The organism is Lentzea californiensis (genome assembly GCF_024648825.1).
Taxonomy (GTDB): domain Bacteria; phylum Actinomycetota; class Actinomycetes; order Mycobacteriales; family Pseudonocardiaceae; genus Lentzea; species Lentzea californiensis.
The window spans coordinates 960,068-1,016,755 of sequence record NZ_JANBBE010000001.1 but is presented as its reverse complement, the minus strand read 5'-3'; the positions used below and the strand labels follow the sequence as shown (position 1 = coordinate 1,016,755).

Annotated in this window: 57 protein-coding genes, 3 tRNA genes and 1 pseudogene (2 of these 61 only partly in view); 31 read left to right on the top strand and 30 right to left on the bottom strand. The window is 67.8% G+C overall.

Annotated features, from left to right (window positions below):
- The 4 genes from LX88_RS05395 to LX88_RS05380 form a co-directional block, all read left to right on the top strand.
- Positions 1-270 carry the 3' portion of a hypothetical protein gene (locus LX88_RS05395; RefSeq protein WP_258946695.1) on the top strand. The gene continues 246 nt to the left of window position 1, outside the view, so only the last 270 of its 516 coding nucleotides appear in the window; its start codon lies off the left edge, out of view; its stop codon occupies positions 268-270.
- 70 nt (positions 271-340) lie between these two features.
- Entirely contained in the window at positions 341-1,048 is a 708-nt protein-coding gene (locus tag LX88_RS05390; protein WP_308203423.1) for a YcnI family copper-binding membrane protein, read from the top strand.
- Positions 1,045-1,572 (top strand): copper resistance CopC family protein, encoded by a 528-nt coding sequence (locus LX88_RS05385; RefSeq protein WP_258946693.1) that lies wholly within the window; start codon positions 1,045-1,047, stop codon positions 1,570-1,572. Before LX88_RS05390 ends, LX88_RS05385 begins: the two co-directional genes overlap by 4 nt.
- Positions 1,569-2,588, top strand: a complete 1,020-nt coding sequence (locus tag LX88_RS05380; RefSeq protein ID WP_258946692.1) for a CopD family protein — start codon at positions 1,569-1,571, stop codon at positions 2,586-2,588. Before LX88_RS05385 ends, LX88_RS05380 begins: the two co-directional genes overlap by 4 nt.
- Here the strand turns inward: LX88_RS05380 and LX88_RS05375 are convergent.
- Positions 2,581-3,414 carry a LysR family transcriptional regulator gene (locus LX88_RS05375; protein WP_258946691.1) on the bottom strand — a complete coding sequence of 278 codons (834 nt, stop codon included), beginning with the start codon at positions 3,412-3,414 and terminating at the stop codon, positions 2,581-2,583. The genes LX88_RS05380 and LX88_RS05375 overlap by 8 nt on opposite strands.
- Positions 3,415-3,501: 87 nt before the next feature.
- On the opposite strand from LX88_RS05375, the gene LX88_RS05370 reads away from it, so the two are divergent.
- A complete protein-coding gene (locus LX88_RS05370) occupies positions 3,502-4,221 on the top strand; it encodes an SDR family oxidoreductase (RefSeq protein ID WP_258946690.1) in 720 nt (239 codons plus the stop codon).
- Between the two features lie 91 nt (positions 4,222-4,312).
- Here the strand turns inward: LX88_RS05370 and LX88_RS05365 are convergent, their stop codons facing one another.
- Together LX88_RS05365 and LX88_RS05360 are read right to left on the bottom strand one after the other, a co-directional pair.
- Positions 4,313-4,594, bottom strand: coding sequence for a hypothetical protein (locus LX88_RS05365; protein WP_086664898.1), 282 nt, complete (start codon positions 4,592-4,594; stop codon positions 4,313-4,315).
- 152 nt (positions 4,595-4,746) lie between these two features.
- On the bottom strand, positions 4,747-6,129 hold the full coding sequence (locus LX88_RS05360) for a helix-turn-helix domain-containing protein (protein ID WP_258946689.1): 1,383 nt from the start codon (positions 6,127-6,129) through the stop codon (positions 4,747-4,749).
- Between the two features lie 191 nt (positions 6,130-6,320).
- Here LX88_RS05360 and LX88_RS05355 point away from each other — a divergent pair, with 191 nt between their 5' ends.
- Entirely contained in the window at positions 6,321-6,611 is a 291-nt protein-coding gene (locus tag LX88_RS05355) for a hypothetical protein (RefSeq protein WP_307790106.1), read from the top strand.
- 12 nt (positions 6,612-6,623) lie between these two features.
- Positions 6,624-6,983 carry a hypothetical protein gene (locus tag LX88_RS05350; RefSeq protein ID WP_030480258.1) on the top strand — a complete coding sequence of 120 codons (360 nt, stop codon included), beginning with the start codon at positions 6,624-6,626 and terminating at the stop codon, positions 6,981-6,983.
- A gap of 400 nt (positions 6,984-7,383) precedes the next feature.
- Here LX88_RS05350 and LX88_RS05345 read toward each other — a convergent pair whose 3' ends face one another.
- Genes LX88_RS05345 through LX88_RS05335 form a run of 3 tightly spaced genes read right to left on the bottom strand, consistent with a single transcriptional unit; the run spans position 7,384 to position 10,611 of the window.
- Positions 7,384-8,163 carry an SDR family NAD(P)-dependent oxidoreductase gene (locus LX88_RS05345; protein ID WP_258946688.1) on the bottom strand — a complete coding sequence of 260 codons (780 nt, stop codon included), beginning with the start codon at positions 8,161-8,163 and terminating at the stop codon, positions 7,384-7,386.
- Positions 8,163-9,323, bottom strand: coding sequence for an MFS transporter (locus tag LX88_RS05340; protein ID WP_307789843.1), 1,161 nt, complete (start codon positions 9,321-9,323; stop codon positions 8,163-8,165). Before LX88_RS05340 ends, LX88_RS05345 begins: the two co-directional genes overlap by 1 nt.
- 40 nt (positions 9,324-9,363) lie before the next feature.
- The gene (locus LX88_RS05335; RefSeq protein WP_258946686.1) at positions 9,364-10,611 is read right to left on the bottom strand and encodes a GH1 family beta-glucosidase; all 1,248 of its coding nucleotides are present in this window, start codon (positions 10,609-10,611) and stop codon (positions 9,364-9,366) included.
- 82 nt (positions 10,612-10,693) lie between these two features.
- Between LX88_RS05335 and LX88_RS05330 the strand changes: the two genes are divergently transcribed.
- The gene (locus tag LX88_RS05330) at positions 10,694-11,338 is read left to right on the top strand and encodes a TetR/AcrR family transcriptional regulator (RefSeq protein ID WP_090072043.1); all 645 of its coding nucleotides are present in this window, start codon (positions 10,694-10,696) and stop codon (positions 11,336-11,338) included.
- 220 nt (positions 11,339-11,558) lie between these two features.
- Here the strand turns inward: LX88_RS05330 and LX88_RS05325 are convergent, their stop codons facing one another.
- On the bottom strand, positions 11,559-12,740 hold the full coding sequence (locus tag LX88_RS05325) for an amino acid deaminase/aldolase (protein WP_258946685.1): 1,182 nt from the start codon (positions 12,738-12,740) through the stop codon (positions 11,559-11,561).
- An 86-nt stretch (positions 12,741-12,826) separates the two neighbouring features.
- On the opposite strand from LX88_RS05325, the gene LX88_RS05320 reads away from it, so the two are divergent.
- Entirely contained in the window at positions 12,827-14,107 is a 1,281-nt protein-coding gene (locus tag LX88_RS05320) for a D-arabinono-1,4-lactone oxidase (RefSeq protein ID WP_258946684.1), read from the top strand.
- On the opposite strand, the gene LX88_RS05315 is transcribed toward LX88_RS05320, so the two are convergent.
- The 4 genes from LX88_RS05315 to LX88_RS05300 form a co-directional block, all read right to left on the bottom strand.
- A complete protein-coding gene (locus LX88_RS05315) occupies positions 14,104-14,760 on the bottom strand; it encodes an NAD(P)H-binding protein (protein ID WP_258946683.1) in 657 nt (218 codons plus the stop codon). The two genes, LX88_RS05320 and LX88_RS05315, sit on opposite strands and share 4 nt — an antisense overlap.
- A 14-nt stretch (positions 14,761-14,774) precedes the next feature.
- Positions 14,775-15,392, bottom strand: coding sequence for a hypothetical protein (locus tag LX88_RS05310; RefSeq protein ID WP_258946682.1), 618 nt, complete (start codon positions 15,390-15,392; stop codon positions 14,775-14,777).
- 316 nt (positions 15,393-15,708) lie between these two features.
- On the bottom strand, positions 15,709-16,494 hold the full coding sequence (locus LX88_RS05305; RefSeq protein ID WP_258946681.1) for an NADP-dependent oxidoreductase: 786 nt from the start codon (positions 16,492-16,494) through the stop codon (positions 15,709-15,711).
- Positions 16,495-16,609: 115 nt separating this feature from the next.
- A tRNA-Leu gene (locus LX88_RS05300) sits at positions 16,610-16,692 on the bottom strand.
- A 127-nt stretch (positions 16,693-16,819) separates the two neighbouring features.
- Between LX88_RS05300 and LX88_RS05295 the strand changes: the two genes are divergently transcribed.
- The 7 genes from LX88_RS05295 to pknB are packed head-to-tail and all read left to right on the top strand — an operon-like array spanning position 16,820 to position 26,513.
- The gene (locus tag LX88_RS05295; protein WP_258946680.1) at positions 16,820-18,076 is read left to right on the top strand and encodes an FHA domain-containing protein; all 1,257 of its coding nucleotides are present in this window, start codon (positions 16,820-16,822) and stop codon (positions 18,074-18,076) included.
- Between the two features lie 51 nt (positions 18,077-18,127).
- Positions 18,128-18,589: an FHA domain-containing protein FhaB/FipA gene (locus tag LX88_RS05290; RefSeq protein WP_030465595.1), complete on the top strand. Its 462-nt coding sequence runs from the start codon at positions 18,128-18,130 to the stop codon at positions 18,587-18,589.
- Complete coding sequence (locus tag LX88_RS05285) at positions 18,586-20,007, top strand: PP2C family protein-serine/threonine phosphatase (RefSeq protein ID WP_258946679.1); 1,422 nt, start codon at positions 18,586-18,588, stop codon at positions 20,005-20,007. The genes LX88_RS05290 and LX88_RS05285 overlap by 4 nt, the downstream gene beginning before the upstream one ends.
- Before the next feature lie 3 nt (positions 20,008-20,010).
- Positions 20,011-21,483, top strand: coding sequence for an FtsW/RodA/SpoVE family cell cycle protein (locus tag LX88_RS05280; RefSeq protein WP_258946678.1), 1,473 nt, complete (start codon positions 20,011-20,013; stop codon positions 21,481-21,483).
- Positions 21,480-22,952, top strand: a complete 1,473-nt coding sequence (locus LX88_RS05275; protein ID WP_258946677.1) for a peptidoglycan D,D-transpeptidase FtsI family protein — start codon at positions 21,480-21,482, stop codon at positions 22,950-22,952. The genes LX88_RS05280 and LX88_RS05275 overlap by 4 nt, the downstream gene beginning before the upstream one ends.
- Entirely contained in the window at positions 22,952-24,457 is a 1,506-nt protein-coding gene (locus LX88_RS05270) for a serine/threonine-protein kinase (RefSeq protein ID WP_258946676.1), read from the top strand. The genes LX88_RS05275 and LX88_RS05270 overlap by 1 nt, the downstream gene beginning before the upstream one ends.
- A gap of 55 nt (positions 24,458-24,512) precedes the next feature.
- Positions 24,513-26,513, top strand: a complete 2,001-nt coding sequence (pknB, locus tag LX88_RS05265) for a Stk1 family PASTA domain-containing Ser/Thr kinase (protein WP_258946675.1) — start codon at positions 24,513-24,515, stop codon at positions 26,511-26,513.
- 57 nt (positions 26,514-26,570) lie between these two features.
- Here pknB and LX88_RS05260 read toward each other — a convergent pair whose 3' ends face one another.
- Positions 26,571-27,212, bottom strand: coding sequence for an aminodeoxychorismate/anthranilate synthase component II (locus tag LX88_RS05260; protein ID WP_258946674.1), 642 nt, complete (start codon positions 27,210-27,212; stop codon positions 26,571-26,573).
- 77 nt (positions 27,213-27,289) lie between these two features.
- Between LX88_RS05260 and LX88_RS05255 the strand changes: the two genes are divergently transcribed.
- Positions 27,290-28,633 (top strand): FAD-dependent oxidoreductase, encoded by a 1,344-nt coding sequence (locus LX88_RS05255; protein ID WP_258946673.1) that lies wholly within the window; start codon positions 27,290-27,292, stop codon positions 28,631-28,633.
- 130 nt (positions 28,634-28,763) lie between these two features.
- Positions 28,764-28,988, top strand: a complete 225-nt coding sequence (locus LX88_RS05250; protein WP_258946672.1) for a hypothetical protein — start codon at positions 28,764-28,766, stop codon at positions 28,986-28,988.
- Positions 28,989-29,098: 110 nt separating this feature from the next.
- Here the strand turns inward: LX88_RS05250 and LX88_RS05245 are convergent, their stop codons facing one another.
- Entirely contained in the window at positions 29,099-29,254 is a 156-nt protein-coding gene (locus tag LX88_RS05245; protein ID WP_258946671.1) for a hypothetical protein, read from the bottom strand.
- Positions 29,254-30,450, bottom strand: coding sequence for a class E sortase (locus LX88_RS05240; RefSeq protein ID WP_308203422.1), 1,197 nt, complete (start codon positions 30,448-30,450; stop codon positions 29,254-29,256). Before LX88_RS05240 ends, LX88_RS05245 begins: the two co-directional genes overlap by 1 nt.
- 212 nt (positions 30,451-30,662) lie before the next feature.
- On the opposite strand from LX88_RS05240, the gene crgA reads away from it, so the two are divergent.
- Complete coding sequence (gene crgA, locus LX88_RS05230) at positions 30,663-30,929, top strand: cell division protein CrgA (RefSeq protein ID WP_030465604.1); 267 nt, start codon at positions 30,663-30,665, stop codon at positions 30,927-30,929.
- Positions 30,930-31,163: 234 nt separating this feature from the next.
- A complete protein-coding gene (locus LX88_RS05225; protein ID WP_258946670.1) occupies positions 31,164-31,559 on the top strand; it encodes a PH domain-containing protein in 396 nt (131 codons plus the stop codon).
- A 7-nt stretch (positions 31,560-31,566) separates the two neighbouring features.
- Here LX88_RS05225 and LX88_RS44170 read toward each other — a convergent pair whose 3' ends face one another.
- Entirely contained in the window at positions 31,567-32,484 is a 918-nt protein-coding gene (locus tag LX88_RS44170; RefSeq protein ID WP_258946669.1) for a rhomboid family intramembrane serine protease, read from the bottom strand.
- Positions 32,481-33,029 carry a peptidylprolyl isomerase gene (locus LX88_RS05215; protein WP_245983841.1) on the bottom strand — a complete coding sequence of 183 codons (549 nt, stop codon included), beginning with the start codon at positions 33,027-33,029 and terminating at the stop codon, positions 32,481-32,483. The genes LX88_RS44170 and LX88_RS05215 overlap by 4 nt, the downstream gene beginning before the upstream one ends.
- 93 nt (positions 33,030-33,122) lie before the next feature.
- Here LX88_RS05215 and LX88_RS05210 point away from each other — a divergent pair, with 93 nt between their 5' ends.
- Positions 33,123-33,689: a hypothetical protein gene (locus LX88_RS05210; protein WP_258946668.1), complete on the top strand. Its 567-nt coding sequence runs from the start codon at positions 33,123-33,125 to the stop codon at positions 33,687-33,689.
- 76 nt (positions 33,690-33,765) lie between these two features.
- On the opposite strand, the gene LX88_RS05205 is transcribed toward LX88_RS05210, so the two are convergent.
- Positions 33,766-34,299 carry a DUF2020 domain-containing protein gene (locus LX88_RS05205; RefSeq protein ID WP_258946667.1) on the bottom strand — a complete coding sequence of 178 codons (534 nt, stop codon included), beginning with the start codon at positions 34,297-34,299 and terminating at the stop codon, positions 33,766-33,768.
- A 109-nt stretch (positions 34,300-34,408) separates the two neighbouring features.
- Here LX88_RS05205 and LX88_RS05200 point away from each other — a divergent pair, with 109 nt between their 5' ends.
- The gene (locus LX88_RS05200; RefSeq protein WP_090072012.1) at positions 34,409-34,801 is read left to right on the top strand and encodes a DoxX family protein; all 393 of its coding nucleotides are present in this window, start codon (positions 34,409-34,411) and stop codon (positions 34,799-34,801) included.
- A 66-nt stretch (positions 34,802-34,867) separates the two neighbouring features.
- Here the strand turns inward: LX88_RS05200 and LX88_RS05195 are convergent.
- From LX88_RS05195 to dnaA, 11 genes and pseudogenes are all read right to left on the bottom strand, one after another.
- Positions 34,868-34,940: transfer RNA gene (locus tag LX88_RS05195), tRNA-Ala, on the bottom strand.
- A 40-nt stretch (positions 34,941-34,980) separates the two neighbouring features.
- Positions 34,981-35,100 (bottom strand): annotated as a pseudogene (locus LX88_RS05190) (DLW-39 family protein); the annotation flags it as partial.
- A 196-nt stretch (positions 35,101-35,296) separates the two neighbouring features.
- Positions 35,297-35,370: transfer RNA gene (locus LX88_RS05185), tRNA-Ile, on the bottom strand.
- 73 nt (positions 35,371-35,443) lie between these two features.
- Positions 35,444-36,061 (bottom strand): DUF3566 domain-containing protein, encoded by a 618-nt coding sequence (locus LX88_RS44755; RefSeq protein WP_258947611.1) that lies wholly within the window; start codon positions 36,059-36,061, stop codon positions 35,444-35,446.
- Between the two features lie 388 nt (positions 36,062-36,449).
- Positions 36,450-38,993 (bottom strand): DNA gyrase subunit A, encoded by a 2,544-nt coding sequence (gene gyrA, locus LX88_RS05175; RefSeq protein ID WP_258946666.1) that lies wholly within the window; start codon positions 38,991-38,993, stop codon positions 36,450-36,452.
- A gap of 49 nt (positions 38,994-39,042) precedes the next feature.
- Positions 39,043-41,013, bottom strand: a complete 1,971-nt coding sequence (gene gyrB / locus LX88_RS05170; protein WP_258946665.1) for a DNA topoisomerase (ATP-hydrolyzing) subunit B — start codon at positions 41,011-41,013, stop codon at positions 39,043-39,045.
- Positions 41,014-41,240: 227 nt separating this feature from the next.
- Positions 41,241-41,774 carry a DciA family protein gene (locus tag LX88_RS05165; protein WP_090072009.1) on the bottom strand — a complete coding sequence of 178 codons (534 nt, stop codon included), beginning with the start codon at positions 41,772-41,774 and terminating at the stop codon, positions 41,241-41,243.
- 118 nt (positions 41,775-41,892) lie between these two features.
- Positions 41,893-42,999 carry a DNA replication/repair protein RecF gene (gene recF, locus LX88_RS05160; RefSeq protein WP_090072008.1) on the bottom strand — a complete coding sequence of 369 codons (1,107 nt, stop codon included), beginning with the start codon at positions 42,997-42,999 and terminating at the stop codon, positions 41,893-41,895.
- Between the two features lie 5 nt (positions 43,000-43,004).
- On the bottom strand, positions 43,005-43,919 hold the full coding sequence (gene gnd / locus LX88_RS05155) for a phosphogluconate dehydrogenase (NAD(+)-dependent, decarboxylating) (RefSeq protein ID WP_258946664.1): 915 nt from the start codon (positions 43,917-43,919) through the stop codon (positions 43,005-43,007).
- A 43-nt stretch (positions 43,920-43,962) separates the two neighbouring features.
- A complete protein-coding gene (gene dnaN, locus LX88_RS05150; protein WP_090072005.1) occupies positions 43,963-45,087 on the bottom strand; it encodes a DNA polymerase III subunit beta in 1,125 nt (374 codons plus the stop codon).
- 775 nt (positions 45,088-45,862) lie between these two features.
- Positions 45,863-47,461 (bottom strand): chromosomal replication initiator protein DnaA, encoded by a 1,599-nt coding sequence (gene dnaA / locus LX88_RS05145; protein ID WP_258946663.1) that lies wholly within the window; start codon positions 47,459-47,461, stop codon positions 45,863-45,865.
- A 346-nt stretch (positions 47,462-47,807) separates the two neighbouring features.
- On the opposite strand from dnaA, the gene rpmH reads away from it, so the two are divergent.
- The 8 genes from rpmH (at position 47,808) to LX88_RS05105 (ending at position 54,005) form a co-directional block, all read left to right on the top strand.
- The gene (rpmH, locus tag LX88_RS05140) at positions 47,808-47,951 is read left to right on the top strand and encodes a 50S ribosomal protein L34 (RefSeq protein WP_030465619.1); all 144 of its coding nucleotides are present in this window, start codon (positions 47,808-47,810) and stop codon (positions 47,949-47,951) included.
- A gap of 26 nt (positions 47,952-47,977) precedes the next feature.
- Positions 47,978-48,319, top strand: a complete 342-nt coding sequence (rnpA, locus tag LX88_RS05135) for a ribonuclease P protein component (protein ID WP_090006634.1) — start codon at positions 47,978-47,980, stop codon at positions 48,317-48,319.
- A complete protein-coding gene (yidD, locus tag LX88_RS05130) occupies positions 48,316-48,573 on the top strand; it encodes a membrane protein insertion efficiency factor YidD (protein WP_030480223.1) in 258 nt (85 codons plus the stop codon). Before rnpA ends, yidD begins: the two co-directional genes overlap by 4 nt.
- Positions 48,574-48,578: 5 nt before the next feature.
- Positions 48,579-49,610 (top strand): membrane protein insertase YidC, encoded by a 1,032-nt coding sequence (yidC, locus tag LX88_RS05125; protein ID WP_090072002.1) that lies wholly within the window; start codon positions 48,579-48,581, stop codon positions 49,608-49,610.
- A gap of 30 nt (positions 49,611-49,640) precedes the next feature.
- The gene (locus tag LX88_RS05120) at positions 49,641-50,204 is read left to right on the top strand and encodes a Jag family protein (protein ID WP_090072001.1); all 564 of its coding nucleotides are present in this window, start codon (positions 49,641-49,643) and stop codon (positions 50,202-50,204) included.
- A 1,220-nt stretch (positions 50,205-51,424) separates the two neighbouring features.
- Complete coding sequence (gene rsmG, locus LX88_RS05115; RefSeq protein ID WP_258947610.1) at positions 51,425-52,072, top strand: 16S rRNA (guanine(527)-N(7))-methyltransferase RsmG; 648 nt, start codon at positions 51,425-51,427, stop codon at positions 52,070-52,072.
- Between the two features lie 92 nt (positions 52,073-52,164).
- Positions 52,165-53,040, top strand: a complete 876-nt coding sequence (locus LX88_RS05110) for a ParA family protein (RefSeq protein WP_245983842.1) — start codon at positions 52,165-52,167, stop codon at positions 53,038-53,040.
- Positions 53,037-54,005, top strand: a complete 969-nt coding sequence (locus LX88_RS05105; protein ID WP_258946662.1) for a ParB/RepB/Spo0J family partition protein — start codon at positions 53,037-53,039, stop codon at positions 54,003-54,005. The genes LX88_RS05110 and LX88_RS05105 overlap by 4 nt, the downstream gene beginning before the upstream one ends.
- Positions 54,006-54,092: 87 nt before the next feature.
- Here the strand turns inward: LX88_RS05105 and LX88_RS05100 are convergent, their stop codons facing one another.
- Positions 54,093-55,037, bottom strand: coding sequence for a D-alanine--D-alanine ligase family protein (locus tag LX88_RS05100; RefSeq protein WP_090071997.1), 945 nt, complete (start codon positions 55,035-55,037; stop codon positions 54,093-54,095).
- Between the two features lie 16 nt (positions 55,038-55,053).
- Positions 55,054-56,370 (bottom strand): aminotransferase-like domain-containing protein, encoded by a 1,317-nt coding sequence (locus LX88_RS05095; protein ID WP_258946661.1) that lies wholly within the window; start codon positions 56,368-56,370, stop codon positions 55,054-55,056.
- Between the two features lie 134 nt (positions 56,371-56,504).
- Here LX88_RS05095 and LX88_RS05090 point away from each other — a divergent pair, with 134 nt between their 5' ends.
- Positions 56,505-56,688 carry the 5' portion of a GNAT family N-acetyltransferase gene (locus LX88_RS05090; RefSeq protein WP_090072241.1) on the top strand. It continues 449 nt past the right edge of the window, so only the first 184 of its 633 coding nucleotides appear in the window; the start codon lies at positions 56,505-56,507; its stop codon lies beyond the right edge, outside the window.

Genomic DNA, 56,688 nt, shown 5'->3' with positions numbered 1-56,688 from the left:
GTCAACCACGAGCACAACAACACGCTCACCGGCCAGATGTTCGTTGCGCACCTCGTCGCCGCGACGCTGACCGGCATCCTGCTGTTCCACGCCGAGAACGCCCTGTTCAGGCTGTTCGCCGCCGTCACCCGCCTGATCCCCCGCAGGCTCACGCCGCTGCCGGTCTCCACGCCGGTGCGGACGTTCACCAGCACGCCGTACCTCCGGAACGCGCACCACCTGGAAACGGCGCGTGCGAATGGGCGGCGTGGCCCGCCCTGTGGCTCCTGATCATCCGTATCCCTCTGCAGACCCCTTTGGCATCAGGAGCCACAACTTCATGTCGACAAATCGATTTGGCGTGCGCACGCTCGCCGTTCTCGCCGTGGCCGGAATCGCCGTCCTCGGCACCCCGGCGATCGCGTCGGCCCACGTCAGCGCCCAGCCTGCGGAGTTCACCCAGGGCGGCCGCGCGACCTTCGCGTTCCGCGTCCCGAACGAGCGCGACAACGCCGGCACCACCAAGATCGAGGTGACGCTGCCGCAGGACACGCCGCTGACCTCGGTGCGCACCAGGCCGATGCCCGGCTGGAAGGCCGAGGCGGTCAAGGGCAAGCTCGACAAGCCCGTGACGGTCGCCGGCAAGGAGATCACCGAGGCGTTCACCTCGATCACCTGGACCGCGGAGGCCGGCACGAAGATCGGCGTCAACGAGTACCAGGAGTTCTACGTCGCCCTCGGCACGCTGCCGGAGAAGGACACCCTGCTCCTGCCGACCAAGCAGACCTACGAGAACGGCGAGGTCGTGGACTGGAGCCAGGCCGCCGGCGCCGACGGCAAGGAGCCGGAGCACCCGGCGCCCGCGTTGAAGCTCGCCGCGAAGAAGGCCGGCGACGACGGCCACGGTGGCCACGGCACGACCCCGGCCGCCAACGGCACCGACACGCACGAGGCGTCCGCCGGTTCCGACAAGACCGCCCGCTACCTCGGTGGCGCCGGTCTGGCCGTCGGTGCACTGGGTCTCGGCTTCGGTGTCGGCGCGATCCTGCGGTCGAGGCGCAAGGCATGAAGCGCGCTCTGATCGCGTTCCTGTTCGCTGGTGCGGCCGTGCTCGTCACGGCCGCCCCCGCGGCGGCGCACAACGCACTGATCGGCAGCGACCCCAAGGACAAGTCATCGCTGGAGGTCGGTCCCTCGACGGTCACGCTGACGTTCGACCAGGACGTCCAGGGCGGGCAGGGCATCAACACGATCTCGGTGGTCGACTCGAACGGCGGCCACTACGAGGCCGCGGGCGACCCGGCGATCAAGGACACGGCGGTCTCCGCGAAGGTCAACGCCCTGGGCAAGGCCGGCGAGTACAAGATCGGCTACCGCATCCTGTCCGCGGACGGCCACCCCGTCTCGGGTGAGCTCACGTTCACGCTCACCAAGGACGGCACGGGCACGCCCACCGCGGCGCCGAACGACGCCGCGTCCGGTGACTCGGGTTCGAGCGACGGCCTGCCCATCTGGGTCTGGATCGCCGGCGCCGTGGTCCTGCTCGGCGGTGGCGTGTTCTTCGCCCTGCGAGGCGGAGGCACGAAGGCATGAGCGACGTCCGGACCGCCGCCCCCACCCACTACCGCGTGCTCGCCGGACTCGTGTTCGGCGCACTCGGAGGCATCGCGCTCGGCCTCGTGCTGGCACCACCCGTCGTGGTCGCCGGGGTCGTCGACGCCGGGGCGGCGGTCCGGTACGGCCTGCCGGTCACACGGGTGCTGCTCGACGTCTCGGCGACGATCGTCGTCGGGCTGTCGATCCTGCCGAAGCTGCTCGGCTTCGACCGGCCCACGCACACCGAACCCGTCATGCGCATCGCCCGGCCGGCCGCGGTCGTCGCCGCCGCCGTCTGGGTGGTCACCGCGCTGACGGCGATCATCCTGCAGGCCGCCGAACTGCGGCCGGGCACCGACGTCAGCGTCGCCAACGCGATCGACTACATCGCGAACGTCGGCGCCGGCAAGGGCCTGCTGTTCAGCGCGGCCTGCGCGTTCGTCTACCTGTTCGTCGGCGTGATGGCCGTGCGCAGCGGCGAGTCCGTCCCTGCTGAGCTGCGCATCCTCATCTCGATGTTCGGGCTGCTGCCGATCCCGGTGACCGGGCACGCCTCCAACTGGAAGTACCACGACTACTCGATGGTCTCCATGGAGCTGCACGTGCTGGGCGCCGCGGCGTGGACCGGCGGGCTCGGCGCGTTGATGGCGCTGGTCGCCTACCGCAAGGGACTGCTGGCGATCGCGTTGCCGAGGTTCTCGAAGATCGCGACCGTCAGCCTGGTCGTCGTCGCGGTCACGGGCCTGTTCAACGGGCTGCTGGAGCTGGTCCTCAACCCGGTCGTGCCGTTCCCGCAGTCGCTGTTCACCACCGGCTACGGGTTGCTGTTCCTGGGCAAGACCGTCTGCGCCGGGCTGATCGCGGTGCTCGGCGCGCACATCCGGTGGCGGCTGCTGCCGAAGATCTCCCAGCACAAGGTCACCGCGATCGTGCAGTGGGCGGTCCTGGAAGTGACGATCATGGGCGTCGCCTTCGGGCTCGCCGTCGTGCTGAGCCGCGCTCCGGTCAGCTGAAGCCCGTCGCGACCCTGACCAGGTCGGCGAGTGCGCGTGACCGGCTGTGCGGCGGCCACGCGATCACCGTCGTGACCTGAGGTGCGTCGACGATCGGAATCGCGACCAGCCCCTCGGCCAGCCCGTTGCGGGCGACCTCCGGCAGGACGGCGACGGCCCGGCCGAGCTCGATCAGCTGGAACAGCTGGGTCAGGTTGCGCACCTCGGCCCCGGTGCCGTCCGGGTAGGTGCCGTCGCTGCGGGGCCAGCGCGCGAGTTCCGGCAGGTCTCTGACGTCGGCCACGCGCAGCGGCGACCTGCTGGCGAGCGGGTGTGCGGCCTGCATGACCGCGACCTGGCCCTCGGTGGTCAGGACCTCCACGTCGAGGCCCGTCGTCGGGTCGTACGGCTCGTGCAGCAACGCCACGTCGGCCCGTCCGTCGAGCAGCGGGAGATAGGTGTTCGACTCGCACAGCAGGAGCTCGACGGGCACGGCTCCGGGCTCGTTGGCGTACGCGTCGAGCAGCTTCGCCAGCACCTCACCGGAACCGCCGGCCTTGGCGGCCAGCACCAGCGACGGCCGGTCGGCCGCAGTCGCACGGGTTCGACGTTCGGCCGCCGCGACCGCGCCCAGGATCGCCCTGCCCTCCTCCAGCAGCACCTCACCGGCGTCGGTGAGCGAGACCCTGCGGCTGGTCCGGGTCAGCAGTTCGACGCCGAGCCGGTGTTCGAGCTGGGCGATCGCCCGTGAGAGCGGTGGCTGGGCGATGCCGAGGCGTTCGGCGGCGCGGCCGAAGTTCAGCTCCTCGGCGACCGCCACGAAATATCGGAGCTCTCGGGTCTCCACCCCATCACGTTATCCATACCGGCCGGGTATCGCTGCGGCACCGAAGTGATGTTGGTCCTGACGGCGTTCCAGACCAGGGTCAGATGCATGAGCGAACAGACGATTGCGCTGGTCACGGGCGCGAACAAGGGCATCGGGTACGAGATCGCGGCAGGCCTCGGCGCGCTGGGCGTCAGCGTCGGAGTCGGGTCACGGGACCGCGAACGCGGCGAGGAAGCGGTGGCGAAACTGCGTGCGAACGGCGTTGACGCGTTCGCTGTGCCGTTGGACGTGACCGACGACGAGAGCGTGGCTTCCGCCGTGTCACTGCTCGACGAACGGTTCGGCCGTCTCGATGTGCTGGTGAACAACGCGGGGATCGCGGGGCCGTGGCCCATGGCGCCCTCGGCCACGACGGCGGAGAGCCTGAGGGAGGTGCTGGAGACCAACGTGATCGGCGTAGTCAGGGTCACCAACGCGGTGCTGCCGCTGCTGGGACGGTCGGCGCGGCCGCGGATCGTCAACCAGTCGAGCCATCTCTCGTCGCTGACCCTGCAGACCACGCCGGGAGTGGAGCTGGGTGACGTCAACGGGGCCTACACGCCGTCGAAGACGTTCCTGAACGCCATCACCGTCCAGTACGCCAAGGACCTCACCGGCATCAAGGTCAACGGTGCGTGTCCCGGCTACGTCGCCACCGAGTTCAACGGTTTCCAGGGACACGAGACGCCGGCGGACGGCGCGAGGATCGCGGTCAGCCTGGCCACGCTGCCCGACGACGGTCCGACCGGCGGCCTGTTCGACCACGCCGGGACCGTGCCCTGGTGAGATCGGGCCGGATGTTCAACGTGAAACATCCACTACTTCGACGGAACTCGACGAGTGGTCCGATCGGCACGACGAGCTGCGCGCGAACGGACTAGTCGGTGATCAGTCGGGCCGAAGATTCTTCACGCATCCGCGCCAGCCGGTTCATCGTCCGCTGGCCGCGGCGGTCCAGCTCACGGCTGTCGATCCAGCCGTTGGCGTAGTAGCGGTAGTCCTGGGCCAACGCCACGAGCTCGGCGAGGTAGTCGGCGGACCGGCGCCTGCGCTCTTCATCGAAGCCCGCCAGCAGCGGTAGCTGGGTGTCCACCACCTCGTCGAGCAACTGCGCGGACCGCAGCGCTCTCTTGGAACGCCACCTCCGAGTAAGGCTCACGCGCCGCACCTCGTCCTTCGCCCCGACCTGCCGCACCTTAGGCGTGGATTTCTCGCCCGTCGATGCTGCATTCGTGTGCGAAGGTCCTGGCGTTACCGGTTCGTGTCCCACGCCATCCAAAAGTGGTGCTATAGGACCCAAACGAAATGTGACTAGGCGGCCGACTCGGTGCCGGTGAACCGCGCGACGCGGTCGGCGAGCTCGCGGGCCTCGGGGTTGTTGCGGCGCTTGTCGGCTTCCTGGCGAAGCGGCTCCATGCGCTGCTTGGTGCGCACCGACTTGAGGCTTTCCGACAGGTCAACGGCTTGGCGGCCGATCTTGGCGCCGTGGTCGATGTCGCCTTCGAGCAGGTGGTTGATCGCCATCGAGGTGAGGTTGAACGAGCGGCTGCGGGCGTACTCGTCGCCGAAGTTGTTGATCGCCTTGGACAGCGCGGGGATCGCGGTCCTCGTGTACTTGGCGTCCACCGTCTGGGCCAGCTCCGTGTGCACCGTGCCGATCATGGACGAGAGGTCGATCTCGTTGAAGAACCGGGCCCAGGCGGGCGCTTCGGCGATGTTCGAACGGGAGAACTCGTCACGGGCGCGGCCGAGCAGCTTGAGCGCCTGCTCGTCGGAACCCATCTTCGCGTAGGCCCAGGCCTCGTTGGCGCACAGGATGCCGACGGCCAGTTTGGAACCGGAGTTCTGCGCGGCCAGCTGGCCCAGCTGGAACACCTTCAGCGCGTCGTCGGGAGCGTTCTGGTGCAAGTAGACGCGGCCCATGCGGTACAGGATGTTCGCCATGAGCGCCTCGTTCTCGCCCTGCTTCGCGAGGTCGAGCGCCTGACCGAAGTGGTTGCGGGCCGAGTCCATCAGGCCGGTGTCGAACGACGTCCAGCCGGCGAGGTTGTGCAGGTCCGCCAAGGCGACGAAGAGCCGCTGGCGAACGATGTCCGTGGAGCTCGCACCGAGCATCTGCTGTCCCCAGGACAGCTGGGCGACCACCGCGTCGCGGCAGGAACCGCCGCCGTACTGGTAGTCCAGGGCACGCAGAGCCCGCGTCGCCGCTTCGACCTGGCGCACATCGGTCATCCCGATGCGTCCCGGAGCCGGAGTCTGTGTGGGGTGTGAAACCCACGACCCGGAGTCCGCTCCGAACACGGCCGCGCCCACTGTCACGGCGGCGGCGTGCGCGAGGAACTTCCGACGCTTCACCGACTCGTCCTCCTCAGGATGGGGTGAGTCCGCGGTCGCGGCCACCCGTACTGCCGTTGTCTCGTCATAGGCGAGACCCATGTATCCACGTGGGACACCCAAGCCCATGGCGATCCTCGTCAGGACGTCGTACGCCATCACCTGGCGTCCCTTGAGGATCTCCGAGACCTCGGACTGCGACTGCCCAGTGAGCGCCGCGATCTGGCGCTGGGACACACCGTGCCTTCGGAGCAGCCGGTAGACCGAGCTGATCTCTCGTCGGGCCAGTGCGTCCCGCATCTCCTGCTGGTCCCACACCTCGGCGGGGATAGGAGAGCCCTGGGAACTCATGGTGTTCATCGCGCACCCTCACAGTCCGTTGGGCGTCATCGGCAGACTAGGGGCAGGTCCCCGAGCCCGAGAAGTCCTCTTCGGCGGAGCTGATCGGCTCTGCCGAACACCGCTTACCGCTCACCGTAAGACTTCCACCGGTCAGCGCTGTGACGTCCCGTTCCGGCATGAATCATCGCAATCTGGATTCCGGTAAGCGAGTGAGCACGGAGAGGAACGACCTAATAGTGGACAGCTCCTCCTCAGGCTCCACCTCCATTGTGGAGACGGGTGACACCGAATCCACATGGCGCGGCATGACCGGGCAACGTCGGACGTGGCAGATCAGCTGCGGCGACGTGGTCGACCGGGACCGCCAGCTCACCGTGAAGGTCGTTCAGGGCCAAGTGGTCCTGGTAGGCCCTCCCGGGGAGACGGCAGTCTTGTCCCACGACCAGCTCGTACAGCTCAGGGCCGCGCTACGCGAAGCCGCCGACCAGGCGGAAAGGTGACGGTGACGTTCAATGGACGCGATCCTCGGACAGGTTCTTCGCAACGCTGTGTGGGAACGCCTCGACCTGCTCACTGAGCTGGCGAGCCGTGCGGACGCCCCGTCCCTCCTGTCGGTGGCTCGATCCGAGCTCCCTCGGCTGACCGAGGGATGGCGTGCTCTGCTGGCAGCGCACGAGCCGGACGAGAAGGGCAACTGCCCCGAATGTTCCGGCCGCTGGCGCCAGCAGAAGTCACCTTGCTCGGTGTGGCGCGCCGCGTACGAACACCTGGTCGCGGGCGGACTCGCCCCGCGCCCGGCTCGCCATCTGCGCGAGGCCCCGGTGACTCCTCCTGTCACCCGGTCCCGCCGCGCGGTGGCTCGAGCCCACTAACGGGCGTTTGCGACTGACCTGGCGTCCCCCCGACACGACCAGGTCTGCAAACCGCCTACTGACCGGTGGTCCGCGATGTGCGAACCCCCGACCGCGACATCGCGGGCCCCGGTCAGCTTTTACAACTCCACAGATTCCCGCGGGCCGGTGACGTGCACCTTCCCTCCCCGACCGTCGCCGGTCCGCGGTCACCAACCACGGCCCTCGTCTGCACCTCCCGCGCAGACGAGGGCCGTTTTCACGTCTCCGGACGGCACGCGGGGCCCCTGCGTACCGACTTGCCGCACGCGGGGCCCCTGCGTACCGACTTGCCGCACGCGGGGCCCCTGCGTACCGACTTGCCGCACGCGGGGCCCTTTCGTACCGACATGCAGTACGAAAGCTCCCCGCGTGCACTCGTCTAGCGGTGAGTGCCGGTCTTCCAGGCGAGGTATGAGGTCAGGCCGGGGAACAGCCGACCGGAGATCTCGAACGCCTTGAGCTGCCACGGGAACAGGTGCTCGGCGCGTTCCTTCTCCACGGCGTCCACGATCGCCTTCGCGCACTGCTGCGGCGTGACCGTGGGGATCATCCGGGCGATCGCCGGGATCCGTTCCTCGGCTCCGGGGTTGTTGGCGAAGTACTCGCTGGAGACCTTGCCGGGCACCACTTCGCTGACTCCGACGCCGGTTCCGCGCAGGTCGAGGCGCAACGAGGCCGTGAGGCCGCGCAAAGCCCACCTCGACGACTGGTAGCCCACGCAGCCGGGGATCGGCAGCCGTGACACCGGCGAGTTCACGTTGACGATCCAGCCGGAGCCCCGCGACCGCATGGCGCCCAGGTACTCCCTGGTCAGCAGCAACGCGGCCATGTACGGCACAGCGGTCATGGTGACCAGCTCGTCGGACGACGTGTCGTCGAGGAACAGCCAGCGCCCGACGCCCGCGTTGTTGACCAGCACGTCGGGGGCCGGAACGTCCTCGGCGAGTGCTCGAATCTGCTCAGCGTCGGACAGATCCGCCTGATGAGCGGTCGCCGAGCCGCCGAACTCCTTGATCCGTTCGACCTGCAGATCCAGCAGTTCGGCGCTCCTGGCCACAAGGTGGACGTGCGCGCCGTGGGCGGCGAACCGGAACGCCGCTTCCGCACCGATCCCCTGGGACGCCCCTGTGACCAGAACCTTCTTGCCCTCGACCTGCATCAGACCACCGATCGCACTCGACTCATCAACACCGCCGCGAGCACGGTAGCCAGCGCGGACGCCGCGAACAGACCGCGGTAACCACCCAGGTTCGCGAGGATCACGGCAGTCAGCAAGGGGGCGATGACCTGCGGCAACGCGTTGGCTACGTTGATCACGCCCAGATCCTTGGCCCGATCGGCCGCAGCCGGCAACACCTGGGTGAGCAGCGCGATCGCGACGGCCAGGTAGGTGCCGAAGCCGACGCCGAGCAACGGTGAGGCGACCAGCGCGACCGGCCACGTCGGCGACACCACCAACAACAACGCCGCCAAAGCCATGACTGCCGACGCTCCGTACACGTACGGCTTCCGACGGCCAGAACGATCACTTCGTGCGCCGAACAGCACCGCTCCTGCGGTGAGCGCCACCCCGTACAGGGCCATCAACTGCAGCAGGCCCTGGTCGGGAGACGGGTGGCGCACCTCGTCGCTCAGGAAGAAGTACAGGTACAGCGTGCCGAACGCGTTGCCGACGTTGAGCATGAAGTGCCCGAGCCACGCCCACGCGAAGTCGGGGTGCTCTCGGGGTGAGATCCAGAACGTCGGCCGCACCGGCTTCGCGACCAACTGCGTGTCCGGCGTCCTGAGCACGAAGAACAACGCTCCGAGCAGCACGATCACCGCACAGGCCAGGTAGCCGGCCTCCAGGTCGGTGACTAGTTCCGTGACGACGAGCGCACCCAGCACGGTGCCGAGCATCTGGCTGATGCCGAACTGCCCACCGACCTTGGCCCGTTGCACGACGGGCACCCGGTCCGGCACGGCGGCGGTCAGCGCGGCGAGCATGCTGCTGACCCCCGCCTGCACCAGGCACCAGCCGATCGTCATGACCAGGACCGAGTGCGCACTGGCGAGAACAGCGAGGCCGGCAGCCGCGACGACCGACCCGATCAGCGTCCACGGGTGCCGGCGGCCGAAGCGCGAGGTCGTGCGATCGGACAGGAAGCCGATGAGCGGCACCCCCACCATCGCCACGAACGCGCCGACACCGGTGACGACGCCGAACACGAACGTCTTGTTCGCCTTGTCCAGCAGTTCGGCCTGCCGTGGCAACAGGATCTGGATCGGCGCGTAGACCGCGAGCCACAGACCGAGGTTCGCGACGAACAGCCAGACCATCCAGCTCCTGCGAACCGGGACGACCGGTTCGGCGAGCGCCTCACTCACCACTGATCACCTTTCTGTACCAGTGGAACGAGTCGCGCGGCGTGCGCGCATGCGTCTCGTAGTCGATCTGGACCAGGCCGAACCGCTGCGAGTACCCGGCTTCCCACTCGAAGTTGTCGAGCAGCGACCACACGAAGTACCCGGCGACGTCCGCGGCCTGCGCGGCCTTGAGGTGTCCGTCCAGGTAGGAGATCCGCTCGGCGTCGTTGATCTCGTCGGGGAAGCTGCAGCCGCTCTCGGTGACGTACACCGGCGGCAGGCCGGGATGGCGCTCGCGCAACGTCGTGATCATCTCGGTCAGCCCGGCCGGCACGATCGGCCAGCCGAACCCGGTGCGCTCGTACTCGTCGATCTCCACCAGTTCGAACGGCAGCGGGTTGCCCTCGGACGGCGCCTTGAGCCGCGTCGGGTTGTAGTAGTTCACGCCGTAGAAGTCGAGCGGCTGGTGGATCGTGGCCAGGTCACCATCGGCGATAGGCAGGAGCTCGGCGACTGCGTCGGGATATCGGCCCGACAACATGGGGTCCGCGTAGATCCAGTTGTGGATTTCGCTGTAGGCCTCGGCGGCCGCTACGTCATCCGGCCCAACCGGCCACGCGGGAGTGTGGTTGTTCGCCGTGCCGACGGCCTGCGCGTTGAACGACCGGAGCACTTCGACCGCACGGCCGTGAGCGAGGTTCAGGTGGTGGGCGGTCGGCAACGCGTCGATGAGCAACGTCTTGCCGGGAGCGTGCTCACCGATCGCATAGCCCTGCAACGTCACCATCGCGGGTTCGTTGATCGGAATCCACAGCTTCACGCGGTCGGCGAGCCGGTCCGCGACCAGCGCCGTGTAGTCGGCGAACCGGTCAGCGATGTCCCGGGTCAGCCAGCCGCCCTCGGCCTCCAGTTCCGCCGGGGTGTCCCAGTGGTACAACGTCGCCACGGGGGCGATGCCGACGTCGACGAGCGCGTCGACCAGGCGGTCGTAGAAGTCGAGGCCCTCGGCGTTGACAGGTCCTTTGCCGGACGGCTGGATGCGCGGCCACGCGATCGAGAACCGGTACGCGTTCACGCCGAGCTGCGTCATGAGCGCAACGTCCTCGCGCCACCGGTGGTAGTGGTCGCACGCAACGGAAGCGTTCTGGTTCTCGTGTACAGGAGAGAAGTCGTCCCACACGGAGGGGCCTCGGCCGTCGGCGTCGAACGCGCCCTCGATCTGGAACGCGGACGTCGACACTCCCCAAAGGAAGTCGCTCATCGATCCTCCAAATGTGAAACTTGTTCGGATCGTAGGCGTGTTGACGGGTTCAGGGAAGTGAAAGAGCCGTGCAACAGGCAAGATGGAAGTACCCGAACTACTGGGAGTCGCCGTGACGAGCACCACCCCGCTTCGCCGTCAGCCCGTGCAGCAGCGCAGCGCCAAGAGAGTCGAGCGCATGCTCGAGGCCTGCGCGACCCTCATCGACGAGGTGGGCTACGACGGTGTCACCACGACGTTGATCGCGGAAAGAGCGGGCGTAGCAGTCGGTTCGCTCTACCAGTTCTTCCCTGACAAAAGAGCCGTCGTGCAGGCGCTGACGCTGCGCAACGTCGACAAGTTCTCCCTCGGCATCACCGAACGGCTCGAGCAGGCGACACTCGAGCACTGGTGGGACGCCGTGGACACGGTGTTCGACGTCTACGTGACGATGCACCGCGAGATCCCGGCGTTCGGGAAGCTGCACTTCGGCGACGTCGTCGACATGCGCCTGCTCGACGACCGCCGCGACAACAACGCCGTCATCTCCGACAAGATCTCGGAGCTGATCTCGGGCAAGTTCGGCATCCCGATGAACGAGGTCCAGCTGCCGATCGCGATCGCCGTCGAGGCCGCCGACGCCGTGATGAAGATGGCGTTCCGGAAGAACCCGACGGGCGACCAGGCGATCCTGACCGAGGCTAGGGCGCTGGTCAGGGGCTATCTGTCGTCGCGGCTGCCCGCCTAGTGCCCTACGCCGGAAGTCCGCCGCTGAAGTCCCTGCCGTTTGTGCCGCACGCGGGGCGCTTTCGTGCGCGTGGAGCGCACGAAAGCGCCCCGCGTGCAGTTGATGACGGCGTGGCTGAGGCCCCGCGACGTTGATGAGGGGAGCTTTCCCAAACCTGAGGTTGATGAAAGCTCCCCTCATCAACCTTCATACTTTGATGACGAATTTCCGGCGCAGGACACTAGCCGAAGTTCCTGCGCTCACCGCGGTACGTGGGCACGGTGCGCTCGATGCGGTCACCGTGCACCAGGTGCACCTCGTCGAACCGCTCGAACAGCTCGCCCGCCTTGGCGTGCCGCATCCAGACGCGGTCGCCGATCCGCAGCTGCTCCGCCGCCTTGCCGGTGACCGGCGTCTGCACCTCGCCCGCGCCTTCGAGGCCGAGCGTCTTCAGCCCGGCCGGCAGGTACGGCGACGGCTGGCGGTCGGGTGTCGGTGTGCCGGACGCGATGTAGCCGCCGGCGAACAGCGTGGCCACCCGCTTGGTCGGCTTGCGCACCACGGACAACGCGAACAGCGCGGCCGGTTCCGGCTTGAACGCCTGGTAGCCGTCGAACAGCGTCGGTCCGAAGAGGCCGGACCCCGCCGCGAGCTCGGTGACCGACGGGTCGGAGCCGGTGAGCTCGAGGCTGCCGGTGCCGCCACCGTTGACGAACGCCAGGTCGGCAACCTGCCGGACGGCGGTGACCACGGCGGTACGGCGTTCGATCAGCTCCGGGCCGGACTTGCTCTGGATGAGCCGGATCCCGATCGCCCGCAGCGGCTGGCCGGGCGGGTTGTCCCCCAGACCGGCGATCTGTCCCTCGTAGGCCATGACGCCGACCAGCTGGAAGCCGTGCCGCTGCACGATCTTGGCGGCGAGCGCCTTGGCCTGCTGTGGCGTGTGGATCGACGAACGGCGTGGTCCGATGTGAACGCCGGGCAGCGGGCGCCACGAGACGTCGAGTTCCAGGCAGACCCGGATGTCGGCGTGCGGCCCGATCGCGGCGTCCACGAAGTCGAGGTGCTCGGTGGAGTCGACCATGATCGTGACGCGCTGGCGCGCCGTCTCGTTGGCCGCGAGCTTCTGCAACGACGCGCGGTCGGCGGTCGGGTAGGCGACGAGCAGGTCCTCGGTGACGTTCTGCTCGGACAGCCACAGGGCCTCGGCCAGCGAGTAGCACATGACGCCGGCGTAACCGGGCCGTTCGAGCGCCCGGCTCACCAGTTCGCGCACGCGGATCGACTTGCTCGCGACCCGGATCGGATGACCGGCAGCGCGACGGGCGAGGTCCGCCGCGTTGTGGTCGAAGGCATCCAGGTCGACGATCGCGAACGGAGGATCCAGGTCCTTCGTCGCGGCATCAAGTCGAGTTCGGCGCATGCTCTGACGGTACGTCCTGAACCCTTGAAACGTGAAGAGCTTTCACTTACGTTACTCGCAGGTCACACTCTCTCGTGGAGGTTCGCGTGTGGACGAACTGGGCTAGAACGGCTTCGTGCACGCCTGCGCGCGTCGTCCACCCGTCCAGCACGGACGAGATCGCCGCAGCCGTCCTCTCCGGCGGCCGCGTCCGCGCGCGAGGCAGCGGTCACTCGTTCAACGACATCGCCGTAGCCCCGGAAACCGCGCTCGACCTGGACCGGTGGACCGGAATCGTACGCGCGGACGCGGAAACCGGGCTGGTGACCGTCCGCTCCGGCACTCCCCTGCGCGTCTTCAACGCCGACCTCCACCGCCTGGGCCTCGCGATGCCGAACCTGGGCGACATCGACGCCCAGACCGTCGCCGGCGCGGTCTCCACCTCGACCCACGGCACCGGCGGAAAACTGGGCGTCCTCGCCACCGCCATCGAAGCGCTGGAACTGGTCCTGGCCGACGGCTCTGTGGTCACCTGCTCCCGGACCGAACGCCCGGACCTCTTCAACGCCGCCCGCGTGGGTCTGGGCGCGCTGGGCGTCATCAGCACCCTGACCCTGCGCTGCGTCCCGTCCTTCGTGCTGCAGGCACAGGAAGCCCCGGGCCGCCTCGACGCCGTGCTGGAGCGGTTCGACGACCTCTGCGCGGTGGAGGACCACGTCGAGTTCCACTGGTTCACCCACTCCGACCGCGTGATCCTCAAGCGCAACAACAGGATCACCGAGGCCGCGCGCCCGCTCTCGAAGCTCCGCCAGGCCTGGGAGTACGAGGTCATGGAGAACGCCGCGTTCGGCGCGGTCACCAAGGTCGCCAAGACCTTCCCCCGCTACACCAGGCGCCTCAACGAACTCTGCGGCTCGCTGATCTCCGAGCGGTCCTATTCGGACTACTCGCACAACGTCTTCGTGACGCCCAGGCGCGTGCGGTTCGTGGAGACCGAGTTCTCGATCCCCCGCGAGAACCTGATGGACGTCATCCGCGAACTCCAGGCCGTCGCCGCCAAGCTGGGAGAGCGCGACCACCTGATCGTCCCGTGCGAGGTGCGCGTCGCCCAGGCCGACGACATCTGGCTCTCCACGGCGAACGGCCGCGACACCGCGTACATCTCGATGCACCAGGCACTCGGCATGCAGTACAAGGCTTTCTTCGACGCGTACGCGAGCATCGCGGCGTCGGTCGGCGGCCGCCCGCACTGGGGCAAGATGCACGACCTGACCGCGACGGAGCTCCGCCCGCTGTACCCGCACTTCGACGACTTCCTGCGGGTGCGGGACGAGGTCGATCCAGGCAGGACGTTCACGAACCCCTACCTGGACCGCGTGCTCGGTTAGAGAATCACGCGAACGGCGTCGGCGATCGGTGTCTCGCCGTTCACCAGTTCCAGCGTCTTGCCGACCGTGTTGGGAGCGTTGAGCAGCTCGGCCAGCACCGCGGCGACGTCGGCACGGGTGACGGACGACCGCGGCAGCCGGGGCTCGGCCAGCGTGACCAGCCCGGTCGGCGCGTCGTTCACCAGCGGCCCCGGCCGCAGGATCGTCCAGTCGAGATCACGCGGCTTCAGGTCGTCCTCGGCCAGCTTCTTGGCCTTGAGGTACACCGCGAACTCGGGGTCCACCGACGGCGAGTCCGCGGACTCGATCCCGACGGTGGACACCTGCAGGAACCGCCGCACCCCGGCCTCGACGCAGGCAGAGGCGAAGAGCGCGGCGGCCCCGTAGTCCACGGTGTCCTTGCGGGCGGCACCAGATCCGGCGCCGGCACCAGCGGCGAACACGGCCGCATCAGCACCGTTCAAATACGCGGCGACCGAGTCCAGATCAGCGGACTCCAGGTCGCACAACACCGGAACGGCTCCGGCTTCCTGCACATCGGCGAAGTGATCGGGATTGCGGACCAGTGCTGTGGCGGCGTCTCCACGGGTGGCCAGCTGCTGCTCGAGAAGCAGCGCGATCTGCCCGTGTCCGCCGGCTATGACTACTCGCATGGCCCGACCGTAGATCAGGAAGCGGTGGCGAGCACCTGCTCGTAGACCAGTTCGTTGACCCAGCGGGTGATGGCGGTGTCCTCGGAGGGGGCGTTCTCCTGGCGGCCGGACACGTCGACCGAGAGGTCCTTCCCGTCGTCGGCCAGCAGCACCGAGACGCCGTAGCGGCGCACGCGCGGCAGGCAGTTCGCGAGGTAGTCGTGCGAGAACGCGACCGACTCGGGCAGGACGACCGCGGCGTTGCCGTAGCGGGCGAAGGGGACGGAGGAAGCCAGGGCGGTCCTCCAGTGGCGGGCGACGGCCAGGACGCCGACGATCCGCACCGCGGCGGGGGGAACGCGGCCTTCCATCTCCGGCCACACCCACGTGGAGACGGTGGTCTTGTCGGCCTCTGGGCCCGCACCCACGCACACGCGCTCGGCGTGGGCGTCGGCCAGGAGTTCGGCCACGACGACGACCTTGCGGCCCATCAGGACCATTTCGGGGAGAACCACGCCGTGCCAGCCGAGGCGGATCGCCGCAGCGGCAGCCAGCTCCTCGACGGACGCGGGCAGTTCCGGAACCGGGGCCGGGGTGGTCGACAGACCGTTCGAACTGTCGAGCGCCGCGATCCTTGCTGGGGTGCTGCTCACGCCAGTGCCTCCTCGTCACCCGCGGCGGGAGATCCGCCGCGTTTCGACTCGTGCTCTGGCATAAGAATTAGCAGGAAGCGCGCGGCCCGCCCCCAGGTCACAGGACCCCCTGCGATCGACGGCGCCGACCGGTCGGTGACCGGTCGAGGAGTGGCGAGGGGAGTTCGGTCCTGCTGTGCTGCCGTCTGGGTGACGTTAATCCGGATGGACGCGCCAAAAAGGCTGCTCAGGGTGTGCGCGCCAGGCGTGTGGGCAAAACGCCGGTCAGCGGCACCGGTCGCCGTCCGCCGACCGTTCACCGCGCCAGAACGACCACCTACATGATGATCACTGTCTTGCCGGGCCCGTGACCTGCGAAAACGTCGGTCGCCTCGCGCAACGGCACGCGTCGGCCGATCGGTACTTCCAGGTCACCCGACCGCACCATGGACGCCAGTCGCACCAACGTCTCCCGCGACCCCTTCAGGCCGAAGTTCTGCCCCGGATCAGCGGAAACGTAGTTGGTGTTGAACGCCAGCGGCGCGTAGCGCGCGTTCGACTCGAACGACGAACGGTCGGCGCTCACGAGGTCGATGAGCGCGTCGGCCTCCACGAGGGAGTCGCCGCGCCCGATCGGGATGACCCGCTTGCCCGCCGCACGCGCGATCTGGACGGCGAACGACCCCACGCCGCCCGAGGCACCGACGATCAGCACGGATTCCGCGGTGCCGAGTGACTCGACCAACTGCAAAGCGGTCATACCCGCGGTAGGCAATGCGGCGGCGACGGCGGGATCCAGATCTTCCGGCAACGGCGCCAACGCGTTCTCGGCCGGAACTGTGACGTACTCGGCGTATGTTCCGCCGCCGACGGGACGGCGGAAGAAGGTGCCGAAAATCCTCTCTCCGGAACCTTCCACCTCACCCGCACCATCAGTTCCGGGAACGAGTGGGAACTGGTGAGGAGCGGAACTGCGGAGCATCCCGTTCACGACTTTGCGGTCGAACGGGTTGACGCTCGCCGCGAGCAGCCGGACCAGGAGCTGACCTGGTCCCGGCGTGGGCCGGGGAACCTCGACGAGTTCGAGTTCAGCGCCGAAGCCGGCAGCCGCTATCGCCCACATGGCGCCCCCCGAACGAGTGACAGACATCACCTGTTGGATCAAGGAATCCGATACTGCCGATCAACGAAAGAACCCCCCTCGCGATTTCGCGAGGGGGGTTCCATCTGTCTTTCGATGGGCAAGGGGGGAGTTGAACCCCCACGTCCTTTCGGACACACGGACCTGAACCGTGCGCGTCTGCCATTCCGCCACTTGCCCCTGGAGACGTTGGAAACACTAGCACGCGTCCAAACCAGGTTCCTAATCGCCCCCTGTAGGGCTGGTCGCACCCGGATACGATCGGCACAGGAGCCCGGGCCGATCGGCACGAACGGAAGGAGTCGACATGGGCCTGCAACGCTTCGAGCGCAAGCTCGAGGGTCTGGTCGGCAACACCTTCGCGCGCGTGTTCGGCGGCAGCGTCGTGCCCCAAGAGGTGGCACAGGCACTGCATCGGGAGGGTGACAGCAACATCCGCGAGCTCGCGGGTGGCAGACTGCTAGCCCCCAACCACTACAAGGTGCTGCTCGGGCCTCAGGACCACGAACGACTTGCGGGCGACGAGCAGGATGAACTACGCATCACACAGCTTCTCGCAGAGGGCCTGCGAGAGCACCTGGCCGAGTCCGGATGGGATACCTATGGTGACGTCGTAGTCTCCCTGGAGCGCTCCGAGGCGCTGCACACCGGACAGTTCCGAACCAGCTCGTCCGTCGACCCCGACGTGAAAGCGGCCAGCCGACGGTCAGCACCACCTCGCACCGCAGGAGACCGACCCATGAGCCAGCCTCCCGGCTACGGACAAGGACAGGGCCAGCCCGCCCAGGACCCTTATGGTCAGGGCGGCTACGGCCAGCAGGGCTACGACCAGCAGCAGGGCTATGACCAGCAGGGTTACGGCCAGCAGCAGGGTTATGGCCAACCAGGACAGGACCCGGCCTACGGCCAGCAGGGTTACGGCCAGCAGCAGGGCTACGACCAGGGCTACGGCCAGCAGCCCGCCACCGGCTACGACCAGGGTTACGGCCAGCAGCAGGGCTACGACCAGGGCTACGGCGGCGGCCAGCAGCAGGGCTACGGCCAGGACCCGGCGGGTTACGGCCAGCAGCAGGGCTACGGCCAGCAGGGCTACGACCAGGGTTACGCCGGCGGCCAGCAGGGCGGCGGTTACGACCAGGGCTACGGCCAGCAGCCCGCCGGCGGTTATGACCAGGGTTACGGCCAGCAGCAGGGCTACGGCCAGCAGGGCGGCTACGACCAGGGCTACAACCAGGGCGGATACGCCCCGCCGGCCACCCAGGGCGCGAACCGTCAGCTCAACGCGACGCTGCACCTCGACGACGGATCCAACCGGACGTACAACCTGAAGCAGGGTGGAAACGTCGTAGGTCGTGGGCAGGAAGCCGACTTCCGCCTCCCGGACACCGGAGTCTCCAGGCGCCACCTGGAAATCTCGTGGGACGGGCAGAATGCGATGCTCGCTGATCTCGGTTCGACAAACGGCACCACGGTGAACGGCACGCCAGTGCAGACTTGGCAGCTCGCGGAGGGCGACGTCGTCCGCATCGGCCACTCGTCACTGGTCTTCCGCACCGCGGGCTAGAGGTCGATACGGGCGTCGGTAAGCAACTCAAGGCAGGAGCGGTTACAACCGGTGCCAGAGCTGGTGATGCAGCTGACCAGAGCGGGCTTTCTCGTGCTCCTCTGGCTCTTTGTGCTGGCCGCCCTACGTGTGGTCCGCTCTGATCTTTACGCAGCCTCAGGGCTCCGGGCATCAGGTCTGCCCGGATTCCGGAGGTCCGAGAAGTCGGCGAGGGGAAGCAAGGCACCTCGGCAACTCGTGGTCACCCACGGGGCGCTCACAGGCACCCGCATCTCGCTCGACGGCAGGCCGATCCTGATCGGCCGCGCTGACGACTCCACCCTCGTGCTGGACGACGACTTCGCGTCGACCAGGCACGCGCGGCTGTCCATGCGCGGTACCGACTGGTACGTGGAGGACCTCGGTTCCACGAACGGCACCTACCTAGACCGAGCCAAGGTCACCGCACCCCTGCGCGTACCTCTCGGCACCCCGATCCGCATTGGCAAAACGGTGATCGAGCTGCGCTCATGACCTTGGTTCTTCGATACGCGGCCCGCAGCGACAGGGGCCTGGTTCGCGCCAACAACCAGGACTCCGTGTACGCGGGTCCCCGCCTGCTCGCAGTGGCCGACGGCATGGGTGGCCACGCCGCCGGTGAAGTCGCGAGCAAGGTGGTCATCGCCTCGCTGGCGCACGTCGACGACGACGAGCCCGGCGACGACCTCCTCGGCAAGCTGCGCGACGCGGTCGCGAGTGGCAACGGCGCCATCTCCGAGCTCGTGACGAGCGACCCGGACCTGGAGGGCATGGGCACCACGCTCACGGCCATCCTGTTCGCGGGCAACCGGCTCGGACTCGTGCACATCGGCGACTCGCGCGCTTACCTCCTGAGGGAGGGCTCCTTCGCGCAGATCACGCACGACGACACGTTCGTCCAGTCGTTGATCGACGAGGGCCGGATCACCCCGGACGAGGCCGCCACGCACCCGCAACGCTCGTTGCTGCTGCGCGCACTCACCGGGCACGACTTCGAGCCCAGCCTCACGGTGCGCGAAGCGCGCGTCGGCGACCGGTTCCTGCTCTGTTCGGACGGTCTTTCCGGCGTCGTGACCCTGGAGACGCTCGACGAGGCGATCCGCATCCCCGACCCGCAGGCCTGCGCGGACCGGATGATCGAGCTCGCGCTCAAGGGCGGCGGCCCCGACAACGTCACGGTGATCGTGGCGGACGTCCAGGACGTCGACTTCGGCGACGACTACCCGATCCTCGGTGGCGCGGCCGGCGACGGCAGCGAGGAGCACAACACCCCGCCCGACTCCGCGGCGTCGCGGGCGAGCGCGCTCACGCAGCAGCGCCCGCCGATGCCGCAGCGGATGGACGCACCGCCACCACCTCCGCAGGACCCGAAGCGCAAGAAGCGCAACGCCATCAAGGCGTTCGCGATCATCTTCGTGCTCCTCCTGCTGACCGGTGTCGTGGCGGTCGGCGGCAAGCTGTGGCTCAACACCCAGTTCTACGTCGGTGCCACCGACACCGGCCAGGTCGCGATCTTCCGCGGCCTGAACGGCTCGGTGCTCGGCTTCAAGCTGTCGTCCAAGGTCGAGGACTCGTGCCCGCCCGGATCCACGGGCTGCACTCCGATCACACTGAACGACCTGCAGGAAGCCGGCCGGAAGACCATCACCGCGGGCATCCGCAGCGACAACGGACTCGACGGCGCCCGTGCCGCGGTCCGGTTGCTGCGCACGGAGCACATGCTGCCGCTGTGCAAGGACACCTCGTCGACCAGCTCGGCGCCGTCGACGCCGTCGACGACGCCGAGCACTCCGTCCAGCACGCCGAGCACGCCGCCCGCCAACGGCTCTCCGAACCCGGAGACCGGTTCCACCGAGCCTTCGCTCACCCCCTCCCAGCAAAAGCCGGGTGTGGAATGCCGGGAGGGTCCGTAGTTGATGGGCTCGCCCGTCCCCGCCGGGGAAGGTTCACCAGGCGCGTCGGCGGCGACCAACACGTCGCCGGGGCTGAAGGCGCCGACGCGACGCGGCACCGAACTGGTGATGCTGTCGTTCGCCGCCGGTCTCGTGACGCTGGCGCTGATCCTGGTCGAACTGAACCAGGAACGCTCGCTGAGCCTGAGGATCCTCTACCTCGGTCTCGCGTACCTCGGACTCTTCGCTTGCGCCCACCTCGCCGTGCGCAGGTGGGCGCCTTATGCCGACCCGGCGATCCTGCCGTGCGTCGCACTGCTCAACGGGCTCGGACTGGTGGTCATCCACCGGATCGACCTGGCCCTGGAGGGCACCGTCTTCCCGGACGGCTCCACGTGGGACCCGGTGGCGTTCAAGCAGGTCATCTGGACCGGCATCGGGTTGCTGATGTTCGCGGCCACGTTGAAGTTCCTGCCGGACCACCGGATGCTCGCGCGCTTCGGCTACACGTTCGGCCTCGTCGGACTGGTCGCGCTGCTGCTCCCCGGTGTGCTGCCCGGCTTCATCGCGCCGACGATCAACGGCGCGAAGATCTGGCTGCGCATCGGACCGCTGTCGCTGCAGCCGGGTGAGTTCGCCAAGATCCTGCTGATGGTCTTCTTCGCCGCGTTCCTCGTGTCGAAGCGGGACCTCTTCACGGTGGCGGGGCGCCGGTTCCTCGGCATGGACCTGCCCCGCGCCCGCGACCTGGGCCCGCTGTTCGCGGCCTGGGGCGTCACGGTCGCGGTCATGGTGCTGCAGAAGGACCTCGGTTCCTCACTGCTGTTCTTCGGCATCGTGCTCGTGCTGCTCTACATCGCCACCGAACGGGCGGCGTGGGTCGTGCTCGGTCTCGGCCTGTTCGCCGGCGGCGCCGTCATCGCGTGGAAGCTCTTCAACCACGTGCAGCAGCGCGTCGCGAACTGGCAGGACCCGATCGCCCGCTACGACATGATCGGCGGCGGGTACCAGATCTCGCAGTCGCTGTTCGGTCTCGCGACCGGCGGCATCGGCGGTGCCGGTCTCGGCGCCGGTCGGCCGGAGATGATCCCCGAGGCGAACACCGACTTCATCACCGCCGTGATCGGCGAGGAGCTCGGGTTCGTCGGCTTCGCGGCGCTGCTGCTGGTCTACATGGTCTTCGCGTTGCGCGGCCTGCGCGGCGCCATCTCGGTGCGCGACAGCTTCGGCAAGCTCCTGGGCGGCGGTCTCGCGTTCGCGGTCTGCTTCCAGGTCTTCATCGTCGTCGGCGGCGTCACCAAGCTGATCCCGATGACGGGTATCACCGCGCCGTTCCTGTCCTACGGCGGTTCCTCACTTCTCGCGAACTACATCCTGGTCGCGTTGCTACTGCGAATTTCTGCGGCGGCGCGGGCCCCGCAGCGGGTCGCGAAGCCGAAACCGCAACAACCGGCTATCGCCGACCAGCACACTGTGATGGTGGAGCGTCCCAAATGAACACACCGCTCCGCCGCGTCGGCATGGCCATGATGGTGATGATCCTGCTCCTGCTGGGCAACGCCACGTGGGTCCAGGTGATCAACGCCGACGAGTGGCGCAAGAACGCCTACAACCGCCGGGTGCTGCTCGACGAGTACGCCCGCAAACGCGGTCTCATCACCGTCGCCGACGGCACGGTGATCGCGGACGTCAAGGAGACGACTGACCGTCTCCGGTACCTGCGCACCTACAACAGCGGTCAGGCCTACGCGCCCGTCACCGGCTACCTGTCCGTCACGTACGGCACCTCCGGCATGGAGCGCGCCGAGAACGACCTGCTCAACGGCTCGGACGACAGGCTGCTGACGCGCCGCATCTCCGCGCTGATCACCGGTCGTGACCCGGTCGGCGGCAACGTGCAGCTCACCCTGAACTCCAAGGTGCAGCAGACCGCGTACGACCAGCTGACGGCGAAGGGTTTCACCGGCTCGGTCGTCGCCATCAAGCCGGACACCGGCGAGATCCTCGCGATGGCGAGCACGCCGTCCTACGACCCGAACCTGCTCGCGAGCCACGACGTGAACGAGCAGGCGGCGGCGTGGAAGCAGCTCACCGCCAAGGACTCGGGCGACCCGCTGGTCAACCGCGCGACGCAGGCCCTGTACCCGGCCGGCTCGACGTTGAAGGTCCTCGTCGCCGCCGCGGCACTGGCCGACGGCAAGAACAAGGACACGCAGTACACCGCCAAGGGCTCGATCACGCTGCCCGGCAGCCAGACCCCGTTGCCGAACTTCAACGGCACCCCGTGCGGCCCCGGCGAGACGGTGTCGATGGAGACCGCGCTCGCCAAGTCGTGCAACACGGCGTTCGGCGAGATGGCGGGCCAGCTCGGCGCGAACAAGTTGCGCCGCCAGGCCGAGAAGTTCGGCTTCAACGACCCGGACCTCACGGTGCCGCTGGTCGTCGAGACCTCGACGCTCGGTCCGATCCCGGACGACGCGGCGCTCTACCAGACCGGCATCGGCCAGCGCGACGTGCAGATCACCCCGCTGGAGAACGCGGTGATCGCGGCGACGATCGCGAACAACGGCAAGCGCATGCAGCCGTACCTGGTGTCGAAGATCCTCGGCCCGGACCTGAAGTCGATCGACGACACCGAGCCGGACCAGGTCGAGACCGCGATGAGCACGGCCAACGCCAACGCCCTGCGCGACATGATGATCCAGTCGGAGGTCAACACCGGTGGCGAGGGCCGCCTGCAGAACGTGCAGGTAGCGTCGAAGACCGGCACCGCCGAGCACGGTTCCGACGTGACGAAGTTCAACCCGCACGCCTGGTACATCGCGTTCGCGCCGGCCCAGAAGCCGGAGATCGCGATCGCGGTCATCGTGGAGGACGGTGGCGACCGCGGGCTGGGCGCCACCGGTGGCAAGGTCGCCGCTCCGATCGGGCGCGCCGTGATGAACGCGTACCTGGCAGGCCGCTGATGCTGACCAAGGGCCAGCTCCTCGCCGACCGCTACCGCCTGAGCAGGCGGATAGCGGTCGGTGGCATGGGCGAGGTCTGGGAAGCGGCGGACGACAGGCTCGACCGCCGTGTCGCGGTGAAGGTGCTCAAGGCGGAGCTCTCCGGAGATCCCGAGTTCCTGCACCGGTTCCGCGTCGAGGCGCGGATGACCGCGTCGCTCAACCACCCCGGCATCGCGTCGGTGCACGACTACGGCGAGACCGCGTCGGTCGCGGACGGGCCGGAGGACACGGCGTACCTGGTGATGGAACTCGTCGAGGGCGAACCGCTCGCGACGATCATCTCCCGGGGCCGGCTGACCGCCGACGTGACGCTCGACCTGCTGGAACAGACCGGGAACGCGTTGCAGGCGGCCCACGAACGCGGGCTCGTGCACCGCGACGTGAAGCCCGGCAACATCATGGTCACGCCGTCGGGGAAGGTGAAGATCACCGACTTCGGCATCGCGAAGGCCGTGGACGCGGCACCCGTGACGCGGTCCGGCATGGTGATGGGCACCGCTCACTACATCGCCCCTGAGCAGGCACTTGGCGGCGAGGCCGAACCGGCGAGCGACGTTTACTCGTTGGCAGTGTGTGGTTACGAGTGCATGGCCGGTCATCGGCCGTTCCTCTCGGACAACGCGGTGACGGTCGCGATGATGCACATCCGCGACATCGCGCCGCCGTTGCCGCCGGACGTCCCGCCGGGTGCGCGGGCGTTGATCGAGGCCACGCTGGTGAAGGACCCGAGGCAGCGCTACCGGACCGGCGGGGAGTTCGCCGCCGCCGTCAGCGCGGTGCGGGTGGGCCAGCCGCTGCCGACGCCGTCCGGGTTCACGATGCCCCAGGTGATTCCGCAGCAGCAGCAGCAGCAGCAGATCGTGCAGGCACCACAGCCTCCGCCTCCGCCGCAGGTGTCACAGCCGCTGTCGATTCCACCGCAGATGGCGCACCACCCCGGAGGACAGCACCGTCCCGGTACCCATCCGACTATGCAGCCCGCGCACCAGACCGGGATGCAGCAGGCGCACCAGACCGGAACGTTCACCCCCATGCCGACACCGGCGGCGAGAAACCGGACCGTCGCCTGGGTTATGGTCGCTTTCCTGGTGGCTGTGCTGCTGGTGGTCGGCGTGGTAGTTCTGTGGAAGCTGACCATCAAGGACAATGGCGGCACCGGGCAAGGCGGCCGGCCGACGACGTCCAGCACGGCGAACCCGAACGCCCCGGCGAGCGGTCAGGCAAAGCCCGACTCCGCTGACCGGATACCGGGCAGTCAGCCGATGCGGATCAACGAGGACGACTACATCGGTCGTTCCGGCGACGCGGTCAGCATCGACCTGATCGACCACGGCCTGGAGCCGCAAGTGCAAAGCGCGCAGGGCACAGCTCCGGGCGACTTGAAGAAGTGCCGGGTCACCGCCATCGCGCCTACAGGCGAGGTGCCGGTCGGCTCGCAGGTGAAGGTGACGTGCGCGCCATGAGCAAGACCAGAACCGAGTTCGGAACACCGTCGACGAGGAGCGGGACGAAGCACCGATGAGCACTCCGCGACTGCTCTCAAACCGCTACGAACTGGGTGAGACTCTCGGGTACGGCGGCATGTCCGAGGTCCACAAGGGGCGGGACGTCCGCCTCGGCAGAGACGTGGCGATCAAGGTGCTGAGGGCCGACCTCGCCCGTGACTCCCAGTTCCAGGAACGATTCCGGCGTGAGGCGCAGAACTCCGCCGCCCTGAACCACCCGGCGATCGTCGCCGTCTACGACACAGGTGAGACGCAGACCGAGTACGGCCCGTTGCCGTACATCGTGATGGAGTTCGTCGACGGACGGACGCTGCGCGACATCGTGAAGACGCAGGGCCCGCTGTCGGGCAAGCGCGCGATGGAGGTCATGGCCGACGTCTCGGCCGCACTCGACTTCAGCCACCGGCACGGCATCATCCACCGCGACGTGAAGCCGGCGAACGTGATGATCACGAAGTCCGGCGCCGTGAAGGTGATGGACTTCGGCATCGCCCGCGCGCTGCACGACGGCCAGGCCGCGGTCACCCAGACCGCCGCCGTCATCGGCACGGCCCAGTACCTGTCGCCGGAGCAGGCGCGCGGCGAGTCCGTCGACGCCCGTTCCGACGTCTACGCGGCCGGTTGCGTGCTGTTCGAACTGCTCACCGGCGAGCCCCCGTTCACCGGCGACTCGCCCGTCGCGGTCGCGTACCAGCACGTGCGCGAAGACCCGAAGGCCCCGTCGCAGCTGAACCCGAAGGTGTCGCCGCAGCTCGACGCGATCGTGCTGAAGGCGATGTCGAAGGGTCCGGCGAACCGCTACCAGTCGGCTGCGGAGATGCGCGGCGACCTGGTGCGCGTGCTGTCGGGTCAGCGTCCGTCCGCGCCCGCCGTGATGACGGCCGAGGACCGCACCGCCGTGATGAACGAGCAGGCGGCGGCGCGTCCCGCACGCACGCAGGTCGTGTCCGGCGGAAGGCACCGCCCGGCGGCGTTGAAGTCGGAGCCGGACGACGACTACGACCCGATCGCCGACGAGGAAGAAGAACGTCGCGCGCGGCGCAAGAAGGCCATCATGATCACGCTCGTGGTGATCCTGTGCGTGGCCGTGCTCGGTCTCGCCGCGTGGATCACCACGAACCTGATGGGCGACGACAACGCGGCGCCGGAGCAGGCGTCCGTTCCGTCGGTCATCGGTCTGAGCGCGCTCGAAGCCAAGGAGAAGATCACCAAGGCGGGTCTCGTGCCGGCCCAGGAAAGCGTTCCCTGCGAACCGGGTCCGGCCGGCGCCGCGCCGAAGTGCACGGCGGACCAGATCAACAAGGTGATCGGCACCGACCCGGCCGAGGGCTCCTCGCTGACCAAGGGCACCAAGGTCACCATCTCCATCGGCGCGCTTCCCGGTGAGGGCGTCGTGCCTGATCTGAAGGGCAAGACCGCCGCGGAGGCCCAGCAGATCCTGGACAAGGACCCCAACGGCTTCAAGCTGGCGCAGGGCGAGTCGATCGAGGTCGACGACGCGTCCAAGGCCAACAAGGTCGCGGCGCAGACCCCCGACGTCGGCGTGAAGCAGAAGAAGGGCAGCACGATCACCATCCAGCTCGGCAAGGCGCCGGACCGGGTGAACGTGCCGTCCGTGGTGGGCGACGACGAGGCCGACGCCCGCCAGACCCTGGAGGGTTCCGGCTTCAAGGTCGTCATCACCCCGGTCGACAGTGCCAAGCCCGAGGGCACCGTGCTCACGCAGAACCCGCAGGCCAACAGCAAGGTCGACAAGGGCACGGCGGTCACGCTGACGGTCTCGAAGGGCAACCAGCTCGAGATGCCGGACCTCGTCGGCCTGGAGCAGAGGGAAGCCGAGCAGAAGCTCAGGGCGTTGGGCTGGAACGGTTCCTTCAACGTCGAGAAGGTCCAGAACACCGACCCGTCGAAGCGCGACAAGGTGCTCACGCAGCAGATCGCCAAGGGCACTTCGATCACGCGGGGCACCGCGGTGAACGTCACCGTGGCCCAGCTCGGGATCGGCGGCAGCTGATCCGCGGAACGTGAAAAGGGGCGGCTTCCGTTGGGAAGCCGCCCCTTTCGTCTTTCGTCAGAAGCGAGCGGCCGCGGCGAGCGTGCGCATGCCGTTCTCGAGCGTCGCGACCGTGGACTCGGGAACCTCGAAGCCGCAGACCTTCAGCCAGTTCGCGAGCATCCGGTGGCCGCCGTCGGTCAGCACCGACTCGGGGTGGAACTGCACACCCTCGACCGGGAGTTCCTTGTGGCGCATGCCCATCACGATGCCGGTCTCGGTCTTGCCGGTGACCTCGAACTCTGCGGGGATCGTCTCCGGCAGCACCGTCAGCGAGTGGTAGCGCGTAGCGATGAACGGCTGCGGCACGCCGGCGAGCACACCCTTGCCCTCGTGGAAGACGATGCTCGTCTTGCCGTGCAGCAACTCGGGCGCGCGATCCACCGTGCCACCCCAGACGACACCGATGGCCTGGTGGCCGAGGCACACGCCGAAAACGGGTTTGCCGGTGTCGGCACACTTCTTGATGACGTCCATGCTCGCGCCCGCACGCTCCGGTGTACCGGGGCCGGGGCTGACGAGGACACCGTCGACCTTGCCGATCTCGTCGAGGTCCACCTCGTCGTTGCGCCGCACGACGCACTCGGCACCCAGCTGAGCCAGGTACTGAACGAGGTTGTAGACGAAGCTGTCGTAGTTGTCGACCACGAGCACGCGCATGAAGAGAGCCTAGTCGGTCGAGTCGAGTGAGTTAGCTCTCGTCTACGTTGAGGTAAGGCTATCCTAAAATAGGTGTCATGAGTCGCTCCTTGCGCGTCGCGGTCGTCGGCGCTGGACCGGCGGGCGTGTACGCCGCCGACATCCTGACCAAGTCCGACGTCGACGCGCAGATCGACCTCTTCGAGAAGCTGCCGGCGCCCTACGGCCTCGTCCGCTATGGCGTCGCACCCGACCACCCGCGCATCAAGGGCATCGTCACGGCCCTGCAGAAGGTGCTCGACCGGCCGTCGGTCCGCTTCTTCGGCAACGTCGAGTACGGCGTCGACATCAAGCTCGACGACCTGCGCCAGTTCTACGACGCCGTCATCTTCTCCACCGGCGCCTCGGCCGACCGCGCTCTGGACGTCCCCGGCATCGACCTGCCCGGCAGCTACGGCGCCGCGGACTTCGTGTCCTGGTACGACGGCCACCCCGACGTCCCTCGCACCTGGCCGCTGGAGGCCCGGTCCGTCGCGGTGCTCGGCGTCGGCAACGTCGCCCTGGACGTGGCCCGCATCCTGGCCAAGACCGCCGACGAACTGCTGGTGACCGAGATCCCCGAAAACGTCTACCAGGGCCTGGCGTCGTCTCCGGTCACGGACGTGCACGTCTTCGGCCGCCGCGGCCCGGCCCAGGCCAAGTTCACGCCGCTGGAACTGCGCGAACTCGACCACTCGCCGAACGTCGAGGTGATCGTCCACGCCGAGGGCATCGAGTTCGACGAGGCCTCGATGCACGCGATCAGGACCAACAAGCAGGTCGAGATGATCGTGAAGACCCTCCAGGAGTGGGCGATCCGCGACGTCGGCACCCGCCAGCGCCGCCTGCACCTGCACTTCCTGGAGGCCCCGGTCGAGGTGCTCGGCACCGACCGCGTAACCGGCCTGCGCACCGAAACCCAGGAACTGACCGGCGACGGCAACGTCCGAGGCACCGGCGTCTTCACCGACTGGGACGTCCAGGCCGTCTACCGCGCCGTCGGCTACCTCTCGACGCACCTGGCCGACCTCCCGTTCGACCACGTCTCGGGCACGATCCCCCACCACGCCGGCCGTGTGCTGGACCTCGACGAGGTCCCCATGCCCGGCGTCTACACGACCGGCTGGATCAAGCGAGGCCCGATCGGCCTCATCGGCCACACCAAGGGCGACGCCCTGGAGACCGTCACCAGCCTCCTCGAGGACGCCGCCGCACTCCCCCAAGCCACGTCGCCGTCGCCCGAGGCAGTGGTCGAGTTCCTGGAGCAGCGCGGCGTGCCGTTCGTGACCAACGAGGGCTGGGGCCGGCTCGACGCGCACGAGATCGCGCTCGGTGCGGCGCACGGCCGTGAGCGCGTGAAGGTCGTGTCTCGCGAGGAGATGACCGCGATTTCGAACGGCTGAGTTTGAGCGGCTGGGCTTGAGCGGCTGGGCTTGAGCGGCGTGAGCGCCGTTCCCCGATGAAGCCGCCATCGCGTGTTCGCGCGGTGGCGGCTTCACATATTCCGGTCGCGCCCGTGCGGACACTTGATCCGTGAACGCCGAGCTCCGCAACCGTTTGCTGCGCCTCAACGCCGACCTTGCCGGTCTCAGCGTGTCGACCGAGGACGCGATCTGGCTCGCGTGCGACCTGCTCGTCGCCGTAGTGGACACACCTGCCGTGGTCGAGCTGGCCGGCGCCTGCCCGAAGTCCACGTACACCGCCGACGCAGCGCAGCTGGCGAGCAACTGCTCGTCGAACTCGGCGTCGAGCCGATGACCCAGCAGCAGGCTTCCTGGTGGTTCGCCCGCGACGGTGGCGAGATTTCGGTTCCCGCGGCGCCCGGCATCCGGTCGGGCGACCTGAACGAGGGTTCGCCGAGGCACGGCTCACTGGGTGGTGACGTTGTTGAACGGCAGCTTCGGCTCCGCCCACGGGAACACCACGAACATCAGCAGCGCGACGATGCCGGCGACCAGCACGACGGCCTCGACGACCCGCAGGAACAGCGGGCCCGGCAGGTGCCGCCAGATCCAGCCGTACATCAGCCCTCCGTCATCTCGGGCGGCGCGAAGCCGTCGGCCACCGGGTAGCTCTTGGTCTCGATGGCGTGCACGATCAGGCGCTGCTTGTCGGAGAAGCGCGGGTGACAGGTCGTCAGCGTGAGCAACCTTGCCTGCTTGTCGGCGGGCACGGTGGCGCCCACCTGGTGCGGGATGGGGGCGATGACCTCGCCCTGGGTCGGCACGACGATCTCCTGGCCGACGGTCTTCGCGTAGGCGTCGCCGAGCGTCGTCGACAGCGGGGCCACGCCGGCGCACGCTGCTTCCTTCGACTTCGGGTTCGAGGCCCAGCCGGCGACCTCGCTCTTCATCGGCAGCACCCGGTAGACGAACCACTGGGTCTGGGTCTGCACGACGATCGAGTTGCAGGACTGGAGCAGGTCGAGGTCGTTGAACGGTGCGCCCTTGCCCACGCGGTGGCCGGCGATGGAGAAGTTGCCCGCCTCGCCCGGCTGGGCGGTGTCCTTGTAGTGGCCGGGGCCGATTTCGAGGTGCTTGTCCGTGGTGCCCTCGACGACGGAGAACTTCCAGTCGTTGCCGAAGACCGGGATGTACATCTTCGCGAAGGCCTTGCCCTCGATGAGGTTCAGCTGCGACTTGCGGTTCGGGTCGGCCGGGGGCGGCGTGACGACGTTCGAGCTCCATTCGGAGTCGAGCGCGGCGGTCGCGTCCTGCTGCTTCTCCGCGGAGAGCAGGTCGGTCACGTAGACCTCGTAGACGACGAACAGCAGGACGACCAGGCCCATCGTGATGAGGGCTTCGCCGACGCCGCGCACGGCCTTGCGCGCCATGCTGTCGGGCGGCGGGACGTCCTTCGCCGCGGGCTCGTCGTCGTAGTACTCGTCATCGTCGTAGTACTCGTCGTCGTAGTCGTCCTCGACGCGCGGGATCACCTCGGTGGGCGGTTCGACCGGGCGGGGACGCGACGGCGGCATCGGCATCGGCCTGCGGGGCATTCCGCCCGGCGGCGTTCCGGGAGGTGGCATTCCAGCAGGCGGCATTCCAGCAGGCGGCACCGGGCGGCCCGGCTGGGGCATGCCGCGGGCGGGCGTGCCCGGCGGCGGGCCGGGGAAGGGCGGGCGCTGCTGGGCGTTCGGGGGCAGGCTTCCGGAGAAAGCACTGGTGAACTGCGTCGCCTCGGGCGGCGGCACGGCGTGGGGGGCCGGTGTGGCCCGCACGTGCTGCACGTCATCACGACGAGGTACAGGACGCCGTGGAGGCGGCTGCTGGGGTCCCGAGTTCACCTGAGAACCTCCGCGCGGACTGTGAACTGAAAACAACTGCGTCTACAAGGATGGTTCGCTGACCACCGTCGCTACGTTAACGTGTCTACTGAGTAGTGCACGTAAACTCGCGTCACTCACGGATATCCACGTCAGGCGAGGACAGCATGCCCAAGTCGAAGGTCCGGAAGAAGGCGGTCTACACCGCACCCACTGACCGCCGCACGCCGGTCAAGGTCAAGGCAGCGGGGCCGTCTCACCCGGTCTACGTCGTTGTCATGCTCGGCTTCATGCTGCTGGGCCTCGCGTGGCTGGTCGTCAACTACATCGCGGCCGAGAAGATCCCGTTCATGCTCGAGCTGGGCGCGTGGAACTTCGCCATCGGCTTCGCGCTGATGATCATCGGCCTGCTGATGACGATGCGCTGGCGCTGAGCGCTCGGCACGTCACCGTTCGTACTGGTCGGCCCGAACGTCACGCGTCCGGGCCGACCTTTGTTCGTCCCGGCTTCACCTGGTTCATCCGAGCGTCACCGAAGCACATGGCTGTAAGTCATCCCCATTGGGGACAAGTCCTGTGGACAACTTTGCACCAAAATGCACAAGCGACGGTTTTCCCTCATGCGGACCCGTTCGGTTGTCCACAATTCATGCGGGACACTCGACAGTGTGACTCGAACCTGGTCCCCTCCCGCCGCGCAGGTCGCCGCCACGTGGCTGGCTGTCGGCGCCTTCGCCGTCGCGACGATCACCGCCGACGACAACGCAGGCCGTCTCCTCATCGGGCTGGTGACGCTGATGGTCACCTTCTTCGCCCTGTTCTTCTCGGTCGCGCGGCCGAGGCTCACCGCGGACGCCGACGGCCTCACCGTGCGCGGGTTGACGGGCAGGACGCAGCTGCCCTGGCACGAGGTGAAGGTCAAGCTGCAGATCACCCGCCGGCTCGGCAGGGAACAGCAGACGCTGGAACTCGACGCCGAAGACCGTCTCGTGGTGCTCACGAGGATGGACCTCGGCGCCGATCCCGAAGAAGTCGCCGGAGTGCTGCACGCACTGCGGCCGTGAACCGGTTCTAGCGGCAGGTCCTGGCGTATTCCAGGATCACTTCGGCCGCCGTGTCGAGTTGGGAGGCACGCAGCACGAACATGACCCCGAGCAACAACGCGGCCGCCGCCACAGCGCCGATCTGGTAGGCGTTGCGGTTCTTCGTGGGCGCTTTGACCAGGGCGAGCGTCAGCAGGCCGCCGATCACGAACCCACCGAGGTGCCCGAGCAGCGAGGCGTTGGTGAAGAGGTTCGACACCAGGTTGATGCCGACGACCACGAGGATCGTCGAGATGTCCCGCTTCTGCCGCTTGAACACGATCAGCAGTGCGCCCATCAGGCCGAACACCGCGCCGGACGCTCCGGCGAGCTGCTGGCAGACGGTGCCGAAGAAGAACGCCGCCGCACTGCCGCCGAGCAGCGACAGGAAGTAGACGGCGCTGTACCGCAGCTTGCCCAGCTCCTGCTCGACCACCGGGCCGACCACGAAGAGCGCGGCCATGTTGAGCGCGAGGTGGATCAGGCCGAAGTGCATGAACCCCGACGTGAGGATTCGCCACCACTCACCGTTGGCGGTGAGTTCCGGAATCATCGACGTCGCGGTGAACAGGCCTGCCCGCGAGTTGTTCATCGGGCTGCCGGACTGGACGACCGTGGCCACGTACGCGAGCACGTTGAGCGCGATCATCACCTGCGTGATGATCGGGCGGCCGGTGGAGACCACCGCTCCCGCGGACGTGCGGGCTTGGCGGACCGTACGGGCGCCCTCGTTCACGCAGTCGACGCACTGCATGCCGACCGAGGCGTCGCGCAGACAGTCAGGGCACGCCGGACGGTCGCACCTGCTGCAGCGCAGCCGGGTGGGCCGATCGGAATGACGTGCGCAGACCGGGATGTCCGGCTGCGCTCCGATCGGCCCGTCCGGTGGCACGGGGGCGTTGCTCACGCGCGTTCGATCGTGATCCGCTCGATCTTGATGTCGTTGACCGGACGGTCGCCCGCACCGGTCGTGGTGCCGCCGATGGCGTCGACGACGTTGCGCGACTCCTGGTCGGCGACCTCACCGAAGATCGTGTGCTTGAAGTTCAGCCACGTCGTCGGCGCCACGGTCACGAAGAACTGCGAGCCGTTGGTGTTGGGCCCGGCGTTCGCCATCGCGAGCAGGTAGGGCTTGTTGAACTGCAGTTCGGAGTTGAACTCGTCCGCGAAGCGGTAGCCGGGGCCACCGCGACCGGTGCCGGTCGGGTCGCCGGTCTGGAGCATGAAGCCCGCGATGACGCGGTGGAAGAGGGTGCCGTCGTAGAACGGACCCGTCTTCGTGCCACTCGCGTTCGCCTCGGTGTAGGTCTTCGTGCCCTCGGCGAGCCCGACGAAGTTCGCCACCGTCTTGGGGGCGTGGTCGGGGAACAGGTTGATGCGGATGTCGCCCTGCGTGGTGTGCAGGGTCGCCGTCACCTTGGTCCCGACGAAGGATTCGTTGCTGTCAGCCACCACCCTATCGTGCCATCCACGGGCGGACATGTTCAGAAAGGGGCACGATGGGTACCTCTATGACATCACCGGACGACAAACCGTGGAGCAGAGATGGACGAGGTGGACGTCATGACCCGAGCCGGCGAGAACGTTGGCAAGGCTGTCGGCACCGGTCTGAAGGCCGCGCGTCAGGGTGTCGTTCGCGCTGGTCACGTCGCTGAGGTCAAGCTTGCCGAACGTGGCATCACGGCGGATCAGGTTCGCGGCGCACTCGTCGAGCGGGCTGACACGCTCATGGGCAAGGCCGAGGACTGGGAGAAGCAGACGCGTCGCTCTCGCAAGCGCCTCGCCAAGAAGAGCGCACAGACGCGCTCCGACCTCATGGGCAAGGCCGAGGTCGTGCGCAAGGAAGTCAAGAAGGCGGCGAAGAGCGCGCGCAAGGACGCCAAGGTGCGCGCCAAGGAGATCCGCAAGGCCGCGGCCCAGCTCGGTGCGGACGCACCGAAGCGTCGCCGCTGGCCGTGGGTGCTCGGTCTCCTGGTCGCGGCCGCGGCGGCTGGCTACGTCGCGATGACGCGGCGGCCGCAGGAGGTCCACCTGCAGGACGAGGACCAGGTTCCGCACGCGGAGCCCGTCCTCAACGGGCAGGTGCCCTCCCAGAAGGAGCCGATCAAGTAAGTACGGCGACCGCTGACGCTCGTCGTATTCTCCACCGCCCCCGTGCATTTTCGCGCGGGGGCGGTGTTTTGTGCGTCTAGATCTTCAGGCCCTTGATCGCTTCTTCGGCGATGCGGCGGGCCTTGATCGACTGCTTCTGGTTGCTCGTGACGACCACAGCGGCGTCGCCCTTCGCCACGGCGTAGACGACGCCGGTCTCACTGCTCACGTACCCTCCGGCCCAGCCGGTGGGCGAGTTCGCGGGCTGTGAACCGTCCGGAGCCGCCTTGTTCACGATGAGCTTCGCGACGCCCTGGTCCCCCACGTAGACCTGCACGGTCAACTGGACCTCAGTTGCGGTGGCGTAGAAAAAGCACGCTGGGTGAGGTTCGTCCGTTGACAGTTTCACTTTGGGTACGCGCTGTCCGTTGGCTTCCGCGACGAAACCGGTCGCCAGGTACGGGCACGTGCCGTCGTTAGCGGGCTGGGGCGCGGGCGGCACTGTCGGAGCCGCGCTGGTAGTGGTCGTGACCTGCTGGGGCTGGGTCGTGGGAACCGGCACGTCCTGGGCGACGGGGGTGCCGCATGCGGCGAGGACGCCGAGCAGGGGCAGCAGCAGTGCTCGTTTCATAGGGGCAACAGTCAACCAGATACCAAAAGCGCCTCTAGCGGGACACTCTAAATTGGTCCATACCTTTTGTGCCTTTGCCCCTGTATCCCCGCCCTGGAAGGACCCGATCATGGAGTTCCTGGAGCAACGACGAGAGCACGCCCTGGCGCTCTTCCGCATCATCATCGGTCTGCTCTTCGTGTTCCACGGCGTCCAGAAGCTGTCCAAGGGAGTCGACCTGCTCTCGTGGCCGTCCGGCCCCGTGGCCCTCATCGAGCTGATCGGCGGCGGTCTCATCGTCATCGGACTGTGGACGCGCTGGGCCGCACTGCTCAGTTCCGGCGCCATGGCCTACGCCTACTTCGTGGTGCACCAGCCGAAGGCGCTGCTGCCGATCGAGAACGGCGGCGAGCTCGCGGCGATCTACTCGTGGGCGTTCCTGTTGCTGGCGTTCACAGGTGCCGGCGCGTGGAGCATCGACGCCCTGCGCAAGGCGCCGAAGAAGTCGCTCGCCTCGGCGTGACGTGATGTGCGGAATGCACTGAAGCCCTGTTCGCAACGGCGCGAACAGGGCTTCGGTGAAAGCGGATGGAGACGAGGGGAATCGAACCCCTAACCCCCGCCTTGCAAAGGCGGTGCTCTGCCAATTGAGCTACGTCCCCTTGCCTAGGGGCGGCGAGCCGCCCGTCAGAGCAAAGATCAGTCGGTGGGAGCGGTGGCCTCGCGCCACAGGTCCGCGTCGGCCTTGGCCGAACGGCTGCGCTTGACGAAGAACAGAACCGCACCGGCGACCACGACGAGTGCGATGATCTTCTTAGCCACTTCGAATCCCTCCCAAAGACCGAAAACCCAACGACCCCACCACGTTACAGCACAACGGCGGCTGCCGAGTGATCACATGATGGGGGTTCCGGGGACTTGCCCCCGGCCGGGGGTCTGGGGGCTTGGCCCCCAGATGAGGAACGATGATTCGGAAAAGGTAGGCGCATTCCGCCTACACGGTAAGCCCCGAATCGAGTGGGCCTAGGAGGACTTGAACCTCCGACCTCTTCATTATCAGTGAAGCGCTCTAACCGCCTGAGCTATAGGCCCTCGATCAACCGTCACCCCTTGGGGCGACGAGGAGAACCTTACAGGATCGTCCTCGCCGCTCCCAAATCGGGGGTCACTCACGCTCGGAGAGCGTCAACTCCAAACCGCCGGCCAGATCCGCGGACACGTTGTAGACGAACGCGCCAACGGTTGCGAGGGCCGTGAACAGCACGATGTTGACCGCGCCGATGATCGCCGAGACGCCGAAGACGCGGCCGGCACTGATCAACGGTTCGCCCGGCTCGTTGGCCTGGAGCAGGTCGTTCGCGGTGCTGTTGATCTTGTCCCAGACGCCCATGCCGTGCAGGACGCCGTAGAGCACGCCGACCGCCACGAGCCAGACGAAGAACAGTGCGACGCCCAGCACCAGGGCGAGCTTGAGCACCGACCACGGGTCGACGCGCTTCACCTGGAGCGAGGCGCGACGCGGGCCACGGCCGGGGCGGCGGGCCGACGGGCTGGACGCGGCGGGGCGGGCCCCGCTGTTGCCCATGTTCACCGACGTGCGGCTGCTGCCCAGGCCGACCGGCACGGCCGAGCCCGTGACCAAGGGCTTCTGCACCTTGACGGTGTCCGGGTCGGTCTGCGGGAACGCCGGGGCCGGTTCCGCGGCGGACGGGACGGGCGGTGCGCCCGGAGCCACGTACGTCTCGGTGGCGTCGCTCTGGGCGGTTTCCGTGTCGTTCGTCACTCGCTGCCAGGGCGGCGGCGTCGAGACGACGACCGGCTCGTCGGCGACGGGCGCGGGTGCCGGAGTGGCGCCACCGAGCGAGGCCGTCTTCTCCTCCGCAGGAGCCGGGGTCGGCGTGGCGGTCGGTGCAGGAGTGGCCGCAGCCGGCTTCTCCTGGGCGGGTACGGCGTCGGACGCCTTCTCCGCCGACACGGGCTTGGTCTTGTCCTGCGCGGTTCCACCCGAGGAACCGGAGGCCGCAGCCGAGTCCGCCTTCTTCTCCGCCGGCTTCTGCGCGGAGTTCTGCGGAGTCGGTTTGGTGATCACCGCGGTTTTGTCCGCGTCCCGACCTTCGCGGTTCTCGGGTGGAGTCACGAGCTTGTCCTTGACCTCTCGCTAGCGATGCCGACTACTCAGCCGAGTCGGTGGGGGTGACTGCCTCGTCAGCGGCAGAGTCCTCCGAGGCAGACGCCTCACTGATGATGACGTCGCTGGGCTCGTCCGCGTTGCGTGCGACGGCGATCAAAGTGGTGCTCTCGCCGAGGTTCATCAGCCGCACGCCCTTCGTCTGCCGTCCAGCCTTGCGCACCTGCTCGGCCCGAGTCCTGATGACCCCGCCGCTCGAGGTGATGGCGTAGAGCTCGTCGTCGACGTCGACGATGAGCGCACCCACCAGCCTGCCACGACGACGGTCGTGCTGAATGGTCAGCACACCCTTGCCGCCACGCCCCTGGACCGGGTAGTCCTCGATGGGCGTTCGCTTCGAGTACCCACCGTCCGTCGCGACCAAAACGAACAGACCCTCTTGGACGACACCGACGGAAAGCAGCTCGTCATCGGCGTTGAACCGCATGCCCTGCACGCCTGACGTGGCACGTCCCATGGGGCGGAGCACGTCGTCGGTGGCGTGGAAGCGGATCGACTGGCCGTCGGCGGAGACCATGAGCAGGTCGTCGTCCGCCGAGCAGAGCACCGCTCCGACCAGCTCGTCGTCCTCACGGAGGTTGATGCCGATAAGACCACCCGATCGGTTGGAATCGAAGTCGGTCAGCTTCGACTTCTTGACCAGGCCCTTGCGGGTGGCGAGCACGAGGTACGGCGACACCTCGTAGTTCTTGATCTGGATGACCTGTGCGATCTCCTCCTCCGGCTGGAACGCGAGGAGGTTCGCGACGTGCTGGCCGCGGGCGTTGCGGTTCGCCTCGGGCAGCTCGTACGCCTTCGTGCGGTACACACGGCCCTTGTTCGTGAAGAACAGGATCCAGTCGTGCGTCGAGCACACGAAGAAGTGCGCGACGATGTCGTCCTGCTTGAGCTGTGCGCCCTGCACGCCCTTGCCGCCGCGCTTCTGCGCCCGGTAGAGGTCGGTCTTGGTGCGCTTCGCGTAGCCGGTGCGCGTGATCGTGACGACCACGTCCTCGACCGCGATCAGGTCCTCCATGGACACGTCGCCGTCGAACGGGATGATCTCCGTGCGCCGGTCGTCGCCGTACTTGTCCACAATGGCCATGAGCTCGTCGCGCACGATGGCGCGCTGGCGCTCCGGCTTCGCGAGGATGTCCTTGAGGTCCGCGATCTCGACCTCGATCTCGGCCAGCTGGTCGATGATCTTCTGGCGCTCCAGGGCCGCGAGGCGGCGGAGCTGCATCTCCAGGATCGCGTTCGCCTGGATCTCGTCGACGTCGAGCAGTTCCATCAGGCCCGTGCGCGCGATGTCCGGCGTCTGCGACCGGCGGATCAACGCGATGACCTCGTCGAGGTGGTCGAGCGCCTTGACCAGACCGCGCAACACGTGTGCTCGTTCTTCGGCCTTGCGCAGGCGGAACCTGGTCCGCCTGACGATGACCTCGATCTGGTGCTTCACGTAGTGGCGGATCATCTGGTCGAGCCGCAGGGTGCGCGGCACGCCGTCGACCAGCGCCAGCATGTTCACGCCGAACGAGTACTGCAGCTGGGTGTGCTTGTAGAGGTTGTTCAGCACGACCTTCGCCACCGCGTCGCGCTTGAGCGTGACCACGATGCGCATGCCGCGGCGGCTGTTCGACTCGTCCGCGATGTTCGAGATGCCCGTGAGCTTCGTGTCGCGCACGAGCGCGGCGATGTTCTCGACGAGGTTGTCGGGGTTGACCTGGTACGGCAGCTCGGTGACGACCAGGATCGTGCGGCCCTTGGCGTCCTCGTCGACCTCGATGACCGCGCGCATCTTCACCGAGCCGCGGCCGGTGCGGTACGCGTCCTGGATGCCCGAGTTGCCGAGGATCTGGCCGTGCGTCGGGAAGTCCGGGCCCTTGATCCGCTCGATGACGGCTTCGAGGGTCTCCTCGTCGGAGGCCTCCCAGTTGTCCAGCGCCCACACCACGCCCGACGCGACCTCGCGGAGGTTGTGCGGCGGGATGTTCGTCGCCATGCCGACCGCGATGCCCGAGCTGCCGTTGATCAGCAGGTTGGGGATGCGGGACGGCAGGACCGTCGGCTCCTGGATGCGGCCGTCGTAGTTGTCGCGGAAGTCGACGGTCTCTTCCTCGATGTCCGCGAGCATCTGCATGGCCAGCGGGGTCAGGCGGCACTCGGTGTAGCGCATGGCGGCGGCCGGGTCGTTGCCCGGCGAGCCGAAGTTGCCCTGGCCGTCGATCAGCGGGTACCGCATGGCCCACGGCTGGGCGAGCCGCACGAGCGCGTCGTAGATCGACGAGTCGCCGTGCGGGTGGTAGTTGCCCATCACGTCGCCGACGACGCGGGCGCACTTGTTGTAGCCGCGGTCCGGCCGGAAGCCCGAGTCGAACATCGAGTAGAGCACGCGGATGTGCACGGGCTTGAGTCCGTCACGCACGTCCGGCAGTGCCCGGCCGACGATGACGCTCATCGCGTACGCGATGTAGGAGTTCTGCATCTCCTGCTGGATGTCGACCGGCTCGGTGCGGTCGTGCTCCGGCGGAAGGGTCGTCTCAGTCACGGTTCTTCTTTCCTCTTCGCCAGCCGTGGATGTCTAGAAGGGACCGGACTCAGACGTCCAGGAACTTCACGTCCTTGGCGTTGCGCGTGATGAACGAGCGGCGCGCCTCGACGTCCTCACCCATGAGCACGCTGAACAGCTCGTCGGCGGTGGCGGCGTCGTCCATGGTGACCTGGAGGAGCACCCGGTTCGCCGGGTCCATCGTGGTCTCCCACAGCTCCTCGGCGTTCATTTCGCCGAGACCCTTGTAGCGCTGGATGTTGTCTTCCTTGCCGAGCTTCTTGCCCGCCGCGAGACCTTCCCTGATCAGGCCGTCGCGCTCGCGGTCGGAGTAGGCGTACTCCGGCTCGATGCGCTGCCACTTGATCTTGTAAAGCGGCGGCTGCGCGAGGTAGACGTGGCCGTGCTCGATGAGCGGCTGCATGAAGCGGAACAGCAGCGTCAGCAGCAGCGTGCGGATGTGCTGACCGTCGACGTCGGCGTCCGCCATCATGATGATCTTGTGATAGCGGAGCTTCGACAGGTCGAACTCTTCGTGGATGCTGGTGCCCAGAGCCGTGATGATGCTCTGGACCTCGTTGTTCTTCAGCACGCGGTCGATGCGCGCCTTCTCCACGTTGATGATCTTGCCGCGGATCGGCAGGATGGCCTGGTACATGGAGTCCCGGCCTTCCTTGGCCGAGCCGCCGGCGGAGTCGCCCTCGACGACGTAGAGCTCGCACTCCTCCGGGTTGGTGGAGCGGCAGTCCTTCAGCTTGCCCGGCAGGCCGCCGATGTCCAGCGCGCCCTTGCGGCGGACCAGCTCACGGGCCTTGCGCGCGGCCATGCGGGCCTGCGCCGACGAGACCGCCTTGCTGACGATCGTCTTCGCCTCGTTGGGGTGGCGCTCGAACCAGTCGGCCAGGTGCTCGTTCGTCGACTTCTGCACGAACGACTTGGCCTCGCTGTTGCCCAGCTTGGTCTTCGTCTGGCCCTCGAACTGGGGCTCCTTCAACTTCACCGAGATGATCGCGGCGAGACCCTCGCGGATGTCGTCACCGGTGAGGTTGGTGTCCTTCTCCTTGAGCAGCTTCTTCTCACGCGCGTACTCGTTGACGACGCGCGTCAACGCGGCGCGGAAGCCCTCTTCGTGCGTGCCGCCCTCGTGCGTGTTGATCGTGTTCGCGAAGGTGTAGACCGAGGCCGTGTAGCCGGTGTTCCACTGCATCGCGACCTCGACCTCGAGGTCCTGGCCCTTCGCCTCGAACGCGATGACCTTCTGGTGCACCGCTTCGCGCGTGTGGTTGATGTGGCGGACGAAGTCCTCCAGACCACCCGGGTAGTGGTAGACGCGTTCCTTCACCGCGGCCTGGTGGCCCTCGGCGTCGGCTTCCTCGTCCTCCTCCGAGACCCGCTCGTCGCGCAGGATGATGGTGATCCCCTTGTTGAGGAACGCCATTTCCTGCAGGCGGCGCGCGATCGTCTCGACGTTGTACGTCGTGGTCTCGAAGATCTCCGGGTCGGCCCAGAACGTGGTCGTGGTGCCGGTCTCGTCGGTCGCCTCGCCCTGGCGCAGCTCGTGCGCGGGCTTGGAGGCCTCGTAGCGCTGGGTCCAGACGTGACCCTGGCGCCTGATCTCGAGGTCGACGGCGGTGGACAGCGCGTTCACCACGGAGATGCCGACGCCGTGCAGGCCGCCGGACACCGCGTAGGAGTCGCTGTCGAACTTGCCGCCCGCGTGCAGCTTGGTCATGACGACCTCGACGGTCGGCACGTTCTCCACCGGGTGCATGTCGATCGGGATGCCGCGACCGTCGTCGATCACCCGGACGCCGCCGTTGGCCAGCAGGGTGACGTCGACCTTCGTCGCGTATCCGGCCATCGCCTCGTCGACGGAGTTGTCCACGACCTCCTGGACCAGGTGGTGCAGACCGCGCTCGCCGGTCGAGCCGATGTACATGCCCGGCCTCTTGCGCACTGCCTCGAGGCCTTCGAGGACGGTGATCGAGGACGCGCCGTACTCATTCTTCTTAGCTGACACGGGCCTGGAGTCTCCTCGCTGATGCGGGCAGGACCCGCACGGTGATGGGTGACGCTTCTGTGATTCTACCGGTGCACCCCGACAGAACGGGGTCAAGGACACCTTTGATTCGGTCACAGAGCGCCTCAAGCGCCATCAGACGGGTCAGGACCGCTGAAAAGGGGGTTCAAATCCGCAGGTGAACACTCGTTGCGCCACAGAATCGCCGCTGAGCCCTTGACAGGACCTCACCCGTAGGTGTCACGCGGACCGCGCCCAGGCGCGTGCCTGGGGCCGTGTCGCCAGCTGGGAGCGTCCGGTCCCTTGATCTTGAGCCTTTTGACTACGCCGTTGCCCACACCCGCGGCGATCCGTTTGATCAGCTCGCGCTGCAGCAGGCGCAGCTGGGTGGCCCACGCCGTCGACGACGCCTGGACCGTCAGTTCCCCGTCACTGAGAGCGATCGGTGTCGCGTGCTCGGCGACGTCCTCACCTACTAATTTTGCCCAACGACCGAAGACCTGGCCACCCTGGAGTTGCTCGACCCAGCCGCGGTCCGCCGCGATCCTGGACGCGATCCGGCCGAGCGGCTGGGGGTCTCGGTCGTCCGGGCCCGCGCCCGACCAGCGACGCCGGCGGCGGTTGACCGGACGGCCCTGCGACTTGCTCCCCGGCACCCGTCCACGGGCCTTCGCCGCCGCTTTCGCAGCCTCCAGAGCAGCTCGGGCGAGGTCCGAACCCTTGAGCTGCTCACCCTCAGGTGTGAATGAACCTGTGGACAAGTCCGGATTTGTGACGGAGTTATCCACACCATCCACAGACTTGTCCCCAGATGTGTGGGCAGACACACCCGATCGAGCTACATGTGGGGGCTTTGAACCCCGAGAGTCAGCCTCCGAGTCAGACACGCCGCACCTCCCCGCCGTGGACCTCGAACCGGGCACCGACCAGCTCGTCCGGAACGTCCTCCGCCACCGCGGCGGTGATCAGCACCTGCTCGGCGGCGGCCGCCACCTTCGCCAGTTGCCGACGCCGGCCGCGGTCGAGTTCCGCGAACACATCGTCCAGCACGAGCACCGGTTCGATGCCGTCGACACGCATCAGTTCGTATCCGCCGAGCCGCAGGGCGAGCGCGAAAGACCATGACTCTCCGTGACTGGCGTAACCCTTCGCGGGCAGTTCGCCGAGCGTCAGGTCCAGGTCGTCGCGGTGGGGACCGACGAGGCACACGCCCCGTTCGATCTCCTGCCGCCGCACCCGGTCGAGCTCGGCCAGCAGCAGGTCCTCGATGCTCTCCCGGTCCTCCGGCAGGTCGCCGACGCTCGACCGGTAGGCGATGAGCGCCGGACGGGACTCCGGAGCGACCTCCGCGTATGCCGATGTCACGTGGTCCGCCATGTCGCGGATCAGCTTCAACCGCGCCGCCAGCAGCTCCGCGCCGTGCTTGGCGAGGTGCCCGTCCCAGACGTCGAGCGTCGAGAGGTCCGCCGATCGCGAGTGCTTCACCGTCTTCAACAACGCGCTGCGCTGCTTCAGGACACGGTCGTAGTCACTGCGTACACCGGCATAACGCGGTGTGCGCAGCACGAGCATCTCGTCGAGGAACCGCCGCCGGTCGCTCGGATCGCCCCGCACGAGAGAGAGGTCCTCCGGTGCGAACAACACGGTGCGCAGGATCCCGAGCACGTCACGCGGACGCGGCACCGGACCCCGGTTGATCCGCGCCCGGTTCGACTTGCCGGCGGTGATCTCCAGTTCGACGAGCAGCTCGCGGTCGTCGTTGACCACGGCCGCCCGCACGACGGCGCGCTGGGCGCCGTGTCGGATCAGCGGCGCGTCGGTGGAGACGCGGTGCGAACCCAGCGTCGCCACGTACCCGAGCGCCTCGACCAGGTTCGTCTTGCCCTGGCCGTTGCGCCCGACGAGCACTGACGCGCCGGGTTCGAGCTCCAGGTCGGCGAGCTCCCACGACCGGAAGTCGCTGACCTGGAGGTGTCTGACGTGCACTCTCGCTAGCCCTGGGTGCTGCCGGCGCCGGACGACGGTCCGGCGAGGTGCACCGAGTGACCACCGAACTGGTTGCGCAGCGCGGCGACCGCACGCATCGCGGGCGAGTCCTCCTGCCGCGACTGGAACCGCGCGAAGAGGGCGGCGGAGATCACCGGGAGCGGCACCGCGTTGTTGATGCCCTCCTCGACGGTCCACCGGCCCTCGCCCGAGTCCTCGACGTACCCGCGCAGGTCGTCGAGCTCCGGGTCGGACTCCAGCGCGCGCACCAGCAGGTCGAGCAGCCACGACCGCACGACGGTTCCGCGCTGCCAGGCCGAGATCACCGCGGGCACGTTGTCCACGACGTCGGTCTTGTCGAGCAGTTCGAAGCCCTCGGCGTACGCCTGCATCAGGCCGTACTCGATGCCGTTGTGCACCATCTTCGAGTAGTGGCCGGCGCCGACCTTGCCCGCGTGCGCGAAGCCTTCCTCGCGCGGACCGTCGGGACGCAGCGCGTCGAAGATCGGCATCGCCTGCTCGACGTGCGCGGCGTCGCCGCCGACCATCAGCGCGTAGCCGTTCTCGAGGCCCCACACACCGCCGGACACGCCGCAGTCGAGGTAGCCGATCTCCTTCTCCGCCAACAGGTCCGCGTGGACCCGGTCGTCGGTGAACTTGGAGTTGCCACCGTCGACGACGAGGTCGCCCGGTGACAGGAGCTCGGACAGCTCCTTGACGGTGTTACGAGTGATGTCGCCGGCGGGCACCATCACCCACACCACGCGCGGCGCTTCGAGCTTGGACACCATGTCCGCCAACGACTCCGAGTCGCTGACCTCGGGGTTGCGGTCGTAGCCGATCACCTCGTGACCGGCCCGGCGCACCCGCTCGCGCATGTTGAAACCCATCTTGCCGAGGCCGACGAGTCCGAGCTGCACGGTGTTCTCCCCTACGTTCTTCTGGTACCCGGTAAGGGTCTTCTCAGCCGGGAAGGCGAACGGGCATGAGCAGGTACAGGTAGCCCGGCGCCACGTTCCCATCCTCGTCCACCGGCTTCAGCAACGCCGGTCGGCTGGGTGTGGTGAAGGACAAGTGGACTTTCTGGGTGCGGACCGCACCGAGTCCGTCGAGCAGGTAGCCCGGGTTGAACGCGATGGTGACCGCGTCGCCGGTGTACTCGACCGGGAGCTCTTCCTCGGCCGAACCCTCGTCGTCGCCACCGGCGGAGAGACGAAGACCACCGTCGACGAACTCGAGGCGCACCTGCGTGCCGCGCTCGGCGACGAGCGACACGCGCTTGATCGCCTGCTGCAGCGCGTCGATGTCGATGATCGCCGCGGCGCTGTGCTCGGAGGGCAGCAACTGGCGGTACTTCGGGAAGTCCGCGTCGAGCAGGCGGGTGGTGGTCCGCTTGCCGGAGCCGGAGAGGCCGAGCAGTCCGTCGTTGGCCGCGAGCGACATCTCGACCTTGGCGCCGGACGAGCCGAGCGTCTTGGCCGCGTCACCGAGGGTGCGGGCCGGGACGAGGACCGCGACCTCGCCGAGGGTTGCGTCCGGCTCCCAGGGGAACTCCCTCATGGCGAGCCGGAACCGGTCGGTGGCGACGAGGGTCAGCTTGCCCTCGCCGATCTCGACGCGGACGCCGGTCAGCATCGGGAGCGTGTCGTCCTTGCCGGCCGCGACGGCGACCTGGCTGACCGCCTCACCGAAGACCTCGCCGGGGAGCTCACCGATCAACTGGGGCATCGACGGCAGGGCCGGGTAGTCCTCGACCGGCATCGTCGGGAGGCTGAACCTGGCACTGCCGCAGCTGATCATCATTCGAGAGCCGTCGACCGCGATCTCGACGGGGTGGTTCGGCAGCGCCTTGGTGATGTCGGCGAGAAGACGCCCGGAGACCAGGGCGCGGCCACCGTCGGCGATCGTCGCCGGGACACCGACCTGGGCGGAGACCTCGTAGTCGAACCCGGAGACCGTCAGCGAGTCGTCCGACTCCGCGTCGAGCAGCACGCCGCCCAGCACGGGGACCGGTGGACGGGACGGAAGGCTTCGAGCGACCCAGGCGACTGCGTCGGCCAGGCCGTCGCGTTCGACGCGGATCTTCATGAGGCGTCCTTTCCTCGACAGTCGACAAGCCCGACCACGACAACGTGCCAGTGGGGGTCAGGGAGCCTCGACCTCGGCTGACCGAGGTGCGGAGCGCCAACGTTAGAGCGTCCTGGCCCTTCCCGTCACTTCGGGGTTCGGCCACCGATCCCCGGGAGTTGTCCACGCTGTTTTGCTTTTGAGTTCTTCCTAGAAGAGATCAAACAGCAGTAACAGTAAGGGTTGTGGATTGTGGGGACAGCCCTTGAACATGCTGGTCAAGGTGTCACCCACCATGTGGACTAAGGGGGGACAACACCCGGGGACAGATCGGCCCACCCGGGGACAACCAGTTGTGCACAGGCCTCGATCCACAGATCGTCCACAGTTGTCCCCGGGTGCGTCCCCGGGTGTGGGCCAGTTGTACCCGGGTGTTCAACAGGCTTCTGTGGCCAGATCGTGGCCGGGGCCACAGACTTTTCCAGTTGTCCCCACCCCTTCGAGTGCAGCGGGCGAACAGAAAGCTTCGCCGCCGGGCGGATCGAGCCTCGTCTACCTGGGTACGTGTGCGGCGCGTGGTGGTGGTTGGAGCCGCACGTGCTGATGCAGTCCCATCGTTGCGTCGAAGTCGTCCCCGGGTGTTGGCCGTCGAGCCGCGGCCGCGTCCCCGGGTGTCCGTCTCGCACTCCCAGGTCGCGTTCCAGGGCGCCGTGGGGTCCGGTCGCCCGCTGCGTTTCGGGCACGCGAAAAAGGGGCCCTCCGCGATGGAGGACCCCTTCGTTGCCACCCAGGTGGATCAGGGAGTGTGGCGGGCGCGCTGCTTGATGCGCGACGTCAGCTCCTGCACCTGGTCGTAGATCCGCCGGCGCTCGGCCATCTCCTTGCGGATCTTCTTGTCCGCGTGCATGACCGTCGTGTGGTCGCGGCCGCCGAACGTCTGGCCGATCTTCGGCAGCGACAGGTCGGTCAGTTCGCGGCACAGGTACATGGAGATCTGCCGTGCCTGCGCGAGCGCCTTCGTCTTGCCGGGGCCGCACAGGTCGTCCATCGAGACCTGGAAGAACTCGGCGGTGACCGCCATGATCATCGGTGCGGTGATCTCCGGCGCGTGCGAGTCCGGGATCAGGTCGCGCAGCACGATCTCGGCGAGCTGGATGTCGACCGGCTGCCGGTTGAGCGACGCGAACGCCGTGACGCGGATGAGCGCGCCTTCGAGCTCGCGGATGTTCCGCTCGATGCGGGAGGCGATGAACTCCAGCACGTCGGCCGGGGCCGCGAGCCGGTCCTGGGCCGCCTTCTTGCGGAGGATCGCGATCCGGGTCTCCAGCTCGGGCGGCTGGATGTCCGTGATCAGGCCCCACTCGAACCGCGTGCGCAGGCGGTCTTCCAGCGTCTCCAGCCGCTTGGGCGGCCGGTCGCTCGACACCACGATCTGCTTGTTCGTGTTGTGGAGCGTGTTGAACGTGTGGAAGAACTCCTCCTGCGTGCCTTCCTTGCCCTCCAGGAACTGGATGTCGTCGACGAGTAGGACGTCGATGTCCCGGTAGCGGCGCTGGAAGGCGACCTTGCGGTCGTCACGCAGCGAGTTGATGAAGTCGTTGGTGAACTCCTCGGTCGACACGTACCGCACGCGCATGCCGGGGAACAGGCGCTGGGCGTAGTGCCCGACGGCGTGCAGCAGGTGCGTCTTGCCGAGGCCGCTCTCGCCCCAGATGAAGAGCGGGTTGTACGCCCTGGCGGGAGCCTCGGCCACCGCGACGGCCGCGGCGTGCGCGAACCGGTTCGAGGCGCCGATGACGAACGTGTCGAAGTTGTACTTCTCGTTCAGCCGGGTCTGCGACGGCGACGGGTTCGCGGGCCGCGTGTACGGGAGGTTCGCGTTCGACGCCGCGCCGACCGCCGCGTTGGCGGTGTTGAACGTCGGCCAGATCTCGGTGACGGCGGCAAGCGCGTCGCCGGCCTCGTCGACCTCTTCCTCCGCACCGTCGGCTCCGGCCACGTCGTCCGTGATCACGGAGCCGGGCGTGTCGCCGTTCGCAATGCCAGGAGCCGGCGGGATCTGGACCGGCGCCACGGGCTGGATGCCGTGGAGCGGGATCGGCGTGGTCGGCGGGCTCACGGGACTCACCGGCTCCGGCGAGTCGACCTTCACCGCCAGGGAGACGGTCCGGCCCAGCCTGCGGGACAGCGCCGCGGTGATCGGATCGCGCAGTGCGCGTTCGATCGCTTCCTTCGCGAAGTCACTGGGAGCAGCGAGCAGTGCCGTTCCATCCAGCAAACCGATAGGACGGGTGACCCTCATCCACGCGCGCTGCTGGGGGGACAGGTGGCTGGTCGCCAGTTCCTGCACCACCTCGGCCCACACGAGACCAAGATCGACCTGCTGGTTCGACACCTCCGCGCTCCCCTCCCCTCCACCGGAGCCAAATACTCCACACGTGGACACGGAGAATAGAGGTATCCACAGAGTTATCCACAACTGTGCACTAAAAGGTGCGTTGTGTTGCCGGTCGGTGGCGGCTCCCACGCCAGCCCCGGCAGCGCGAAGGACGAACGGTAACAAGGCCCGGCACGCCTCACAAGACGTGGCGTGGCCCACCCCGATTTGGTCGGCGCACCCGGGCATGCGTACCCTCGTACGAGTCTCCCGCTTGCGACGGGCGCCTTTCGCGCGCCTACGTCCACTGCCGTCGGGGACAACCACAAGGCTTTGTCAGCAGTGAAGCACCGGGAGACCGACCGTGAGCAAGGGTAAGCGCACCTTCCAGCCCAACAACCGCCGCCGCGCGAAGACGCACGGCTTCCGGCTGCGCATGCGGACCCGCGCCGGCCGCGCCATTCTGGCCGCGCGCCGCAGCAAGGGCCGTGCGACTCTGTCCGCCTGACCGCGGCCGGTAAGCGCAGCGTCGTCGTGCTACCACCGGCCGCCCGGCTCACCCGCAGCCAGGACTTCGGCCTGGTGGTCCGCAGAGGCCGCCGCGCCGGACGACCCCGGTTGGTCGTCCACGTCTTGAAGCCTGACGTGCCCACCTTGGATTCGTCCAAGGTGGGCTTCGTCGTGAGCAAGGCGGTGGGCAACTCGGTGGTCCGCCACCGCGTCTACAGGCGCCTGCGCCACGTGGTGCGTCCCGCCCTGGCAGAGATGCCGCCGGGAACTCTCGTCGTGGTCCGGGCGTTGGCTCCAGCAGCCGAGGCGTCGAGTTCCGAGCTCGCCGCCGATTTCTCTTCTGCCCTGCGCAAGGTGCTGCGATGACCACGTTGCCCGCGAAGGTCGCGCTGCTGCCGGTGCACTTCTACCGGAAGTTCATCTCGCCGCTGCTGCCGCCGACCTGCCGCTTCTACCCGAGTTGCAGCGCGTACGCGGTGGAAGCCCTGACAGTCCACGGCGCACTTCGAGGAACCTGGCTGACCATCCGCCGGTTGCTGCGCTGCGGACCCTGGCACCCTGGAGGCCTGGACCCCGTTCCGCCGAGGCGGCAGGTCCCCGACGTATCCACCGAGGAGTAGCTCCCGTGCTCAACTTCATCTACTACCCGGTGTCCTTCATCTTGTGGTGTTGGCACTGGGTGTTCGGCAAGGTCTTCGGTGAGTCGAGCGGCTTCGCCTGGGCACTGGCCGTCATCTTCCTGGTCTTCACCCTCCGCGCCATCCTCTTCAAGCCGTTCGTCGGCCAGGTGCGCTCCATGCGAAAGATGCAGGAGTTCGCGCCGGAGATGCAGAAGATCAAGAAGAAGTTCCCGAACGACCGCCAGCGCCAGGCGCAGGAGATGCAGAAGCTGCAGTCCGAGCACGGCGTCAACCCGCTCGGCGGCTGCCTGCCGATGCTGGTGCAGATCCCGGTGTTCATCGGTTTGTTCCACGTGCTGCGCTCGTTCAAGCCCGGCTGGGGCGAGGTCTACTTCTTCGACAAGCAGGGCGTCGACTCGTTCGTCAACGCCAAGCTCTTCGGCACGAACCTCTCGACGTTCATCACGATGCCCGGCGACCAGCTGGCCCAGTACGGCACCGAGCGCCTGAACGTCATCCTGCTGTCGGTGCCGCTGATGATCGTGGCGTCCATCGCGACCCACTTCACGGCCCGTCACTCGGTCGCCCGCCAGAACCAGGCCGCGCTGGACAACCCGCAGACGGCCATCATGAACAAGCTGACGCTCTGGATCTTCCCCCTGGGCGTCCTCGCCGGCGGCTTCTTCTTCCCCGTCGCGATCCTGCTGTACTGGCTGTCCAACAACGCGTGGACCCTCGGCCAGCAGCACTTCGTCTACAAGCGCATCGACTCAGAGGAAGAGGAGAAGAAGGCCACGGTCGTCGAGACCCGCCAGGCCCTCGCTCCGAAGCCGGGCGCGAAGCCGGTCAACCCGAAGAAGCCCGCCCCCGGAGCCAAGCCGGCCAACGGCGCCAAGCGCATGCCGACCGCGGGCCCGAGCGGACCGCCGAAGGCCTCGACGGACGACGCCACGAACGGCAACGCGAACACCGAGATCCCCGGCCTGACCCCAGGCCGATCCACCAGCAAGAAGCCGGGCAGCAAGAAGCGCCGCTGATTTCGGGCGTTGCCCCGGAGAGGAGACATCGTGTCGGAGACCTTGCAGGCGACCGACGACGTGGAGGCGTCGTCGGAGGCCGCAGCCGAGTCCGAGACCACGGCCGAGCCGCAGTCGCAGAGCAAGACCGAGGACCTGCTCGTCCAGGAAGGCGACATCGCGGGCGACTACCTCGAGCGCCTGCTGGACCTGCTGGACTACGACGGCGACATCGACCTGGACGTGGAAAGCGGCCGGGCCATCGTCAGCATCGACGGCGGCGAAGACCTCGCCAAGCTGGTGGGCCCCCGAGGCAACGTCCTCGAATCGCTCCAGGAACTCACCCGCCTCGCAGTCCAGCAGGAAACGGGAGTCCGCTCCCGCCTCATGCTGGACATCGCCCAGTGGCGAGCGGGCCGCCGAGCAGAACTGGCGGAGATGGGCAAGACCACCGCAGAAAAGGTGGCCGCCTCAGGCGAACGCGCCCGCCTGCACCCCATGACCCCGTTCGAGCGCAAGGTCGTCCACGACGCCGTCGCCGCGGTCGCGGGCGTGCACAGCGAGAGTGAAGGCGAAGAGCCGCAGCGCCGGGTCATCATCTTCCCCAAGCCCTGACGGTCTCGCATCACTCACGGCCCCTGGTTCCTTCCGGAACCAGGGGCCGTTTGCTGTCCCAACCAAGACACGCACAAGCCCAATGAGGGCCGCAGCATCTGCTAGCGACTTGTCGACACGCGCGGCACCTCAAGGAGACTTCCCGCACGGTCAGGGCAACGCCGGAGGCAAGCCACCCTGCCGCAACGCAAAGGCGAAGCCGAGGCGTCCCTCCCTGCGCGCAGGGCAACGGCGAAGCCGAGCCGTCCCTGCCGCCAGCGGCAAGGGCGAAGCCGAGGCGTGTGAACCTCTACCTGCCGGTGAAGCGGTGGTGACCCACGCACTGCGCAATCGGGCTTTACCTTGAGTGGGCGGGATGCTCTCCTCATGGGCACGGCCGGGCGCTTTTCAGCCCGGCCTTTTCCCGGCCGTCAAGCATCCCGCCAGAGGCTCAAGGTCAAGCCCCAATCGCTATCGACGCGCAGCGGCGATGACCCGCACCGGCCCGATACTGCCTGAGCAACCACCCACGCAAGGCGACCGCCCGCACGGCAGGCGACCACTCCGCTGGAACGCGACATGCCCACGCAAGCCGACCCGTGCGCTGCCTACGCGCCCGCCTTCGCAAGGTGACCCGAGCGCATCGGTGAGCACCCCGCTGGAACGCGACAAGCCAAGGCAAGCCGACCCGCACGCCCCTAACCGCCCGCCCAAGCAAGGCGACCGCCCGCGCGGCAGCGACCATCCCGCTAAACACGACAAGCCCATGCAAGCCGACCTGTCCGCACGACACACCCGCAACCAGCCAATCCGAGCCGCTCTCGTACGCCACCCTCAACGCGTTCCACGTGAAACAGCCGCCCGCAACCAGGCCAAGTGGGCGCATCAACCCACGATCAGCGAGACACACGCCCACCCATCAAGCAGCCAGTCATTCTCCTACTCCGCCGCAGCCGGCATCGTCCTCAAACCTCCGCGATCAATCACCAAGCCTCCCCGCTCCACCTCGCGCATCCCCAACAAGAACTCACCCGACTACGAAGACCCGCAGGAACGACCAATCCGAGCGGCGGCACAGAGCAACCAACGCAACTTTCCCCAAGTTTCACGTGAAACGGCGCTCAGGATTTGGCGCCGCACGCGGTCGATCCGTCATGATGGTCCCCTGGCATTCGCCAGCTCTTCCACCGGCCGCCGGGACACCGCGCCGCGTGGTTTCACGTGAAACGCGGACGGAGAACATGGCCGGGGAGTTGCCCGACAGCGCGAAGCTCGTCTTCGGTGAGCACGTTGAGCGTGCCGCCGAGTTCGTCAGGCTCCTGGAGGAGCACGGCGTGGAGCGCGGACTTATCGGTCCTCGTGAAGTCGAGAAGATTTGGGATCGGCACGTGCTGAACTCGGCGGTGATCGAGGAGCTGTTCCTGCCGAACGAACGTGTCGTCGACGTGGGCTCGGGGGCCGGGTTGCCGGGGGTGCCGCTCGCCATTGTGCGGCCCGACCTGAGGATCACGCTTCTCGAGCCGATGGCGCGCCGCATCGCGTGGCTCGAGGAAGTGAAGGAACGGCTCCAGCTCGACAACGTGACGATCCTCCGGGGTCGTGCGGAGGAAGGGCCGGTTCGCAAGCAGTTGTTGAACTGCGACGCCGCGACGGCGCGGGCGGTGGCTCCGCTGGAGAAGCTGACGAAGTGGTGCCTGCCGCTTCTCCGAGGTGGCGGGCGGATGATCGCGCTCAAGGGCGAGCGTGCGCAGGAGGAGCTGGAACGCGACGGCGAGGCGGTGCTCAAAGCCGGGGGTGCCAACGCACATGTCGTCGTCGTGGGAGCGGATGTACTTGAGGTGCCGACGACGGTGCTCATCGTGGAGCGCCAGATGCGGAGGGTTCGTTGAGCGTGTACCCGGAGTTCCACGCAGCCGATGTTCCACGTGAAACGCCCTCCAAACACAAAGCCAAGCCGACCAACAACGGAGATGACAGCGCCGTGGTGTGGACCCCGATTGCAGAAGAGGCGGCTCGTGCGGCAAGCGTGCTGCACCCCGACGAGTCACTGCTCCCCCGCCCGACTCATCGCCGGGTGATGACCGTCGCCAACCAGAAGGGTGGCGTCGGCAAGACGACGAGCACGGTGAACCTCGCCGCGGCGCTCGCCATTCACGGACTCAAGACGCTCGTGATCGACCTCGACCCGCAGGGCAACGCCAGCACGGCGCTCTCCGTCGAGCACCGCAGCGGCACGCCGTCCGTCTACGAGGTGTTGCTCGGCGAGATCTCCATCGCCGAGGCGGCTCAGGTCAGCCCGACGTCGCCGAACCTCTTCTGCGTGCCCGCGACGATCGACCTCGCGGGTGCCGAGATCGAGCTCGTCTCGATGGTGGCGCGTGAGTCGCGGCTCAAGGAGGCGCTCTCCTCCGAGGCGCTCGACCAGCTGCAGCCCGACTACGTCTTCATCGACTGCCCGCCGAGCCTCGGTCTGCTGACCGTCAACGCGATGGTCGCGGCGCAGGAGGTGCTGATCCCCATTCAGTGCGAGTACTACGCGCTGGAGGGGCTGAGCCAGCTGATCCGCAACATCGAGCTCGTGCAGCAGCACCTCAACCCCGACCTCGCGATCTCCACGATCCTCCTCACCATGTACGACGGACGCACGAAGCTCGCGGACCAGGTGACCAGTGAGGTGCGCGGTCACTTCGGCGACGTCGCCCTCCGGACGGTGATTCCGCGCAGCGTGAAGGTCTCCGAGGCGCCGGGATTCGGGCAGACGGTGCTGACGTACGACCCGGGCTCGCGTGGGTCGATGAGTTACCTCGACGCAGCCAAGGAGATCGCGATCCGCGGGGCCAAGAAGGAGGGCGCATGACGGAGCAGCGCAAGGGCGGGCTCGGGCGCGGTCTGGCCGCACTCATCCCGCAGGGTCCGCCGGCCGGTGCGCCGAGCACGATCCGGCCCGCGATGGGCGGCAACGGGTCCACCAAGACTCTGACCCAGCAGCCTGGTGGTGAGGTCGCGGGCGCCTTCTACCGCGAGATCGCGGTCACGGCGATCAGGACGAACGCCAAGCAGCCGCGCCAGGTGTTCGACCAGGATGCGATCGACGAGCTCTCGTTCTCCATCAAGGAGTTCGGGCTCATGCAGCCGATCGTGGTCCGCGAGCTGACCGCGGACACCTTCGAGCTCGTCATGGGCGAGCGCCGGTGGCGGGCCACGCAGCAGGCCGGGCTCAAGACGATTCCGGCCATCGTGCGGCAGACCGCCGACGACGTCATGCTGCGCGACGCGCTGCTGGAGAACATCCACCGCGTTCAGCTCAACCCGCTCGAAGAGGCGGCGGCGTACCAGCAGCTGCTGCAGGAGTTCGGTGTCACGCACGAGGAACTCGCGGACCGCATCGGCCGCAGCCGCCCCGTCGTCACGAACACCATCCGGCTGCTGAAGCTCCCCCTCCCCGTTCAGCGACGGGTCGCGGCCGGCGTGCTGAGCGCCGGTCACGCGCGGGCACTCCTCGGTCTGGACGACGCGGGAGCGCAGGAAGACCTCGCGGCACGGATCATCGCCGAGGGCATGTCGGTCCGCGCGACCGAAGAAGCGGTGACGATCGCCAAGAACGAGAAGCCGAAGAAGGAGAAGGCCGCCCCGCGCAAGCAGCTGCACGCGCCCGGTCTGCAGGAGCTCGCCGAGCGCCTCTCCGACAACTTCGACACCCGAGTGAAGGTCGAGCTCGGGCAGCGAAAAGGCCGGATCGTGGTCGAATTCGGGTCAGTTGATGATCTTCAAAGGATCATCGGCATGATGAGCCCAGAAACGACAATTCGGACATCGGAGTAAGCCCATAGGATCACACCAGGGCCTTATGTCACGGTGACGATGACGCCCCGCATTCAAATGGATACGGGGCGTCACCTATGCAAGAGATCAACGAGCGACAGCGCGCTCGATCAGACCGGCGTAGATCTCGCCCAGCGACTGCCCCGCCGCCTCGACGGCCATCGGCAGGAGCGACGTCTCGGTCAGTCCCGGCGACACGTTCACTTCGAGGAAGTAGACGGTGCCGTCCTCGGCCACGATGGCGTCGGTCCGCGACACGTCCCGCAACCCGAGCAGCCGGTGCGCCGCCACCGCGAGCTCCCCCACCGCCTTGGCCGAGGCCGCGTCCAACCGAGCCGGCGCGTGGAAGTCCGTCAGCCCCGCCGTGTACCGGGCGGTGTAGTCGTAGACCCCGGTCTCCGGAACGATCTCGACGGCCGGCAGCGCGTACGGACCCTCCGGACCGTCGACCACCGCGACCGCCACCTCCACGCCGGAGATGAACTGCTCGGCCAGCACGGTGTCGCCGTACGCCAGGCACCCGACCATGGCCGGCGGCAACTCGGCGGCGTCCCGGACGACCTGAGCACCCAGCGCCGAGCCACCCTGGTCCGGCTTCAGCATCAACGGCAGCCCCAGCGTCGAGACCATCGCGTCGAGCACCGGCTTGGCACCCAGTTCCCGGAACGTCGCGTGGGGCAGCACGATCCACTCCGGCGTCGCCAGTCCGGCACGGGCGAGCTCGGCCTTCGCGGTCGGCTTGTCCCACGCCCGCCGGCACGCCCGCGAGTCCGTGCCCACGTACGGCACGCCGAACATCTCGAGAATCGCCTGCACCGAACCGTTCTCGCCCTCACCGCCGTGCAGCGCGACGACGACGGCGTCCGGACGGTGGTCCCGAAGACGCGTCAGCAGAGACGCGTCAGCGTCCCACTCCTCCACCGTCACGCCCACAGACCGCAGGGCGGCCGACAGCCGGCGGCCGGAGCGGATCGAGACTTCACGTTCGTGGGAAAGCCCACCGGACAGCACAGCGACCATGCGGTCAGCCACAGCAGAACTCCAAGGATCAGGCGGTGTCGGGCGACGGGGTCTGCGGACCGGACAGCCGACGGCCCGGTGTCGCCCCGAAGGTCACGGCCAGCTGCATCTCTTCCTCGATGACGTTCGCCAAGCGGCGGACGCCCTCGCGGATGCGTTCCGGCGTCGGGTAGCAGTACGAGATCCGCAACTGGCGGGAGCCGAAGCCGTCCGCGTAGAAGCCGGTGCCGGACGCGTACGCCACGCGGGCCGTCACGGCGCGGGGCAGCATCGCCTTCGTGTCGATGCCCTCCGGCACCGTCACCCAGACGTAGAAGCCGCCATCCGGAATGTTCCACGTGGAACCTTGCGGCATGTGCTGTTCGAGGGCGGAGATCGCCGCGTCACGGCGTTCCCGGTACGCCTCGCGGTAGGTCTTGATCTGGCCCTTCCAGTCCTGCGTCGACAGGTACCGGGACACGATCATCTGGTTCAGCGTCGGCGGGCACAGGGTGGCCGACTCGGCGGCCAGCACGAGCTTCTCGCGGACGGCGTGCGGCGCCAACACCCAGCCGACCCGCAGACCGGCCGCGAACGTCTTCGAGAACGAGCCGAGGTACACGACGTTGTCCGGGTCCATCGACCGCAACGCCGGGTAGGTCTGCCCGTCGAACCCGAGCAGCCCGTACGGGTTGTCCTCCACGACCAGCACGCCGTAGGTCCGGCAGATCTCCAGGATCTCGGCCCGCCGCGACACCGCCAGCGTCACGCCGGCCGGGTTGTGGAAGTTCGGGATCGTGTAGAGGAACTTGACCCGCTGACCGTTGCGCTTGCAGGCCTCGAGGGCCTCTCGCAGCAACGACGGCACGAGCCCGTCGGCGTCCATCGCGACGTGCACGACCTGCGCCTGGTAGGCGGTGAACGACCCGAGAGCGCCCACGTAGGAGGGCCCCTCGGCGATGACGACGTCACCGGGGTCGCAGAAGATCCGGGTGACCATGTCGAGGCCCATCTGGGAGCCCACGGTCACCACCACGTCGTCCGGGTGGCCGTTGATGCCTTCCAGCGCCATCACGTCGCAGATCTGCTCGCGCAGCGTCGGAACACCGTGCGCCGAGCCGTACTGCAGGGCCACCAGGCCCTCGGAGGCCACCAGCTGACCGATCTCCGCGGACAGCGACTCCAGGGGCAGAGCGGCCAGGTGGGGCATGCCACCGGCCAGCGATACGACCTCGGGACGGGACGCGACTGCGAAAAGTGCCCGGATCTCCGATGCCGTCATCCCTGCCGTGCGCGCTGCGTAGCGGCGGAGGTGGGGGTCAAGGCTTCTGGGGCCCTGCTTGGCGGGCTGCCCGGGCACAGTCATGTGGGACTCCTGTATAGGAAATGTCCCGAGCGAGTGTAACCGTCGTCCCGTTCAGGGCACGCGCCTTCCCGGTTCCGTCACATTCGCCTACCCTCGTATGGGTTCGCTTTGTGTGTTAACGGGTGGAGGTCGGGGTGTCCCGTCGCGTCGTAGGCGTCACGCTGGACAACCTGGAGCATCTCTCCAAGCACAGCAGGACGTGCGTTTTCTGGGAACTGGCTCCTCATCTGCGTGAACAGGCCGAGGAGTACGGCGACACCGAGTTCGAGAAGGAAGCCTGGGTCTCCAGCGTCCTGCTCGAGTGGGGTTCGTGCGGTC

Bases quoted from the DNA above. Each gene is read 5' to 3' on its own strand.
- LX88_RS05325 (WP_258946685.1), bottom strand. From the start codon at position 12,740: ATGCGCCGAACTCGACTTGATGCCGCGACGAAGGACCTGGATCCTCCG.
- crgA (WP_030465604.1), top strand. From the start codon at position 30,663: ATGCCCAAGTCGAAGGTCCGGAAGAAGGCGGTCTACACCGCACCCACT.
- LX88_RS05305 (WP_258946681.1), bottom strand. From the start codon at position 16,494: ATGTGGGCGATAGCGGCTGCCGGCTTCGGCGCTGAACTCGAACTCGTC.
- LX88_RS05270 (WP_258946676.1), top strand. From the start codon at position 22,952: ATGCTGACCAAGGGCCAGCTCCTCGCCGACCGCTACCGCCTGAGCAGG.
- LX88_RS05340 (WP_307789843.1), bottom strand. From the start codon at position 9,323: ATGGTCTGGCTGTTCGTCGCGAACCTCGGTCTGTGGCTCGCGGTCTAC.
- LX88_RS05330 (WP_090072043.1), top strand. From the start codon at position 10,694: ATGGAAGTACCCGAACTACTGGGAGTCGCCGTGACGAGCACCACCCCG.
- LX88_RS05095 (WP_258946661.1), bottom strand. From the start codon at position 56,370: ATGACTGTGCCCGGGCAGCCCGCCAAGCAGGGCCCCAGAAGCCTTGAC.
- rsmG (WP_258947610.1), top strand. From the start codon at position 51,425: ATGGCCGGGGAGTTGCCCGACAGCGCGAAGCTCGTCTTCGGTGAGCAC.
- LX88_RS05245 (WP_258946671.1), bottom strand. From the start codon at position 29,254: ATGTACGGCTGGATCTGGCGGCACCTGCCGGGCCCGCTGTTCCTGCGG.
- LX88_RS05295 (WP_258946680.1), top strand. From the start codon at position 16,820: ATGGGCCTGCAACGCTTCGAGCGCAAGCTCGAGGGTCTGGTCGGCAAC.
- LX88_RS05335 (WP_258946686.1), bottom strand. From the start codon at position 10,611: ATGAGCGACTTCCTTTGGGGAGTGTCGACGTCCGCGTTCCAGATCGAG.
- LX88_RS05385 (WP_258946693.1), top strand. From the start codon at position 1,045: ATGAAGCGCGCTCTGATCGCGTTCCTGTTCGCTGGTGCGGCCGTGCTC.
- LX88_RS05380 (WP_258946692.1), top strand. From the start codon at position 1,569: ATGAGCGACGTCCGGACCGCCGCCCCCACCCACTACCGCGTGCTCGCC.
- LX88_RS05255 (WP_258946673.1), top strand. From the start codon at position 27,290: ATGAGTCGCTCCTTGCGCGTCGCGGTCGTCGGCGCTGGACCGGCGGGC.
- pknB (WP_258946675.1), top strand. From the start codon at position 24,513: ATGAGCACTCCGCGACTGCTCTCAAACCGCTACGAACTGGGTGAGACT.
- LX88_RS05280 (WP_258946678.1), top strand. From the start codon at position 20,011: ATGGGCTCGCCCGTCCCCGCCGGGGAAGGTTCACCAGGCGCGTCGGCG.
- LX88_RS05275 (WP_258946677.1), top strand. From the start codon at position 21,480: ATGAACACACCGCTCCGCCGCGTCGGCATGGCCATGATGGTGATGATC.
- LX88_RS05345 (WP_258946688.1), bottom strand. From the start codon at position 8,163: ATGCAGGTCGAGGGCAAGAAGGTTCTGGTCACAGGGGCGTCCCAGGGG.
- LX88_RS05200 (WP_090072012.1), top strand. From the start codon at position 34,409: ATGGAGTTCCTGGAGCAACGACGAGAGCACGCCCTGGCGCTCTTCCGC.
- LX88_RS05105 (WP_258946662.1), top strand. From the start codon at position 53,037: ATGACGGAGCAGCGCAAGGGCGGGCTCGGGCGCGGTCTGGCCGCACTC.
- LX88_RS05210 (WP_258946668.1), top strand. From the start codon at position 33,123: ATGGACGAGGTGGACGTCATGACCCGAGCCGGCGAGAACGTTGGCAAG.
- LX88_RS05315 (WP_258946683.1), bottom strand. From the start codon at position 14,760: ATGCGAGTAGTCATAGCCGGCGGACACGGGCAGATCGCGCTGCTTCTC.
- LX88_RS05260 (WP_258946674.1), bottom strand. From the start codon at position 27,212: ATGCGCGTGCTCGTGGTCGACAACTACGACAGCTTCGTCTACAACCTC.
- LX88_RS05370 (WP_258946690.1), top strand. From the start codon at position 3,502: ATGAGCGAACAGACGATTGCGCTGGTCACGGGCGCGAACAAGGGCATC.
- LX88_RS05285 (WP_258946679.1), top strand. From the start codon at position 18,586: ATGACCTTGGTTCTTCGATACGCGGCCCGCAGCGACAGGGGCCTGGTT.
- dnaN (WP_090072005.1), bottom strand. From the start codon at position 45,087: ATGAAGATCCGCGTCGAACGCGACGGCCTGGCCGACGCAGTCGCCTGG.
- LX88_RS05350 (WP_030480258.1), top strand. From the start codon at position 6,624: ATGGACGCGATCCTCGGACAGGTTCTTCGCAACGCTGTGTGGGAACGC.
- LX88_RS05205 (WP_258946667.1), bottom strand. From the start codon at position 34,299: ATGAAACGAGCACTGCTGCTGCCCCTGCTCGGCGTCCTCGCCGCATGC.
- LX88_RS05360 (WP_258946689.1), bottom strand. From the start codon at position 6,129: ATGAACACCATGAGTTCCCAGGGCTCTCCTATCCCCGCCGAGGTGTGG.
- yidD (WP_030480223.1), top strand. From the start codon at position 48,316: ATGACCACGTTGCCCGCGAAGGTCGCGCTGCTGCCGGTGCACTTCTAC.